This window comes from Actinomycetospora sp. NBRC 106378 (assembly GCF_030269685.1).
Classification (GTDB): domain Bacteria; phylum Actinomycetota; class Actinomycetes; order Mycobacteriales; family Pseudonocardiaceae; genus Actinomycetospora.
In genome coordinates this window covers 1-55,678 of the sequence record NZ_BSTT01000016.1, presented here as the reverse complement: position 1 = coordinate 55,678, position 55,678 = coordinate 1, and the positions used below count along the sequence as shown (strand labels likewise).

54 protein-coding genes and 1 pseudogene (1 of these 55 cut by a window edge) are annotated in these 55,678 nt (G+C 75.2%); 36 read left to right on the top strand and 19 right to left on the bottom strand.

Going from position 1 to position 55,678, the window contains the following annotated elements:
• A protein-coding gene (locus tag QSK00_RS25810) for a TetR/AcrR family transcriptional regulator (RefSeq protein ID WP_285595565.1) crosses the window boundary here: on the top strand, positions 1 to 604 show its 3' portion. Its footprint begins 41 nt before the window's first position; only the last 604 of its 645 coding nucleotides appear in the window; the start codon falls outside the window, past its left edge; it ends in the stop codon at positions 602 to 604.
• On the opposite strand, the gene QSK00_RS25805 is transcribed toward QSK00_RS25810, so the two are convergent.
• On the bottom strand, positions 601 to 1,062 hold the full coding sequence (locus tag QSK00_RS25805) for an MSMEG_3727 family PQQ-associated protein (RefSeq protein WP_285595563.1): 462 nt from the start codon (positions 1,060 to 1,062) through the stop codon (positions 601 to 603). The two genes, QSK00_RS25810 and QSK00_RS25805, sit on opposite strands and share 4 nt — an antisense overlap.
• Positions 1,063 to 1,228: 166 nt before the next feature.
• Here QSK00_RS25805 and QSK00_RS25800 point away from each other — a divergent pair, with 166 nt between their 5' ends.
• Positions 1,229 to 1,720, top strand: coding sequence for a CinA family protein (locus QSK00_RS25800; RefSeq protein ID WP_285595561.1), 492 nt, complete (start codon positions 1,229 to 1,231; stop codon positions 1,718 to 1,720).
• Positions 1,721 to 1,732: 12 nt separating this feature from the next.
• Here QSK00_RS25800 and QSK00_RS25795 read toward each other — a convergent pair whose 3' ends face one another.
• The gene (locus QSK00_RS25795; protein WP_285595559.1) at positions 1,733 to 2,329 is read right to left on the bottom strand and encodes a TetR/AcrR family transcriptional regulator; all 597 of its coding nucleotides are present in this window, start codon (positions 2,327 to 2,329) and stop codon (positions 1,733 to 1,735) included.
• 59 nt (positions 2,330 to 2,388) lie between these two features.
• Here QSK00_RS25795 and QSK00_RS25790 point away from each other — a divergent pair.
• A pseudogene (locus QSK00_RS25790) lies at positions 2,389 to 3,084 on the top strand (alpha/beta fold hydrolase); the annotation flags it as partial.
• Between the two features lie 46 nt (positions 3,085 to 3,130).
• Here the strand turns inward: QSK00_RS25790 and QSK00_RS25785 are convergent.
• Complete coding sequence (locus QSK00_RS25785; RefSeq protein WP_285595557.1) at positions 3,131 to 4,513, bottom strand: mycothione reductase; 1,383 nt, start codon at positions 4,511 to 4,513, stop codon at positions 3,131 to 3,133.
• A 365-nt stretch (positions 4,514 to 4,878) separates the two neighbouring features.
• On the opposite strand from QSK00_RS25785, the gene QSK00_RS25780 reads away from it, so the two are divergent.
• The 3 genes from QSK00_RS25780 (at position 4,879) to QSK00_RS25770 (ending at position 8,655) form a co-directional block, all read left to right on the top strand.
• The gene (locus tag QSK00_RS25780) at positions 4,879 to 5,742 is read left to right on the top strand and encodes a S1 family peptidase (RefSeq protein WP_285595555.1); all 864 of its coding nucleotides are present in this window, start codon (positions 4,879 to 4,881) and stop codon (positions 5,740 to 5,742) included.
• Positions 5,743 to 5,921: 179 nt separating this feature from the next.
• Positions 5,922 to 6,830, top strand: a complete 909-nt coding sequence (locus QSK00_RS25775; RefSeq protein WP_285595553.1) for a shikimate dehydrogenase — start codon at positions 5,922 to 5,924, stop codon at positions 6,828 to 6,830.
• A gap of 1 nt (position 6,831) precedes the next feature.
• Entirely contained in the window at positions 6,832 to 8,655 is a 1,824-nt protein-coding gene (locus QSK00_RS25770; RefSeq protein WP_285595552.1) for a sugar phosphate isomerase/epimerase and 4-hydroxyphenylpyruvate domain-containing protein, read from the top strand.
• Between the two features lie 367 nt (positions 8,656 to 9,022).
• Here QSK00_RS25770 and QSK00_RS25765 read toward each other — a convergent pair whose 3' ends face one another.
• Entirely contained in the window at positions 9,023 to 10,363 is a 1,341-nt protein-coding gene (locus QSK00_RS25765) for an MFS transporter (RefSeq protein WP_285595549.1), read from the bottom strand.
• A gap of 115 nt (positions 10,364 to 10,478) precedes the next feature.
• Complete coding sequence (locus QSK00_RS25760) at positions 10,479 to 11,129, bottom strand: TetR/AcrR family transcriptional regulator (protein ID WP_285595548.1); 651 nt, start codon at positions 11,127 to 11,129, stop codon at positions 10,479 to 10,481.
• A gap of 48 nt (positions 11,130 to 11,177) precedes the next feature.
• On the opposite strand from QSK00_RS25760, the gene QSK00_RS25755 reads away from it, so the two are divergent.
• Complete coding sequence (locus QSK00_RS25755) at positions 11,178 to 11,954, top strand: hypothetical protein (RefSeq protein WP_285595546.1); 777 nt, start codon at positions 11,178 to 11,180, stop codon at positions 11,952 to 11,954.
• 57 nt (positions 11,955 to 12,011) lie between these two features.
• Complete coding sequence (locus QSK00_RS25750; RefSeq protein WP_285595543.1) at positions 12,012 to 12,809, top strand: siderophore-interacting protein; 798 nt, start codon at positions 12,012 to 12,014, stop codon at positions 12,807 to 12,809.
• A 15-nt stretch (positions 12,810 to 12,824) separates the two neighbouring features.
• Here the strand turns inward: QSK00_RS25750 and QSK00_RS25745 are convergent, their stop codons facing one another.
• Both QSK00_RS25745 and QSK00_RS25740 read right to left on the bottom strand, forming a co-directional pair.
• On the bottom strand, positions 12,825 to 13,256 hold the full coding sequence (locus QSK00_RS25745; protein WP_285595541.1) for a PIN-like domain-containing protein: 432 nt from the start codon (positions 13,254 to 13,256) through the stop codon (positions 12,825 to 12,827).
• 1 nt (position 13,257) lies between these two features.
• Positions 13,258 to 13,998 carry a DUF433 domain-containing protein gene (locus tag QSK00_RS25740; protein ID WP_285595539.1) on the bottom strand — a complete coding sequence of 247 codons (741 nt, stop codon included), beginning with the start codon at positions 13,996 to 13,998 and terminating at the stop codon, positions 13,258 to 13,260.
• Positions 13,999 to 14,224: 226 nt separating this feature from the next.
• On the opposite strand from QSK00_RS25740, the gene QSK00_RS25735 reads away from it, so the two are divergent.
• From QSK00_RS25735 to QSK00_RS25720, 4 genes are all read left to right on the top strand, one after another.
• Positions 14,225 to 16,372: a VWA domain-containing protein gene (locus QSK00_RS25735; protein WP_285595536.1), complete on the top strand. Its 2,148-nt coding sequence runs from the start codon at positions 14,225 to 14,227 to the stop codon at positions 16,370 to 16,372.
• A gap of 19 nt (positions 16,373 to 16,391) precedes the next feature.
• Positions 16,392 to 17,006 carry a cob(I)yrinic acid a,c-diamide adenosyltransferase gene (gene cobO, locus QSK00_RS25730; RefSeq protein WP_285595534.1) on the top strand — a complete coding sequence of 205 codons (615 nt, stop codon included), beginning with the start codon at positions 16,392 to 16,394 and terminating at the stop codon, positions 17,004 to 17,006.
• Between the two features lie 73 nt (positions 17,007 to 17,079).
• Positions 17,080 to 18,507, top strand: coding sequence for a cobyrinic acid a,c-diamide synthase CobB (locus tag QSK00_RS25725; RefSeq protein WP_285595532.1), 1,428 nt, complete (start codon positions 17,080 to 17,082; stop codon positions 18,505 to 18,507).
• Between the two features lie 11 nt (positions 18,508 to 18,518).
• Complete coding sequence (locus QSK00_RS25720; RefSeq protein ID WP_285595531.1) at positions 18,519 to 18,845, top strand: cobalamin biosynthesis protein; 327 nt, start codon at positions 18,519 to 18,521, stop codon at positions 18,843 to 18,845.
• Between the two features lie 7 nt (positions 18,846 to 18,852).
• On the opposite strand, the gene QSK00_RS25715 is transcribed toward QSK00_RS25720, so the two are convergent.
• Positions 18,853 to 20,223 (bottom strand): DHA2 family efflux MFS transporter permease subunit, encoded by a 1,371-nt coding sequence (locus QSK00_RS25715; protein ID WP_285595529.1) that lies wholly within the window; start codon positions 20,221 to 20,223, stop codon positions 18,853 to 18,855.
• Positions 20,224 to 20,375: 152 nt separating this feature from the next.
• On the opposite strand from QSK00_RS25715, the gene QSK00_RS25710 reads away from it, so the two are divergent.
• From QSK00_RS25710 to QSK00_RS25700, 3 genes are read left to right on the top strand one after another with little or no spacing between them, the layout of a single operon-like run.
• The gene (locus QSK00_RS25710; protein WP_285595527.1) at positions 20,376 to 21,248 is read left to right on the top strand and encodes a heavy metal-binding domain-containing protein; all 873 of its coding nucleotides are present in this window, start codon (positions 20,376 to 20,378) and stop codon (positions 21,246 to 21,248) included.
• Positions 21,245 to 22,081 carry a heavy metal-binding domain-containing protein gene (locus QSK00_RS25705; protein WP_285595525.1) on the top strand — a complete coding sequence of 279 codons (837 nt, stop codon included), beginning with the start codon at positions 21,245 to 21,247 and terminating at the stop codon, positions 22,079 to 22,081. The genes QSK00_RS25710 and QSK00_RS25705 overlap by 4 nt, the downstream gene beginning before the upstream one ends.
• Positions 22,074 to 22,517, top strand: coding sequence for a hypothetical protein (locus QSK00_RS25700; RefSeq protein WP_285595523.1), 444 nt, complete (start codon positions 22,074 to 22,076; stop codon positions 22,515 to 22,517). The genes QSK00_RS25705 and QSK00_RS25700 overlap by 8 nt, the downstream gene beginning before the upstream one ends.
• Positions 22,518 to 22,527: 10 nt before the next feature.
• Here the strand turns inward: QSK00_RS25700 and QSK00_RS25695 are convergent, their stop codons facing one another.
• Both QSK00_RS25695 and QSK00_RS25690 read right to left on the bottom strand, forming a co-directional pair.
• Positions 22,528 to 22,791 carry a hypothetical protein gene (locus tag QSK00_RS25695; RefSeq protein ID WP_285595521.1) on the bottom strand — a complete coding sequence of 88 codons (264 nt, stop codon included), beginning with the start codon at positions 22,789 to 22,791 and terminating at the stop codon, positions 22,528 to 22,530.
• Between the two features lie 324 nt (positions 22,792 to 23,115).
• Entirely contained in the window at positions 23,116 to 24,171 is a 1,056-nt protein-coding gene (locus QSK00_RS25690; RefSeq protein ID WP_285595519.1) for a saccharopine dehydrogenase family protein, read from the bottom strand.
• A gap of 84 nt (positions 24,172 to 24,255) precedes the next feature.
• Here QSK00_RS25690 and QSK00_RS25685 point away from each other — a divergent pair, with 84 nt between their 5' ends.
• The 3 genes from QSK00_RS25685 to QSK00_RS25675 all read left to right on the top strand — a co-directional run bounded on the left by QSK00_RS25685 (position 24,256) and on the right by QSK00_RS25675 (position 28,905).
• Complete coding sequence (locus QSK00_RS25685) at positions 24,256 to 24,696, top strand: LapA family protein (RefSeq protein WP_285595517.1); 441 nt, start codon at positions 24,256 to 24,258, stop codon at positions 24,694 to 24,696.
• Positions 24,697 to 24,754: 58 nt separating this feature from the next.
• On the top strand, positions 24,755 to 25,843 hold the full coding sequence (locus QSK00_RS25680) for a cysteine--tRNA ligase (RefSeq protein WP_285595515.1): 1,089 nt from the start codon (positions 24,755 to 24,757) through the stop codon (positions 25,841 to 25,843).
• A gap of 128 nt (positions 25,844 to 25,971) precedes the next feature.
• On the top strand, positions 25,972 to 28,905 hold the full coding sequence (locus tag QSK00_RS25675) for a hypothetical protein (RefSeq protein ID WP_285595513.1): 2,934 nt from the start codon (positions 25,972 to 25,974) through the stop codon (positions 28,903 to 28,905).
• A gap of 18 nt (positions 28,906 to 28,923) precedes the next feature.
• Here QSK00_RS25675 and QSK00_RS25670 read toward each other — a convergent pair whose 3' ends face one another.
• Positions 28,924 to 29,193, bottom strand: a complete 270-nt coding sequence (locus QSK00_RS25670) for a hypothetical protein (protein WP_285595511.1) — start codon at positions 29,191 to 29,193, stop codon at positions 28,924 to 28,926.
• A 73-nt stretch (positions 29,194 to 29,266) separates the two neighbouring features.
• Here QSK00_RS25670 and QSK00_RS25665 point away from each other — a divergent pair, with 73 nt between their 5' ends.
• On the top strand, positions 29,267 to 31,018 hold the full coding sequence (locus QSK00_RS25665) for a proline--tRNA ligase (RefSeq protein ID WP_285595509.1): 1,752 nt from the start codon (positions 29,267 to 29,269) through the stop codon (positions 31,016 to 31,018).
• Positions 31,019 to 31,124: 106 nt separating this feature from the next.
• Complete coding sequence (locus tag QSK00_RS25660; protein WP_285595507.1) at positions 31,125 to 32,198, top strand: glycosyltransferase; 1,074 nt, start codon at positions 31,125 to 31,127, stop codon at positions 32,196 to 32,198.
• A 61-nt stretch (positions 32,199 to 32,259) separates the two neighbouring features.
• Here QSK00_RS25660 and QSK00_RS25655 read toward each other — a convergent pair whose 3' ends face one another.
• From QSK00_RS25655 to QSK00_RS25645, 3 genes are all read right to left on the bottom strand, one after another.
• Complete coding sequence (locus QSK00_RS25655) at positions 32,260 to 32,928, bottom strand: hypothetical protein (RefSeq protein WP_285595505.1); 669 nt, start codon at positions 32,926 to 32,928, stop codon at positions 32,260 to 32,262.
• Between the two features lie 217 nt (positions 32,929 to 33,145).
• A complete protein-coding gene (locus tag QSK00_RS25650) occupies positions 33,146 to 34,348 on the bottom strand; it encodes an MFS transporter (protein ID WP_285595503.1) in 1,203 nt (400 codons plus the stop codon).
• Positions 34,345 to 34,932, bottom strand: a complete 588-nt coding sequence (locus QSK00_RS25645; protein ID WP_285595502.1) for an HAD-IA family hydrolase — start codon at positions 34,930 to 34,932, stop codon at positions 34,345 to 34,347. The genes QSK00_RS25650 and QSK00_RS25645 overlap by 4 nt, the downstream gene beginning before the upstream one ends.
• Positions 34,933 to 35,042: 110 nt before the next feature.
• Here QSK00_RS25645 and QSK00_RS25640 point away from each other — a divergent pair, with 110 nt between their 5' ends.
• The 3 genes from QSK00_RS25640 to QSK00_RS25630 all read left to right on the top strand — a co-directional run bounded on the left by QSK00_RS25640 (position 35,043) and on the right by QSK00_RS25630 (position 39,337).
• Complete coding sequence (locus QSK00_RS25640) at positions 35,043 to 36,167, top strand: ROK family transcriptional regulator (RefSeq protein ID WP_285595500.1); 1,125 nt, start codon at positions 35,043 to 35,045, stop codon at positions 36,165 to 36,167.
• Between the two features lie 177 nt (positions 36,168 to 36,344).
• Positions 36,345 to 38,156 carry a helix-turn-helix domain-containing protein gene (locus QSK00_RS25635; RefSeq protein WP_285595498.1) on the top strand — a complete coding sequence of 604 codons (1,812 nt, stop codon included), beginning with the start codon at positions 36,345 to 36,347 and terminating at the stop codon, positions 38,154 to 38,156.
• A 137-nt stretch (positions 38,157 to 38,293) separates the two neighbouring features.
• Positions 38,294 to 39,337, top strand: a complete 1,044-nt coding sequence (locus QSK00_RS25630) for an alcohol dehydrogenase catalytic domain-containing protein (protein WP_285595496.1) — start codon at positions 38,294 to 38,296, stop codon at positions 39,335 to 39,337.
• An 88-nt stretch (positions 39,338 to 39,425) separates the two neighbouring features.
• On the opposite strand, the gene QSK00_RS25625 is transcribed toward QSK00_RS25630, so the two are convergent.
• Positions 39,426 to 40,673 (bottom strand): geranylgeranyl reductase family protein, encoded by a 1,248-nt coding sequence (locus tag QSK00_RS25625; RefSeq protein WP_285595494.1) that lies wholly within the window; start codon positions 40,671 to 40,673, stop codon positions 39,426 to 39,428.
• Positions 40,674 to 40,697: 24 nt separating this feature from the next.
• The gene (locus QSK00_RS25620) at positions 40,698 to 41,108 is read right to left on the bottom strand and encodes a secondary thiamine-phosphate synthase enzyme YjbQ (RefSeq protein WP_285595492.1); all 411 of its coding nucleotides are present in this window, start codon (positions 41,106 to 41,108) and stop codon (positions 40,698 to 40,700) included.
• A 125-nt stretch (positions 41,109 to 41,233) separates the two neighbouring features.
• Between QSK00_RS25620 and QSK00_RS25615 the strand changes: the two genes are divergently transcribed.
• Both QSK00_RS25615 and QSK00_RS25610 read left to right on the top strand, forming a co-directional pair.
• On the top strand, positions 41,234 to 42,019 hold the full coding sequence (locus QSK00_RS25615; protein ID WP_285595490.1) for an SDR family NAD(P)-dependent oxidoreductase: 786 nt from the start codon (positions 41,234 to 41,236) through the stop codon (positions 42,017 to 42,019).
• An 89-nt stretch (positions 42,020 to 42,108) separates the two neighbouring features.
• A complete protein-coding gene (locus tag QSK00_RS25610) occupies positions 42,109 to 43,386 on the top strand; it encodes a hypothetical protein (RefSeq protein ID WP_285595488.1) in 1,278 nt (425 codons plus the stop codon).
• 9 nt (positions 43,387 to 43,395) lie between these two features.
• Here the strand turns inward: QSK00_RS25610 and QSK00_RS25605 are convergent, their stop codons facing one another.
• Entirely contained in the window at positions 43,396 to 43,821 is a 426-nt protein-coding gene (locus QSK00_RS25605) for an anthrone oxygenase family protein (RefSeq protein WP_285595486.1), read from the bottom strand.
• A gap of 38 nt (positions 43,822 to 43,859) precedes the next feature.
• Here QSK00_RS25605 and QSK00_RS25600 point away from each other — a divergent pair, with 38 nt between their 5' ends.
• Positions 43,860 to 44,417 carry a TetR/AcrR family transcriptional regulator gene (locus QSK00_RS25600; RefSeq protein ID WP_285595484.1) on the top strand — a complete coding sequence of 186 codons (558 nt, stop codon included), beginning with the start codon at positions 43,860 to 43,862 and terminating at the stop codon, positions 44,415 to 44,417.
• A gap of 48 nt (positions 44,418 to 44,465) precedes the next feature.
• Here the strand turns inward: QSK00_RS25600 and QSK00_RS25595 are convergent, their stop codons facing one another.
• Both QSK00_RS25595 and QSK00_RS25590 read right to left on the bottom strand, forming a co-directional pair.
• Positions 44,466 to 44,921 carry a ferritin-like domain-containing protein gene (locus QSK00_RS25595; protein WP_285595482.1) on the bottom strand — a complete coding sequence of 152 codons (456 nt, stop codon included), beginning with the start codon at positions 44,919 to 44,921 and terminating at the stop codon, positions 44,466 to 44,468.
• On the bottom strand, positions 44,918 to 45,385 hold the full coding sequence (locus tag QSK00_RS25590) for a hypothetical protein (protein ID WP_285595480.1): 468 nt from the start codon (positions 45,383 to 45,385) through the stop codon (positions 44,918 to 44,920). Before QSK00_RS25590 ends, QSK00_RS25595 begins: the two co-directional genes overlap by 4 nt.
• Before the next feature lie 178 nt (positions 45,386 to 45,563).
• Here QSK00_RS25590 and rimP point away from each other — a divergent pair, with 178 nt between their 5' ends.
• The 10 genes from rimP (at position 45,564) to truB (ending at position 55,538) form a co-directional block, all read left to right on the top strand.
• On the top strand, positions 45,564 to 46,127 hold the full coding sequence (rimP, locus tag QSK00_RS25585) for a ribosome maturation factor RimP (RefSeq protein ID WP_285595478.1): 564 nt from the start codon (positions 45,564 to 45,566) through the stop codon (positions 46,125 to 46,127).
• Entirely contained in the window at positions 46,124 to 47,122 is a 999-nt protein-coding gene (nusA, locus tag QSK00_RS25580; RefSeq protein WP_285595476.1) for a transcription termination factor NusA, read from the top strand. The genes rimP and nusA overlap by 4 nt, the downstream gene beginning before the upstream one ends.
• Positions 47,123 to 47,172: 50 nt before the next feature.
• Positions 47,173 to 47,562, top strand: a complete 390-nt coding sequence (locus tag QSK00_RS25575) for a YlxR family protein (protein ID WP_285595474.1) — start codon at positions 47,173 to 47,175, stop codon at positions 47,560 to 47,562.
• Between the two features lie 61 nt (positions 47,563 to 47,623).
• On the top strand, positions 47,624 to 50,755 hold the full coding sequence (gene infB, locus QSK00_RS25570; RefSeq protein ID WP_285595472.1) for a translation initiation factor IF-2: 3,132 nt from the start codon (positions 47,624 to 47,626) through the stop codon (positions 50,753 to 50,755).
• Positions 50,756 to 50,786: 31 nt separating this feature from the next.
• The gene (locus QSK00_RS25565) at positions 50,787 to 51,083 is read left to right on the top strand and encodes a DUF503 domain-containing protein (protein WP_285595470.1); all 297 of its coding nucleotides are present in this window, start codon (positions 50,787 to 50,789) and stop codon (positions 51,081 to 51,083) included.
• Between the two features lie 21 nt (positions 51,084 to 51,104).
• The gene (gene rbfA / locus QSK00_RS25560) at positions 51,105 to 51,557 is read left to right on the top strand and encodes a 30S ribosome-binding factor RbfA (protein ID WP_285595468.1); all 453 of its coding nucleotides are present in this window, start codon (positions 51,105 to 51,107) and stop codon (positions 51,555 to 51,557) included.
• 77 nt (positions 51,558 to 51,634) lie between these two features.
• Positions 51,635 to 52,981: an MATE family efflux transporter gene (locus QSK00_RS25555; RefSeq protein WP_285595466.1), complete on the top strand. Its 1,347-nt coding sequence runs from the start codon at positions 51,635 to 51,637 to the stop codon at positions 52,979 to 52,981.
• A gap of 77 nt (positions 52,982 to 53,058) precedes the next feature.
• Positions 53,059 to 53,820, top strand: a complete 762-nt coding sequence (fabG, locus tag QSK00_RS25550) for a 3-oxoacyl-ACP reductase FabG (RefSeq protein WP_285595464.1) — start codon at positions 53,059 to 53,061, stop codon at positions 53,818 to 53,820.
• A gap of 67 nt (positions 53,821 to 53,887) precedes the next feature.
• The gene (locus tag QSK00_RS25545) at positions 53,888 to 54,574 is read left to right on the top strand and encodes a hypothetical protein (RefSeq protein WP_285595462.1); all 687 of its coding nucleotides are present in this window, start codon (positions 53,888 to 53,890) and stop codon (positions 54,572 to 54,574) included.
• Between the two features lie 37 nt (positions 54,575 to 54,611).
• Positions 54,612 to 55,538 carry a tRNA pseudouridine(55) synthase TruB gene (gene truB / locus QSK00_RS25540; RefSeq protein ID WP_285595460.1) on the top strand — a complete coding sequence of 309 codons (927 nt, stop codon included), beginning with the start codon at positions 54,612 to 54,614 and terminating at the stop codon, positions 55,536 to 55,538.
• Positions 55,539 to 55,678: the final 140 nt, after the last annotated feature.

Below are 55,678 nucleotides of genomic sequence, written 5' to 3'. Positions count from 1 at the left end.
GAAGATCCTCGCGGCGGCCCGCGCCCAGCTCGCGGAGGTCGGCGCGGCGGCCCTCTCGCTGCGGGCGGTGACCCGGGAGGTCGGCCTGGTCTCCTCGGCGGTCTACCGCTACTTCCCGAGCCGGGACGAGCTGCTGACCGCGCTGATCATCGAGGCCTACGACGCGGTCGGGGCAGCGGCCGAGGAGGCCGACAGCGGGGACACGGCCCTCGCGCGGTGGGTGTCGGTGTGGCGGGCCGTCCGCCGGTGGGCGCAGGAGAACCCGGCGCCGTACGCCCTGATCTACGGCTCGCCGGTCCCCGGGTACGCGGCGCCGGCGGACACGCTGCCCGCCGCCGGACGGGTGGCGACGGTGCTCGCGCGGATCGCGATCGAGGCCGGGGGTCCGGTGGCCGAGCCGCCACCCGCCGTCCGGAACGCCCTGGCGCCCGACCTGCTGCCCGGGCTCACGGCCGACCTCGCCCCGGCCGCCATCGCGGCCTTCACCCAGCTCTTCGGCACCGTCGGGTTCGAGCTGTTCGGGCAGTACGAGAACGTCGTGGCGGACCGCGACGTCTTCTTCGACCACGTCGCCCGGACGGCCGGAGCCGCCTGCGGACTCTAGGGGCGTGGCTGCGGGGGTCGGTCGAGCTTCGCCGACTCCGGCACCTCGCCGCCCATCACGAGGGCGCCGGTGAGGCCGCGGCCCTCGTCGTTACCCGTGGTCGAGCCGTAGTAGTACGCGCCGGGTCCGTCGAGGTCGAGGCGGGCCACGCCCTTCGAGTGGTTGACCAGCCAGATCAGCTTCGGGTCGCCGTTGTTCGGCAGCAGCGCGCAGTGGGTGTTCCGGTCGTCGTTGACGAGCGTCAGCTCGACCGTGCCCCCGTGCGGGAACACGAGGATGGCCGGTTCCCAGACGAGCTCGTCCTCGGGGATGCGCACGGTGGCGCGCATGACGCCGTCGTCGCCCTCCTCGGCGTAGCCGATCTTCCCGGTGCCGAGCATGCGGCCGAGCGTGGCCCGGTTCTGCCCGTCCAGTCCCGCTGCGGTCAGGGTGGCGTCGCGGTCCTCGGTCGTGGTCATGGTGGGCTCCTCACGTCGCGTGCCCCGGATGATCCAGGTCACACCGGGCCGATATCAAACTGCCCGCGAGCGCCTCGGGCACAACCCACCGCCTCCCCGTTTCGACGTCGGGTCGCTCCGGTCATCCGCCGCGTCGTCAGCATGGACGTCGGAGTGGAGGTCGTCGGTGGATCAGCCCGTGGACGCGGAGCCCGAGCAGCTCGCGCAGGAGATCTCGGAGGGCGCCGATCGCGACGGTCGCCGGATCGCGGTGGTGGAGTCCCTCACCGGAGGACTCGTCTCGAGTGACCTCGCCGCCGCGCCCGGGTCGAGCGAGTGGTTCCGGGGCGGCGTCGTCGCCTACGACCGGACGACGAAGCACGGTGTGCTCGGGGTTCCCGACGGACCCGTCGTGGCCGAGCCCGCCGTCCGGGCCATGGCCGAGAAGGCCGCCGACCTCTTCGGCGCGGACGTCGTGGTGGCGGTGAGCGGTGCGGGCGGGCCCGACCCGCAGGACGACCAGCCGCCCGGCACCGTCTGGTTCGCCCTGTGGGACCACGGCCGGACCGACGCGTGGGTCAAGCAGTTCCCGGGCGACCCGCCGGACGTGCTCAAGGCGACCCGGATCGAGGCGCTGCACGCGCTGCGCGAGCACACGGCGGCCGCGCACTCCGGGTAGGCCTCCCGCCGACTACGGCGCCGCCAGCGCGACCCGCCAGTGGTCGCGCAGCGCCCGGCCGACGGCCGCCGGGTCCATCGAGTCGGGCGCCACGAGGTACTGCAGCGCGAGGCCGCGCAGTTCCGCGACGACGATGGCCGCGACGACCGCGGGATCGACGTCGTCGCGGACCTGCCCGGCGTCCCGACCGGCGTCGAGGTCCGCGACGATGTCGGCGCGGAAGAGCGCGTCGCGCTCCCGGAAGACCGGCCCGAGATCGGGCGAGGCCACCGACTCGGCCCACAGCACGAGGAACGCGCGGTTGAGCGACCCGATCCCGGAGACGGCGCCGAGGTAGCGCTCCACCAGGGCGAGCACCCGGTCGAGCCCGGGCTCGATCTCGCCCAGCCCGGGCACGAAGCCGGCCTGGCTCGCCGTCACCAACGCCTCGACGAGGGCCTGCTTCGACCCGAAGTGGTGCGTGACGATGCCGCGGCTGTAGCCCGCGCGCCGCCCGACCTCGGCGAGCGTCACCGAGGCCAGGCCGGACTCGACGACGAGGTCGGCGGTCGCGGTCAGCAGCGCGCGCTCGGTGGTCTCCCGTCGCTCCTGCTGGGTTCGTCGTTCCACCGGCGGAGCATATCGTGCTAACTTGCGTGTCGGCGAACAAGTAAGTGAGGCGGGACCAGATGACGACGGTGTTCGTGCACGGCAACCCGATGACGGCGGCGGTCTGGGAGGGACTGCTCGCCGAGCTCGGCCGGACCGACGTCCGGCTCCTGTCCCCGCCCGGGTTCGGCGCGCCCCTGCCCGGCGGGTTCGACGTCTCCCCGGACGGCTACCGCGACTGGCTCGTCGGCGAGCTCGAGCGGCTCGACGGCCCGGTCGACCTGGTGGGGCACGACTGGGGCGGCGCACACGTCGTGGGCGTGGCGATGGAACGCCCCGACCTGCTGCGTAGCTGGGTCAGCGACGCCGTCGGAATGTTCCATCCCGACTACGCCTGGCACGAGCTCGCGACGACGTGGCAGACGCCCGGTGCCGGGGAACGGCAGGTGGCGGGCCTCGCGGACCGGCCCGCGTGGACGGCCCGGCTGACCGCGCGGGGCATGCCGCTCGCGGTCGCCGAGCGGATCGTCGACGGCTACGACCCGTCGCTCGCGCACGCGATCCTCGCGCTCTACCGCGCCGCCGCCCAACCGACGATGGCGCGGGCCGGCCGGCGGCTGGAGCGGGCCGCCGCGCGGCCGGGCCTGGCCGTCCTGGCCACCGGGGACCCCGTCGCCGGGACCCTCGCCCTACGCCGGGAGGCCGCGGCCCGCGCGGGGGCGCAGGTCGCGGTCCTCGAAGGGGTCGGGCACTGGTGGCCCGCCCGTTACCCGCAGCGGACCGCGCAGCTGCTCCGGCGGTTCTGGCGCTCGCTGGACGGCGTCACGTCGACAGCGGGAGCCCCAGCAGTGCGTTCTCGATCAGTTCGGGCAGTGCCGGGTGGATCCAGTACTGCCCGGTGGCGACCTCCTGTGCGGTCTGCCCGAACACCATGGCCTGGACGAGCACCTGGATCAGCGAGGACGCCTGTGGCCCCATGAAGTGCGCTCCGAGCAGCTCGCCGGACGGCGACGCCAGGACCTTCGCGAAGCCGGTGGAGTCCTCCATGGCCCAGCCGAAGGCGACGTCCCCGTAGGCCTGCACCTTCGACACGTACGCCGTGCCGGCGTCGCGCAGGTCCTGCTCGCGGGCGCCGACGCTCGCGACCTGGGGGTCGGTGAACACCGCGGACGGCACGAACCGGTGGCTCGTGGCGCGGAGCGCGTCGGGGTGCAGCAGGTTGTGCTGGACGACCTTCGCCTCGTGGTTCGCCACGTGCTTGAGCTGGAAGGGCGAGCTCACGTCCCCGAGGGCGTAGATGCCCTCGACCGGCGTGCGCTGGTACTCGTCGACCTCGACCCGGCCGTCAGTGGTCAGCTGCAGGCCGGTCTTCTCGACGTCGAGCCGGTCGCCGTTGGGTCGCCGTCCCGTGGCGACGAGGAGGGCGTCCCCCTCGATCTCGCCGCCGTCGGGGCAGGTGAGCACGACGGTGCCGTCGGCACGCTGCTCGGCGGCGGTCGGCTCGGCGTCGAGGTACACGTTCCAGCGGTCCTGCGCGAGACGGGTGAACCGCTCGGAGACCAGCTCGTCCTGCTCGCGCAGCAGCGCCGGGCCGCGGGTGACGATCGTGACCTCGGTGCCGAGGGCCGAGAACACGTGCGCGAACTCGCAGGCGATGTAGCCGCCGCCGACGATCGTCAGGCGGCGGGGGAGGTCGGGGAGGCGCATGACGTCGTCGGAGGTGTGGAACGGCACCCCGGACTCCGCGATGGCCGGCGGCACGGTGGGGCGCGAACCGGCCGCGATGACGATGCGGTCGGCGGTCACGGTCTCCCCGTCGCCTCCCGCGGTCGGCGTGATCGACAGCTCCCGCTCGCCGGTGAACACGGCGTGCCCCTGGTAGACGGTGACGTTCGAGCACTCCTGGTCGCGGTAGCGCAGCCCGCCGGCGGAGATCGGGTCGATCCGGCCGAAGACGCGGTGCACGATGTCGGCCCAGCGGACCTTGTCGATGCTCGCGTCGACGCCGTACGTGCTCGCCCGTCGGATCGTCTCGGCGACGTCGGAGGCGTAGACGTACATCTTGGTCGGGATGCAGCCGACGTTGAGGCAGGTCCCGCCGAACACGCCGTGCTCGACGATCGCCACGTCGAGGTCGTCGAAGCGGGAGTCGAGGATCGAGTTGCCCGATCCCGAGCCGATGATCACGAGGTCGTGGTGGGGCACGCGTCCCATCGTATTGACCACCGTCGTCCGTGGCTCGTCCGTCGGGCGGTGCACTCCGTCTCCCCGCCGCGGCGACGCTCCGTGATTGGGTCTGTCGCGGGCGGTGAGCGGTTCTCGGCGACCGTTCATCGCGCGCTGCTCACTCGCCGGTGTCGTTTACCGCCTGAAATCGACCGTTCGTCGTCGCTCAGCGGGGCGAACTCCCGCTCTCCGACTTGTTCGGCCGGGTCGATCTCTGGTCAGGTCTGCTCCGACGGACGGTGAGCGGTACGCCGGACGGTCCCCGCGAGGGGGCGGCGGAACAGCGGTACGTGAGCGGAGGCGGCGGGATGCGGGAGCGAACGCGCGGGCGGCACCGTGCCGAGGTGACCCGGGCACCGCGTGGACCGGTGGTGCGGCGGGCGGTGCTGTTCGGCTCGACCCTGGTCGTGGTGCTCGCGGTCGTGGCGGTCGGGCTGGTCGGCTTCGGGGGACGGAGCTCGGCGGTGACCACGGGTGGTACCGGCGACGACCCGGGGGGCACCGGCGGGGACGGGGTGGCGCAGGCGCGCATCGTGGGCGGCGAGCGCACCAGCACCGCCGACGAGCCGTGGGTCGTGTTCCTCACCGACGCCTCGGGCTTCCAGTTCTGCGGCGGCACCCTCGTCGCGCCGACGAAGGTGGTCACGGCCGCGCACTGCACGGCCTCGGCGCCGGACCGGAAGATCTTCGCGGTCGTCGGGCGGGACGACAAGGACTCGCGGACCGGCCGCTCGGTCGCCGTGTCGAAGGTCTGGGTGAGCCCGACCTTCCAGTCGGTCGGCAGCGGGCTCGACGTGTCGGTGCTGACGCTCGCCGAGTCCGTCTCCTCCCCGACCCTCCCGCTGGCCACCGCCTCCGACTCCGCCCTGTACGGCGCGGGCACCGCCGCCCGCATCTACGGGTGGGGCGCCACCTCCGAGAACGGCTCGGCCTCGCGCTACCTGCTCGGGGCGACCGTCCCGATCCGCGCGGACTCCTACTGCAAGTCCTCGGCCTCGTCCTACGACCCGAAGCTCCTCACCTGCGCGGGCTTCGACTCCGGCGGCGTCGACACCTGCCAGGGCGACTCCGGTGGCCCGCTGGTCGCGGGCGGGAAGCTCATCGGCATCACCAGCTTCGGCGACGGGTGCGCCCGCGCCGGCAAGCCCGGCTACTACACCCGGGTCGGCGAGAACACGGCGATCATCGAGCGGCAGATCGCGGCGTAGGGCACGACAGGACGTCCCGGGTCGGAGGGCAGACCGGTACGGGGGGACCGAGGGGCGGATCGGCGGGCAGGCCGGTCCGCCCTTCGTCGTGTCTCCCCGACGTTGGGTCCTCCCGCGCTTGCACGGGGTCGATCTCCCGCCTAGCCTGAACTCACCAGTTAGTACACACGGAGGTTCCGGTGACCCTGACCCTGCCCGACCTCGATGCCGTCGCCCGCGACCGGGACGAGGGGCCGGGCCACCTCGTCGGGCTCGTCGGCACCGGGATCGGCCCGTCGCTCACACCCGCGCTGCACGAGCACGAGGGCGACGCGCAGGGGATGCGATACCTCTACCGCCGGCTCGACCTCGACGTGCTCGGCCTCGGCGCCCACGACGTCGGCCGCGTCCTCGACGCCGCCCGCCTCACCGGCTTCTCCGGGCTCAACGTCACCCACCCGGCCAAGCAGACCGTGCTCGCCCACCTCGACCGGATCGACCCCGACGCCGCCGCGCTCGGCGCGGTGAACACGGTCGTCCTCGGGCCCGAGGGCGCCGTCGGCCACAACACCGACCGCTCCGGGTTCGCCCGCTCCTTCCGCCGCGGCCTCCCGGGGGTCGCCGTCGACCGGGTGCTGCTGCTCGGTGCCGGCGGAGCCGGTGCGGCCGTCGCGCACGCCCTGGGCGACGTCGGGGTCGGCGAGCTCCTCGTCGCCGACGCCGACCGGTCCCGGGCCGACGCCCTCGCCGCCGCGGTGCGCGACACCGGACGGGTGCGCACCGCCGTCGTCGGGACGGCCGACGTCGAGGCAGTGCTGCGCGGCGTGGACGGCCTCGTCCACGCCACCCCCACCGGCATGGCCGCCCACCCGGGCACCCCCGTCGCGCCCGACGCGCTGCACCCCGGGCTGTGGGTGGCCGACGTCGTCTACCGCCCGCTGGCGACGGCACTGGTCACGGCGGCGCGCGCCCGCGGGGCCCGGGTCCTCGACGGCGGGGGCATGGCGGTCTTCCAGGCCGTCGACGCGTTCCGGCACTTCACCGGCGTCGAGCCCGACGCCGGGCGGATGCTGGGCCACTTCGCCGCGCTCGTCGCCGCGGGGGCGTGAGGTGGGCGGGCGTCGGCTCGGCATCGCGACCGCGTGCCTGTCGGGCCTGCTCGAGGACAAGCTGGCCGCCGCGGCCGCCGCCGGGTTCGACGGCGTCGAGATCTTCGTCCCAGACCTCCTCGGCTCGCCCGAATCGCCCGCCGACATCGCCCGGCGCTGCGCCGACCTCGGCCTCGCCGTCGACCTCTACCAGCCGATCCGGGACGTCGAGGCGCTGCCGCGGGACGCGTTCGCCGCGTCGCTGCGCCGGGTCGAGCACGCCTTCGACGTCATGGAGCAGCTCGGCACCACGACTGCGCTGATCTGCTCCTCGGTCGACCCCCGCGCGATCGACGACGACGACCTCGCCGCCGCCCAGCTCGCCGAGGTCGCGGACCGGGCCGCCGACCGCGGGCTGCGGATCGCCTACGAGGCGCTCGCCTGGGGGCGGCACGTGAACACGTGGGACCACTCGTGGCGGATCGTGGCGCGGGCCGACCATCCCGCGCTGGGCCTGTGCGTCGACTCCTTCCACCTCTACGCGCGCGGCGGCGATCCGGCCGGGCTGCGTGACGTGCCCGCCGGGAAGCTGTTCTTCCTCCAGCTCGCCGACGCCCCGCGCCTCGACATGGCTGTGCTCCCGTGGAGCCGCCACCACCGGCTCTTCCCCGGACAGGGCGACTTCGACCTCACCGCCCTCGTCGGCCACCTCGACGCCGCCGGCTACGACGGCCCCTGGTCGCTCGAGGTGTTCAACGACGTCTTCCGCCAGGCCGACCCCGGCCCGGCCGCCGTCGACGCCCGGCGCTCGCTGCTGGGCCTCGAGGAGTCCCTGGCCGGCGCAGCCGTACCCGCGGTCGGCGGGACCGCGTTCGTCGAGCTCGCGGTCGACCCCGCGACCTCCGCCGAGGTCACCGACGCCCTCGCCGCCCTCGGCTTCGCGCGCACCGGCGCGCACCGCACCAAGCCGGTGGGCCTGTGGGAGGCCGGCGGTGCCCGCGTGGTCGTCCGGGAGGAGGTGCCCCTTCCCGACGCCGGGTCGGTGCCGGCCGCCGTCGCCGCGCTCGCGGTGCGCACCCCCGACCCCGAGGCGCTGGCCCGCCGTGGGGTGGAGCTGCTCGCCCCGCGGGTGCCCCTGCCCCACGCCGGCGACGAGGCGGAACTGCGCGCGGTCGCGGCCCCCGACGGCACGCTGCTGTTCTGTTGCCCCGAGCGCCCGAGCCCGGGCGGCGACGACTTCTGGCCGGGGGACTTCGTGAGCACCGGTGTCCGTCCGGGCGTCGGCGCGACCGGGATCGACCACGTCGCGCTGAGCCCGCCGTTCGACCTCGTCGCCGAGGCGGAGCTGTTCCTGCGCACCGTCGTCGGCCTGGCTCCGGTGGGGGAGCCGACCGACATCGTCGCGCCCTTCGGTCTGGTCCGGGGGCGCCTGTTCGCGTCCGCGGGGGCGGAGCCCGTGCGGGTGGTGCTGTCGTCGTCGCTGGTCCGCCGAGGCGGGTGGGCGCCCGGGGTCCCGGCGCCGCAGAGCGTGGCGTTCGCGGTCCCCGACGTGCTCACCGTCGCGCGGGCCGCGCTCGACGCCGGGCTGCCGCTGCTCGACGTCGGGCCGAACTACTACGCCGACCTCGCCGCCCGGGGTGTGGCCGACGTCGACGTGCTGGCCGCGCACCGCGTCCTCCTCGACGTCGACGCCTCCGGCGGGCAGTACCGCCACGTGGTGACGCCCGTGCTCGGCGGGCGGGTGTTCCTGGAGGCCGTGGAGCGGAGCGGGGGGTACGCCGGGTTCGGTGCCGCAGACGCCCCGGTGCGGATGGCGGCCCACCGGCGGTCGCGGGCCTCCGTCTGAGCGAGGGGCCCCTTCGGTCGGATAGGTGGGCCGTGGGCGTCCTTCGCCAACGCCTGCGCGGCCCGGTCCAGGCGCCCCCGTTCTGAGCGAAGGGCCCCTTCGGTCGGATAGGTGGGCCGTGGGCGCCCTTCGCCAGGAGCAGCGGGCTCGCCCGAGATGTACGTGGCGCAGATCTGCGGGCGGTTCGGCATGTCTGGCGTGCACCTCGTCGGAGCGGTGCCTGCACCCGCCGTCGGGACCGAGATCCCCACGAGCGGAGCGAAGTGCTCGCTGAGCGATCACCTCGCGCGGCGCGACAGGATCTTGCCGGGCACGCCACGACGGCGGGCCCGGTCGAGGTGACCGGACCCGCCGTCGGGAGTCAGCGTCAGACGGCGGCGGGGACCGCCGGGGTGCCGCGGTCGGCGACGCGGTCGAGCTCGGCGGTGGGCACGTGGGCGGTCTCACGCGCCGTCAGCCCGGCGAGGGCGGCGAGGGCGCAGAGGACGGCGCCCAGGATCGCGACCGGAACCCAGCCGCCCGTGCCCTTGCCCACCAGCGACTCGGCGATCGTCGGGACGAACCCGCCGACGGCGAAGCCGATCTGGGTGCCGACCGCCATGCCGGTCAGCCGGACCCGGGCCGGGAACATCTCGCCGTAGAAGGCGGGCCAGACCCCGTTCGCGGCGCTGTAGACGACGCCGGAGAGCAGGACGCCGAACACGAAGATCAGGGTGTAGCTCGCCGTCGAGATCGACCAGAGGTAGAACGCCAGGACGATCGCGCTGGCCACGCAGCCGAAGACGAACACCGGCTTGCGGCCGACGCGGTCGGCGTACCGGGCGAAGAGTGGGATCGCGGCGAGGGCGACGGCGTTCGCGGCGATCGAGACCCAGAGCATCGCGGTCTTGTCCAGGCCCTGGGTGCTGGTGGCGTACGAGAGCGCCCAGACGCTGACCAGCGTGCTCACCGACGAGACCAGCGCGCCGAGGACGACGCGGAGGACCGCGGCCCAGTGGTCGCGCAGCAGCGCGACGATCGGCAGGCCCTCGGTGCGGCCCTGCGCGCGCTGCTCCTCGAAGACGGGCGTCTCGGCGAGGGTGCGGCGGATGACGATCCCGGCGACCACGACGACGACCGACAGCCAGAACGGCACCCGCCAGCCCCAGCTGAGGAGCTGGTCCTGCGGCATCGCGGCGACGGGCAGGAACACGAACGTCGCGATGATCATGCCGCCCTGGGTGCCGCCGAGGGTGAAGCTCGAGAAGAAGGCCCGCCTGTCGTCGGGAGCGTGCTCGAGGGTCATGGAGTTGGCCCCGGCCTGCTCGCCGCCCGCGGAGAAGCCCTGCAGCAGTCGGCAGACGACCAGCAGGACCGGGCCCAGCGCACCGGCGGTGGCGTAGTCGGGCAGGCAGCCGATCGCGAAGGTGGCCGTGCCCATCATGACCAGCGTGAGGATGAGGACCCGACGACGGCCGACCCGGTCGCCGACGTGGCCGAGCACCACCGCGCCGAGCGGCCGCGCCACGTACCCGACGCCGAAGGTGGCGAGGGCGAGCAGCGTGCCGGCGGTCGGGCTCGACGACGGGAAGAACACCTTGCTGAACACGAGCGCCGCCGCCGTGCCGTAGATGAAGAAGTCGTAGTACTCGAGGGCGCTGCCGATCCAGGCGGCGAGGGCCGCCCGGGCGGGCTGCGCGCCGGCGGACGCGGCGGGTGCGGAGGACATCGTCGGGCTCCTCGGGGTCGTGCTTATGTACCGTCTGGTTACGTACCAGATAGTGAGTTGCGCCCCGAGGCGGTGTCAAGGGCCGACGTGGGCCCGATCACGGCGAGTGCTGTGCTCAGGGTCTCCCGACGTGCGCGGTCAGGAACTCGACGACGAGGTCGGCCAGCATCCGCCGGTAGTGGTCGCGCAGGGACGGCTCGAGCATGTCGCGGTCGAAGATGGCCGCCACGGTGTGCCGGTTCGCCGTGCGGAAGATGCAGAACGAGCTGATCAGCAGGTGGATGTCGAGCGCGTCGACGTCGTCGCGGAAGAGCCCGGCGTCGCGACCACGGGCGAGGATCCGCTCCAGGACCGCGAGGGCGGGGCCGGAGAGACCCTCCCGGATCGGCGACGCGCGCAGGTGCTCGGCGTGGTGGATGTTCTCGATGCTGACGAGGCGGATGAACTCGGGGTGCGCCTCGTGGTGGTCGAAGGTCAGGTCGCACACCGCGCGGATGGCGGCGGTCGGGGCGAGCTCGTCGACCTCGAGATGGCTCTCCAGGGAGCGGATGCCCAGGTAGGCGCGCTCGAGAACGGCGAGGTAGAGGCCCTGCTTGCTGCCGAAGTAGTAGTAGAGCATCCGCTTGGTGGTGCGGGTCCGCGCCGCGATCTCGTCCACGCGAGCGCCGGCGAGGCCGCGCTCGGCGAACTCCGCCGTGGCGACGTCGAGGATCTCCGCCCGCGTGCGCTCGGCGTCGCGCTGGCGGGGTTGGGACTCGGTGGTCACGGCGGCCCTCCTCGCAGTGGACTCACCGGGCAGTACATCATGACGGCCGTGAACCGCGTCGCCGTGCACCACTCGGTCCTCGACCCCCGCGACCCCGTCGCCTGCGTCCTGGCGGCCCGGGCGGGCGGGCTCGACGCGGTCGGGCTGCACGTGGCCGCCGAGCCGGAGGCCGAGCGGGCCTGGGGGCACGGCGCCGGGACGCCGCTGCTCGCGGCGCTCGTCGACGTGCTGCTCGTGACCCGGGTGACCACGCTCGACGTCGGGCGCATCGACCTCGGCGAGCCGGGCGCCGACGCGACCGACGACCCGCGGCGGCGCACGCTCGACCTCGGGGCGCGGCTCGGAGCGCAGTTCGTGACGGTCCGGGCGGTCGACGGGGTCGACACCGGGGACGCCCTCGCGAGCCTTGCCGCACAGGCCGCGTCGTTCCGGGTGCGTCCGGTGCTGGTGCCGGCCGGCGACGTGCGCGAGGCGCTCACCGCGGTCGCCGGCACGACGGCAGGGGTGGTCCTCGACGTGGTGCCCACGCTCGCCGACCCCGAGGAGGTCGCCGAGCTGATCGTCGAGGCGGGCGACGCGCTCGGGTACGTCCGCGTGCCCGCCGACGAGCTCGGACCGGACATGGGCGCGGCCACCTCGCTGCTGGCGACGCTGCCGCCGTGGGTGCCGGTGGTGGTGGGGACGCCGCGCACGCCGTTGCCGGTCCGCGACCCCGCGGACCCGGCCGCGCCCGCCCGGGCGGGGGCCTTCCTCGCCGCCTGTCGGGCCGGGGTGGACCGGCTGCTCGTCCACCCGCGGGCGCTCGCGGCCGAGCGAGGGGAGTGACTCGACCCGCCGTCAGGAACTAAGGTGAGCCTTACCTGATGACGAGGGGTGAGAGGCATGGCGAAGGGCGGACCGGGACACCGGCTCGAGGTGCTGCGCAGCGAGCAGCTGACCCCGCACCTGCGGCGGGTCGTGCTCGGCGGGCCGGGGCTCGCCGGGATCGAGGACAACGGCTTCACCGACCGGTACGTGAAGCTCGCCTTCCGGCGGCCGGGCGTGGTCTACGAGGAGCCGCTCGACGTCGGCGCGGTGCGCGCCGAGCGGCCGCGCGACGAGTGGCCGATCTCCCGGACCTACACGGTGCGCGCGCTCGACCACGCCGCCGGCGAGATGACGATCGACTTCGTCGTGCACGGCGACACCGGGGTGGCGGGGCCGTGGGCCCTCGCCGCGCAGCCGGGCGACGAGCTGATCCTGCTCGGCCCCGGCGGGGCGTACGCGCCGGCCGCCGACGTCGACGCGCACGTCCTGATCGGTGACGAGGCGGCGCTGCCGGCGATCGCCGCGGCGTGCGAGCGCGTGCCTGTGGGGACGCCCGTGCTGGCGTTCGTGGAGGTCGACGGGCCGGCGGACGAGCTCCCGCTGGCATGCTCCGGCGACCTCACCGTCCGCTGGGTGCACCGCGACGCCGGCGAGACGCTGGTCGACGTCGTGCGGGCCGCGGACTGGCCGGCGGGCCGGGTGCAGGCGTTCGTGCACGGCGAGACGAGCTCGATGAAGGCGCTGCGCGGGCTGCTGCGTGACGAGCTCGGCGTGCCCAAGGAGCTGCTCTCCATCTCCGGCTACTGGCGCCGCGGGATGGACGAGGAGGGCTTCCAGGCCGACAAGCGCGCGGGCAACGGCGTGGCGGCCTGACAGGGGCGCGGTCGGTCAGTCCGGTCCCTCTCCGAGGTCGACCGCCCGCAGCCCCCGGGTCGACACCACGTACAGGAAGGGCCCGGGCCGCGTGGACAGATCGACGATGTCGTCCATGACGCTCAGGAACAGGTCCGCCATGGCCTGCGCCCTCAGGTTTCCGTTGGCAAGGCAGAAGGCGCGCACTCCGTACCGGCGCAGGGCAGTCGTCTCCACCGCTCGATAACGGATGCGCTCGTCCTTCATCAGGACGATCCAGCCTTCGGCACCCGCTCTCGCCAACCAGGTCGTGTCGGCGACGTCCTGGTCGGCGGGGACGCCGTAGACGTCGGCCAGGGTGATGACCGGAAGTCCCTCGCGGCGTAGTCGATCGGGTACCTGCCTGCCCCCGAGACTTCGATCGAGGAACAACCAGGGCAGGCCGGGAGCGCGGCCCGACCGCGCCATCTCAGGCGGCGGTCCGTGTCGCGACCCGGACGACGTCCTCGAGGTCCTCGATCGGGACGCCGTACTCGTCGCTGACCACGTCCAGCGGCTCACCGGCTCGGAACATGCTCAGGACGTCCTCGACGCGGGCACCGCCCGTCGCGAACACGGGCTGCCCGAAGCCTCTCGTCGGATCGGCCACCACGGACCCCGGGCGGTAGGCGGGAAGGCCGACGAGCCACGGGTACTCGTCGTTGCGGAAGTCCAGTCGTCGTAGGTAGCTCGCGACCACGTCGTTGAAGACTCGTTGACCGTTGCGGACGACGACCAGTTCGCGTGCCGCGTGCGCGGCACCCTCGTCCGCTCCTCGTGTCAGGGCGTAGTCGAACAACACCTCCGCGCCGTCCGTGTAGAGACGTCGGCTCGCCAACGCGTACTCGAGGCCGAACTCCTTCCCCATCTCGACGAGCGCCGGCCGGATGCGCTGGAGTGGGACCCCGCTGCGTCGGATGGCAGCGAGCGCCAGGCCCTGGGCGAGTCCGACGAACGGGACTTCGGGTCCCCTCCGCGACGCACGCGGCAAGGTCGCCAGCAGGGGCGCTCCGAAGACGGGCGGTCGTCCGTGCGGCTGACGACGGTAACCGTGTGCCCACGTGTCGAAGGTGCTGACCGGCACGTCCAGGTAGCGAGCGCCCTCCGACACCGAGTAGAGCGGGGTGCGGAAACGATCGGTCAGCTCGAACTTCTCGAGCGATGTCGACATGAGTGCCCACCCCCTCGGCTCGCCTGCTGGACGCATTGTGCCGCGTCGACCGGGTCGGCGAGGCGGGTTCGGGCAGGTACACACCGGTGCTCACGGCACCTCGGTGCGTGATCGACCGCCACGGTTGCTCTGTGAGGTCCGGGCAACGGGATGGCGGCGTAGTCGAGGGGCACATCTCAGCGGTCGCTGAGATGAGGTTCCCGACGTCGGGTTAGGGTCGCGTCCCGTGGCGTTCCCCTTCTCGGCCGTCGTCGGCCACCCGGACCTGCGGCTCGCGCTCCTGCTCTCCGCGGTCGACCCGGGTATCGGCGGCGTGCTGGTCCGCGGGGAGAAGGGCACGGCGAAGTCGACGATCGTCCGCGCCCTCGCGACGCTGCTGCCCGACGTCGCGGTGCGCGCCGGGGACCGGTTCGGGGTCGACGTCGAGGCGGGCGAGGAGAGCCCGGACGGACCGTTCGGACCCGACGTCCCCGTCGAGCAGCGCCCCGCCCGCCTCGTCGAGCTGCCCGTGGGCGCGTCCGAGGACCGCCTGATCGGCTCGCTCGACCTGCAGGAGGTCCTCGCCCACGGGCGCGGTGCCGTGCAGCCCGGACTGCTGGCGCTCGCCCACCGTGGTGTCCTCTACGTCGACGAGGTCAACCTCCTGCACGACCATCTCGTCGACCTCCTGCTCGACGCCGCCGCCTCCGGGCGCTCGCACGTCGAGCGCGACGGCGTCTCGTTCACGCACCCGGCCCGGTTCCTGCTGGTCGGGACGATGAACCCGGAGGAGGGCGAACTCCGCCCGCAGCTGCTCGACCGCTTCGGGCTCACCGTCCGCGTCGAGGCCTCGCGGGTCGTCGCCGAGCGCACAGAGGTGGTGCGCCGCCGGCTGGCCCACGACGCGGACCCGACGGCGTTCGCGTCCCGGTTCGCTGGTGACGAGGACGCCCTGCGCGCCCGGCTCGCCGCCGCCCGGGACCGGCTCGGGTCGGTGTCGCTCACCGACCGCGAGCTGGTCCGCATCTCCGCGGTCTGCGCGTTCGTCGAGGTCGACGGTATGCGCGCCGACGTCGTCGTGGCCCGGACGGCGGTCGCGCACGCCGCGTGGCGCGGCGCCGACGCGGTCGACGTCGACGACGTCCGCGCCGCGGCCCGCCTCGCCCTCCCGCACCGGCGCCGCCGCGACCCGTTCGACGAGCCGCACCTGTCCGACGAGGAGCTCGAGAAGGCGCTCGAGGCGGCCGAGCAGGCGGTGCAGGACCTGGACGACGACAGCCCGGACGACGATCCCGACGACGACGGTCCCGGCGGGCCGGGCTCCGGCCCCGACGACCAGGGTCCCGACGACGGGTCCGGTCCCGACGACGGGTCGACGGCGGCTCCCCGGGAGGGTGGCGCGGAGGGTGGACCGGGCAGCGGCTCCGGCTCCGGGTCGGAGCGACCCGGAGCGGAGACCGCACCCACGCCCCCGAGCCGACCCGGGCCGGCGTCGGGACGGGGGAGCGGGACCGACGATGCGGATTCTCTGCCACTGGATGACAGCAACGACCCTTTCCTGTCGCCGGCGGGGGCCCCGCAGCGCGTCCGGTTGAAGAGCCGCCGCTTCGAGGTGCACGGCGTCGGCGAGGGCGTCCCGGGCCGTCGGTCCCGGGCGCGCGGTCGCCGCGGTCGGACGGTGCGGGCGGTGGCGGAGGCGCCGGAGTCGGGACCGGCCCCGCACGTGCCGGCGACGGTGCTCGCCAGCATCCGCAGCGGGCGGCGAGGGCGGCCGGGACCGGACGATCTCCGGCACGCCCACCGTGAGGGCCGCGAGGGCAACCTCGTGCTGTTCTGTGTCGACACCTCCGGTTCGATGGCCGCGCGGAAGCGGATGTCGGCCGTCACGGGCGCGGTCGACGCGCTGCTGCGGGACGCCTACCAGCGGCGGGACAAGGTCGGGGTCGTGACCTTCAACGGCACCGGCGCGGCCGTCGCGCTGCCACCCACCTCCAGCGTGCACACCGCACACGCCCGGCTCGCCGACCTGCGCACCGGGGGCCGCACCCCGCTCGCCGAGGGTCTGCGGACCGCCCGCCGGGTCTTGCGCGCCGAGCGCGTGCGCGATCCCCGCCGCCGCGGGCTGCTCGTCGTGCTGACCGACGGGCGCGCGACGGTGGGTGGTCCGAGACCGCTCGACGCGGCGCTCGACGCGGCACGGGGTCTCGCCCGCGAGGCCGGACCGGGCCGCGGGGGAGCGGCGATGAGCACCGTCGTCGTCGACTGCGAGTCCGGGCACGTGCGTCTGGGGCTGGCCGGTCGGATCGCCGGCGCGGCCGCAGGTGCGATCGTGACTCTCGACGAACTGACCGGCGAGAGCGTCGCGGCGGTGGCCCGGACCGCCGTCGGCGCCTGAGCCCCGACCAGGAGGAATCGTGCCCCAGGGCGTCCCCGCCACCGTTCCCGACGACGGGCTCACCACCCGTCAGCGCCGCCGGCGCCCGCTGCTCGTCGTGCACACGGGCGTGAACAAGGGCAAGTCGACCGCCGCGTTCGGGCTGGCGCTGCGGCAGTGGACGGCGGGCAACTCGGTCGCGGTGTTCCAGTTCGTGAAGTCGGCGAAGTGGCGGGTCGGCGAGGAGACCGCGCTCAAGGCCCTCGGCGAGCTGCACGAGCAGACCGGCCAGGGCGGGGCGGTGGAGTGGCACAAGATGGGTGAGGGCTGGTCGTGGAGCCGCAAGGCGGGCTCCGAGGAGGACCACGCCGAGGCCGCGCGCGAGGGCTGGGCGGAGATCCGGCGTCGGCTCGAGGCCGGGGCGCACGACTTCTACGTCCTCGACGAGTTCACCTACCCGCTGAAGTGGGGGTGGATCGACGTCGAGGAGGTCGTCGCGGTGCTGAACGACCGGCCCGGGTTCCAGCACGTCGTCATCACGGGTCGGGACGCGCCGCCGGCCCTGGTCGAGGCGGCCGACCTCGTCACCGAGATGACGAAGATCAAGCACCCGATGGACGCCGGCCAGAAGGGTCAGAAGGGCATCGAGTGGTGAGCCGGCACCCCGCGAGTGCGGCGGAGTGCGTCAGCGGTGGTGCGCTGTGCCGCACTCCCGGCGCGGGCCCGGCATGAGCGCCGTCCTGCCCCCGCGCGTGGTGATCGCGGCCCCGTCGTCGGGAAGCGGGAAGACCACGATCACGACGGGGCTGCTGGGCGCGCTGGCGGCCCGCGGCACGGTGCCCGCGCCGTTCAAGATCGGCCCGGACTACGTCGACCCCGGGTACCACGCCCTCGCCTCGGGGCGCCCGGGCCGCAACCTCGACCCGGTGCTCTGCGGCGCCGACCGCCTCGCCCCGCTCGTGGCGCACGGCGCGTCCGGAGCGGCGTTGGCCGTCGTCGAGGGCGTGATGGGGCTGTTCGACGGGCGGCTCTCCCCGGGTGGCAGGAACGCGTCGTTGCTGTCGCCCGGTGGCAGCAACGACGCTTTCCTTCCACCGGAGGACGGTCCCGACGACGGGTCCACCGCCCACGTCGCGCGCGTGCTCGACGCGCCGGTGGTGCTGGTCGTCGACGCGCGCGGGCAGCACCGGTCGGTCGCGGCGCTGCTGCACGGGTTCCGCACCTTCGACCCGCGGGTCGCGCCGGCCGGCGTGATCCTCAACCGGGTCGGCACCGAGCGGCACGCGGACGCACTGCGGGTGGCGTGCGCGGAGGTCGGGGTCCCGGTGCTCGGCGTGGTCCCGCGCCGGGCCGAGCTCGCCGTGCCGTCGCGCCACCTCGGGCTGATCACGGCCGCGGAGCACGGCGCCGACGCGCGTGCCGCCGTCGACGCCATGACGGCACTGGTCGCCCGGCACGTGGACCTCGACGCCGTCGAGCGGCTCGCCCGGAGCGCGCCCGCCACCCCGGTGGAGCCGTGGGACCCGGTGCTCGAGGTCGGGCCGACCGATCGTCGCGCGCGCCGCGTCGTCGCCGTCGCGGGCGGACCGGCGTTCACGTTCGGCTACCCCGAGCACGCCGAGCTCCTGCAGGCGGCCGGCGGCGAGGTCGTCGTCGTGGACCCGCTGCGCGACGAGGCGCTGCCCGATCGCACCGCCGCCCTCGTCCTGCCCGGCGGCTTCCCGGAGGAGCACCTCGAGGATCTCTCGGCCAACGTCGCGCTCCGTTCTGCGATCCACGCCTTCACGACGGCCGGTGGTGCCGTCCACGCCGAGTGCGGCGGTCTGCTCTACCTCGGGCGGTCGCTCGACGGCGCCCCGATGTGCGGGGTGCTCGACGCCGAGGCCGCGATGGGCCCGCGCCTGACGCTGGGGTATCGGACCGCCACCGCGGTGACCGACTCCCCGGTGGCCGCGCGGGGCGAGGTCGTGACCGGCCACGAGTTCCACCGCACGGTGACCACCCCGCAGGCCGGCCCGGACCCCGCCTGGGCGTGGAACGACACGACCGAGGGCTACGTCCAGGGGAACGTCCACGCCTCCTACCTGCACACCCACCCGGCCGGCCGGCCGCAGGCGGTACGGCGGTTCGTGGCCGGCCTGGTCGGCCCACCGTGATCGTGCTCGGCGTGGGCGTCGAGCCCGGGACGCCCGCCGAGTTCCTGCGGGAGGCGGTCGGCGACCTGGCCTACGACGCCGTCGCGACGATCGACCGTCGGCTGGGCGAGCCGGCGATCGAGGCCGTCGCGCACGGCTGCAAGCTCCTGCTGTTCACCACGGCGGAGCTCGACGCCGTCCACGTCCCGAACCCCTCCGCGGTGGTCCGGCGCCTCACCGGGACCGGGTCGGTCGCGGAGGCGGCGGCGATCCTGGCGGCGCGCGAGCTCGGCGGGGTGGGCGAGCTCGTCGTCGAGAAGCGGCGGGGCCGGATGGTGACGGTGGCGCTGGCGCACTGAGACCGGATCAGGCCGGGCGGACGCGCAGCGCCCACCAGGCGAACCCGGCCGCCGCGGCGGAGAGCACCGCCGCGAGCACGTAGGCGTGGTTCAGTCCGGGCACGAACGCGCCGGAGAACACGATCGTGCCCAGCAGCGCGACCCCCAGGTTCGAGCCCACCTGCCGCGACGTCGTGGCGATCGCCCCGGCCACCCCCGCCCGCTCCTCGGGCATCGAGGCGACCGCGATGGTGTTGACCGGCGTGTTCGTCAGCCCGAGCCCGACCCCGAGCAGGACGTAGCCCGGGAGCACGGTCCACAGCGGGCCCGTCGTCGAGACCGTCAGCGCGAGCCACCCGGTGGCGACCGCCAGGCAGGTGGCGCCGAGGGTCGCGGGCACGCGCGGGCCGATGCGCCCGACGATCCGGCCCGCGAGCGGCGAGAGCAGGAACGAGCTCAGGGTCGCCGGTGCCGTCAGGAGGCCGGCCTGCAGGGCTGACAGCCCGCGGTGTTCCTGCAGCCAGAGGGTGTTGAAGAAGAGGAAGCCGCCGAGGGTGACGAAGGCGGCGACCGCGAGTCCCATCGCCCCGAGCAGCGCGGGCCGTCGGAAGTCCGACAGGGTGAGCAGCGGGTGGTCCGAGCGACGCTCGACCACCACGAAGGCCCACGCGGCGAGCACCCCGACCGCCAGGAGCGCGAGCGTGACCGGCGAGTCCCAGCCCCGTTCGGGTGCCGTGATGAGCGCGTAGGTCACGGGGAAGAGGGTCGCCACGATCGCGGTCTGGCCGAGGAGGTCGAGCTTCGGTGGGGCCGCGGGCCGCGTCCCGTCCGAGACCAGCCGCGACGAGAGCAGGGCGATCACCACGATCGGCACGTTCACCATGAACACCGACCGCCAGCCGACCGAGTCGACGAGGACGCCGCCGACCACGGGCCCCAGCCCCATCGCGATCCCGGTCGAGGCCGACCAGATGCCGAGCGCCTGCGCGCGGGCGGGTCCCTGCGGGTAGGCGCGGGCGAGCATGGCGAGGGTGGCGGGCGTCATCATCGCCCCGCCGAGGGACTGCAGCACCCGGAACACGATCATCGCGCCCAGCCCCGGCGCGAGCCCGCACGCCAGCGACCCCAGCCCGAACAGGGCGAGCCCGAGGATCCAGATGCGACGGTGCCCGAAGCGGTCGCCGAGCGAGGCGCAGACGAACAGGGAGCCGGCGCGGGCCAGGACGTAGGCGTTCACCGTCCACTGCAGCCCGCTGGTGGCCGCGCCCAGGTCGTGTCCCATGGTCGGGAGGGCCACGTTGAGGATCGTCGTGTCCAGGTTCGCCATGAACACGGTCAGGCATCCGAGCGCCAGCGTCAGTCCGGCCGTCCCCGCGCGCCCGCGCACCGTGGTCGTCATCATCGGAAAGGTTAGCTCGGCTCACTTTCGTGAACGCTGAGTCGTGCGTCTCCCGGACCCCGGCACCGGCGATCCGGACACCGGTCGCAGAGCGCCGTAAACGCCCACTGACCTGCGAAGATGCGGCAGCGCAGCGGTGTAGCTTCGGCGGTGTGTCCGAGCAGTGGGACGGCCGGGGCCTGCCGCCGGTGGCGGCCGAGCGGGTGCGTCGCGCGGCGGCCGGGGGCCCCTGGACCTCGATGCTCTCCGTGCCGTCCGCGGCCGGTCTCGCGACCACGCAGTACGAGCCGGTCGGCGAGGTGATGGGCTCGATCGTGCAGAACGTCGGCTGGTCGGGCTACGGCGGGTGCGGTGGTTTCGGGGGCGGCATCCTCGGCGGCGTCGCCGGGCCGATGGCGCCGTTACCCGCCTTCAGGCCCTACGTGGAGGCGCTCGAGCGCGGCTACGGGACCGCCCTGCACCGCATGCGGCTGGAGGCGGAGGCCATCGGCGCCGACGGCGTCGTCGGGGTGATCCTCACCGCCGACCACCTCGGTCAGGGCAGCCGCGAGTTCGTCGCGCTCGGGACCGCCGTCCGCTCCCGTGCCACCCCACCTCCCCGGCCGTTCACCACCTCGCTGGCCGGGCAGGACGTGGCCAAGCTCCTCGCTGCGGGCTGGCTCCCGGCCGAGCTCGTCTACGGCATCGCGATCTCCATCCGCCACGACGACTGGGCCACCCGCCGACAGGCGTCCTGGGGTGCCGGCAACACCGAGGTGACCGGGTACACCCAGCTCGCCACCGCGGTCCGCGCCGACGCCCGGCGGCGCTTCGGCGAACAGGTGGCCGGAGCCGGCGGGCAGGGCGCGATCGTGTCGAGCCTGGGCGTGCGGATGTGGCACGTCGAACCGGCCGAGAACCACCGCGACCACGTCGCCGAGGCCACCGTCTTCGGTGACGCGCTCGTCGCGGTCGAGCGTCCGGCGCCGCGCGTCGCGGCGCCGTTGACCGTCATGCCCCTGCGCCCGCGAGGAGGACTCTCGTGACCGACGTCCCGACCCAGGCCGGTGTCCCGCAGGACGCGATGCGGCGCCTCGAGCACATGCGACCCGGCCAGCCGACCAGCATGTTCACCTCGGATCTCTCGGTGAACGAGTTCCTCCTGGTGCGCGAGGCCGGGTTCCGCCCGCTGGGGCTGGTGCTGGGATCGAGCATCTACCACGTCGGCTTCCAGGTGGGCCGGTGGGGGAAGAACCAGGAGCTCACCACGCTCTCGCAGGCGATGTACCACGCGCGGGAACTCGCGATGACCCGGATGGAGGCCGAGGCCGACGCCCTCGGCGCCGACGGCATCGTCGGGGTGCGCCTCGACATCGAGTTCAAGGAGTTCGGCAACGACCTCGCCGAGTTCATCGCGGTCGGCACGGCCGTCGGGGCGGACCACGCGCCGCCCGGGGCGCCCGGGGGCTCCTGGCGCAACCTGCACCGCCAGCCCTTCACCTCCGACCTCTCCGGGCAGGACTTCTGGACGTTGATCCAGGCGGGCTACGCGCCGCTGGGCATGGTGATGGGCTCGTGCGTCTACCACATCGCCCACCAGGGGATGTTCAAGGCGATGTCGAACATCGGGCAGAACGTCGAGCTGCCGCAGTACACCGAGGGGCTCTACGACGCCCGCGAGCTCGCGATGAGCCGCATGCAGGCCGAGGCGGAGGCGCTGCACGCCGAGGGCATCGTCGGGGTCCGGTTGAACGCCCACGGACACCGCTGGGGCGGACACACCACCGAGTTCTTCGCGATCGGCACGGCCGTGCGCCCGCTGCGCGAGGACCACCACATCGCGACCCCGCAGCTCGTGCTGCCCCTGACCGATGGGTGACCTCGTTCCCGACGCCGGGTCGAGCGGCCTGGGGCCGCTCGCGGACGTCTCGGTCCTCGCTGCCGCGCTGCAGGCCGACCGGCTCGACGTGGCGTCCTACGCGCGGATCCTGTCCGGGTCGCTCGGCGAGGCGATGCCGGCGGGATCCGTGGAGATCGGGCGCCGTCGCGGGCTGGGCGACCGGGTGGCGGGACGCGAGGGCCGCGTCGAGTCGGTCGTCGTGCACGGTGAGGGTCGCGACCTGGAACTGCGTGCCGAGGGGGAGCGGGTGCACGCGGAGGTCCGGCGCGTGTCCGGCGGGGTGGTGATCAGCCGCCGTCGGGTCGACGTCGAGACGTGGCTGCAGGCGCTCGCCGAGGACCTCCGGCAGATCGCCGCGCGCGATGCGGCCGCCCGTCGGGCCCTCGAGCGGTGGCTCGCCCCGGGCAGCGCCTGACGAGCCGCGCTCAGAGGTCGAAGATGCCCGAGCTGATCGGGTCGGCCGTGTGCGGGAACGGGCCGGCTCCCGGCACGTCGGCCGTCCGGCGGGTCCGGTTGTCCGGGCCGGTCGGGCTCACCTCCGGCTTCCCGGCGGCGGTGGTCTCGGTGATCGCGACGGGCCGGATGGCGGAGGCGCCGGGAGCCGGGAGGACCGCTGCGAGGGTTCCGGCCCCGCCGAGCGCGGCGATCCCGGCGAGGGTGGCGGTCAGTCCGAAGCGGTTCCCGGTCATGACGACGAGCCTGCGGCGCGGCGGTGGGGCACGGCTCGGAGCCCGATGAGGGGCGGCTGTGCGCCAGGCCGTCGCGCGGGCCGCCCGAGCAGCGTCGTCGCGGACGGGACCAGGCGGCGGCCCTGCTCGTCGCACGTTCCCGCCGGCGTCCGTTCGAGAGCCTCCCGTGCTCGTCGATGGACGTCTCCAGCTGCGTGCGCTCGTCCTCGAGCAGTACGTCGAACACGCCCGTCGGGCGCCTCGCGTCGTCGCGTCAGCGGGTCTCCAACGGTGGTCGGCCCGCGGCGGCGCCGGACGAGCAGCCCGTGACGGTCCGACCCGCCGTCAGGACGGGATGAACGTCCCGCCCGCGGCGACCGCGAGCTCCGGGCCGAACAGGGCGCCCGGCGTGAACGCACCCGGCCGGCCCTCCCCGGCGGCGAGCCGACGGGCGGTCTCCGCGGCCGCCGCGGCGGTGAAGTCCAGGGCGTCGTCGAGCCGCAGCCACGCGGTGCGGACCGACCCGTCCGGCCAGGTCGCCCGGGCGTGCGCCCAGGAGTGCGGCCGCGGGCGCTCGGCCGCCTGTACCGGCACCCGCGCGAGCCCGGCCGCCGCGAGCCGCGTCGCGCCGGGGACGCGCAGCAGCGCGCTCGCCACCGGCATCGCGAGCCGCACCGCCGTCCCGCCCGGCACCATGCTCGACGCCGCCTCGACCTCCGGAGCGCCGCTCGCCCGCCACGCCGCGAGGAGTTCGCCGAACGGCGCGACGGTGGTCGGGACGGTCGCACCGTCGGGGGTCTGCAGCGTCTCCGTCCGGCCGACGGGCGCGGTGCGGACCAGCCGCCCGCCGCGCACCGCCCGGCCGCCCTCGGGGAACTGCCCGACGATGGTCCCCGCCAGCGCCGGGCCGACGGTGCTCGCCTCCGCCGCGACCGACGGCAGCACGGCGACCCGCACCCGCTGCGGCGCCGGTCGGTCCTCGACCAGTCGCAGCACCGTCGACTCGCCGGCCAGCACCCCGAATCCGGCCCCGGTGACGATGGTCCGCCGCTCCCGGACGGCGACCCCGTCGAGCGCGAGCAGGGTCTCGAACGCGGGGATCTCGTTCGCGACGTCGACGTAGTGCGTCCCCGGCGGACATGCCCGGGCCGCGGCAGGACCCGTCGTCGTGAAGGGGCCGACGGCATTCACGACGACGGGTGGGGCTGCGTCGGGCAGCTGCGCGAGCAGCTCGTCGAACGAGCCGGTCCAGACGCGGGCGCCCAGCTCGGCGGCGGGCGCGGCGAGTCGGTCGGCGGAGCGCCCGAGCAGCGTCAGCCCGACTCCGCGGGCGGCCAGCTGCGCCGCGATCGCCCGGCCGGTCCGGCCGCTCGCTCCCAGGACCCACACCTCGTCGCCCATCGGACCTCCATGTCAGTGACTGACATGAGCGTACCCGGTCGTGTCGGCTCCCGGCGCGGCGTCCGAACCGCCAGGATGAGCGCCATGAGCGAGAAGGACGCGGCCGGCACACCGGACCTGAGCGCGCCGTCCCCCGCCGACGGTCCGACCGTCGAGCAGACCGCCGTCGCCCGTCGCGACACCCCGCCGCCCGCGGAGCGCGAGACCGAGCGCCTCCCCGGCGGCACCGCGGGCGCGGCGCCGACCCGCACCCACGCCACGCCGACGAAGACCGGGCCCGGCCTGACCCGCATCGGCGGGGCCTGGATCGGCCTCATCCTCGGCGCGGTCGTCCTGGTCTTCCTGCTGATCTTCATCCTGCAGAACCTCGACCCCGCCCGGGTGCAGTTCCTGGGGCTGCAGGCCGAACTGCCGCTCGGCATCTGGATGCTGTTCTCGGCGATCGCGGGCGTGCTGCTCCTGGCGATCCCCGGCCTCGGGCGGATGATCCAGTGGCGCCGCGCGGCGAGGGCCACGAAGCGCTAGACCGGACCCGACGGTCGAGCTCCGCTCCGCTGCGTCTCCCGCCCGGCAGGATGGGGTCGTGACGACCTCGCGCCTCGCCCTCGCCGGAGAACCGCTGCCGACGGTCGGGCACGCCCGCGCCTACGTCTGCGGCATCACGCCCTACGACACGACCCACCTCGGGCACGCCGCGACCTTCGTCTGGGCCGACGTCGCGACCCGCGTCCTGCGTCGGGTCGGGGTCACGGTGGAGGTCTGCCGCAACGTCACCGACGTCGACGACGTGCTCGACGCCGCCGCCGCCGACCGGGCGGGCAGCCGGTTCGACAGCTTCGCCGCCGTCGGCCAGTTCCGCTTCGACCGCGACATGGCGGCCCTCGGCGTTCGCCCGCCCGCGCACGAGCCGCGGGCGCACAACCACGTCGACGACGTCGTCCGCCTCGCCGCCGGCCTCCTCGAGCGGGGCGTCGCCTACGAGCGCGACGGGGAGGTGCTCCTGCGGGCCTCCGCCGTCGGCCTCGCGGACCGGGTTCCCGACGACGGGTCCTCGCAGGTCCCGCCCTCGGCTCGCGCCGAGGACCCGGCCGACCCGACGGTGTGGCGCCCGGCCCTGACGGGCGAGGCGGCCTGGCCCAGCCCGTGGGGCGACGGGCGGCCCGGCTGGCACGCGGAGTGCGCCGCCATGGCGCTGTCGGTGCTCGGCCCGGCGGTCGACCTGCACGTCGGCGGGGCCGATCTGCGCCACCCCCATCACACCGCGATGGGCGCGATGGCCGAGGCGATGACCGGGGTCCGGCCGTTCGCCCGCGCCCGGCTGCACGTCGGCACGGTGCAGGTCGACGGCGCGAAGATGGCCAAGTCGGCCGGCAACCTCCTGCTCGTCTCGGACCTGCTCGAGTCGTGGCCCGCCGCCGCGGTCCGGCTCCTCGTGCTCGACCGGCCGTGGGCGCAGGCCTGGGACGTCGCCCCTGGCGAGATCGCGGCCGCGGCGGACCGCCTGGAGGGCCTCTACGCGGCGGCGGGTCGCCACGTCGACGGGCAGGCCGCCGTCGACGCGGTGGTCGGAGCCCTGCTCGACGACCTCGACGTGCCGGCCGCGCTCGCGGTCGCCGAGGCCGAGGGCGGGGAGGCTGCCCGCGTCGCGCTGTCGGTGCTCGGCCTGAGCTGACCGACCCGGGACCGGTGATGCTTCTGTGACACGCGGGGCGGATGTGCCGCGGAACCGGGCCGCGCTGCCTACGGTGTGACGTCGGGTGTCGACGCTCGAGTCGCGCCGGGGGAGCGGAGGAGGGCGTCATGCGCTGGGGCGGACCCGACGAGGTGACGCTGAAGCCCGCGGGTGGGGCGGAGGCGGCCGAGCCGCCCGCACCGCGGACCTCGCCGGAGAACGAGTCCGTCCACGAGTCCGGCGAGTCCGTCGAGTCGGGCGAGTCGGGCGAGTCGGGGACCCGGTCCTCCTGGCGGTCCCGGCGCGCACGCAAGGAGACCCGGCGCGGGGCCGCAGGTGCGGCGCCGACCTCCGAGGGCGCCTCCGCCGGGTCGGCCCCCGAGGCCCCCGAAACTCCCGAGGCTGACGCCGATGCTGCTCCGGATGCCGCTCGCGAGGAGCGGACGGCTCCGTCGGCTCCCGCCGAGCCCGGCCGCGACGAGGACCGGCCCACCGCCGCCACCGCTCCGAGCCCTGCCGAGCCCGAGCCCGCGACGGCACCGGCACCGCCGCGGGACGCGGCCGGCCCGCCGGCGCCCGCCCGCCCCGGACCCGCGTCGCCCCCCTCACGCGGTGCCCTGTGGAACCGCGGCCGGACGTCGGCCCCGAAGGCGCCGCCCCCTCGTGCCGGCCGCCCGGGTCCGGGCGGACCACCTGCGGCACCGCCCGACGCCCCGAGTCGCGACACCGCATCGTCCTCGGGCGTCGCCCCCCGCACGCCTCCCTGGCGGACCCCCGGGCTGACCCCGTCGGCCGACGACGCCCCCTCGACGCCGCGCGAGCAGGACACCGTCCCCTCGGCCCGCGCCGCGACCGGTCCGGCGCCGTCCCGCACCGGGTCGACCCCGTCGCGTCCGACCCCGACGCCGCCCCGGCCCACGTCCTCCGCGCGCCCCGGTTCCCGCCCGACGAACTCCGGCGCCACGGCGGGCGCGGCCGCCGGAGCCGCTGGCGCCGCCGCTGCGGTCGGGGCGGCGGGCAGGACCAGGGACGAGGCCCCCGGGAAGCCGTCGGCCACGACCACGTCGGACACCACCAGCGAGAAGTCGTCGACCTCGACGTCGTCCACGACATCGACCACGGCCGACGCCGCCACCACGACGACGCGGGCGACGCCGACCGAACCCGACACCGTGCGGACCACCACGCCGGCTGTCTCCGCTCCGGGGACCGACCCGAGCCGCACCGACGACCGCCGCACTGACGACCGCCGGACCGACGACCGCCGGAACGACGACCGCACCGACGACCGCACCGACGGACGCCGCACCGGTACCGGCCGCGTCGACGAGAGCCACACCGACGTCATCGACCGGGTCGACACCCCGGAGACCGAGTCCTCGCAACGCGGTCCGAGCACACCGGTCGGCCGCGGCGGAGCCGTGCTCGGCGCCGCGGCAGCCGGGATGGGGGCCGTCGCCGGCGCGATCGCGAACCGCTATCGGCGGCAGCCCGACACCGACCGTCCGACCACCGGTCGGCCGATCCCGGACCGCCCGGACCGCCCGGACCGCCCGGACCGCCCGGACCGCCCGGACCGCCCGGACCGCCCAGACCGCCCGGACCGCCCGGACCGTCCGACCGCCGCGCCGGCCGAGGAGGCCCGGCCCGTCGCCGAGCCCGCAGCACCCGCTCCCGGAGCCTCCGAGACGACGGATGTGACGGCGACCCCGACAGCCACCCGCTCCCGCCCGTCGACCGAGCGCACCGACCGCACCGACCGCACCAACCGCACCGACCGCGACACGTCGTCCGGCTCGACCACGGCCGCCACCACCGGCGCTGCTGCTGCAGCCGGCGCGACGGCGGCCGCCTCGGCCGCCACCGCCAGGCCCGAGTCGTCGTCGAGTGCGACGTCGACGATCTCCGAGTCGCCGACCGAGCCGTCGCGACCCGCCGTCGGGAAGACCGAGCTCGCCCCGGAGACCACGGCAGCGGAGCCCGAGTCGGCCGCGGAGCGCACCGAGATCACGACGTCGGAGCGCACCGACGTCATGTCCCCGGTCGAGGAGCCGCGCCCGGCGACGGACCCGCGGCCCGGAGTCGTCCGGGACCGGCGCCGGCGTCGGCGGGTGCTGTTCGCGTTCGTCCTCGCGGCGCTGGTGCTCGCCGCCTTCCTCGGGCTGGTCGCGCTGATCACCGACCACGCCGACGGTCCGACCCCGCCGCGGGCCGCCGCGGCCGACCCGGCGCTGCGCGTACCGGCCCAGTCGGCCGCCGCGCCCACGCCACCGCCGGTGCCGCAGCTCCCGCGGGGTGGGACGACCTTCTTCCCGCAGCACCGGGTCGTCGCCTACTACGGCACCGCCGGCACCGACGCGCTCGGCGTCCTCGGCGAGGGCTCGCCGACCGACGCGGCCACGAAGCTGGAGGCGGCGGCGGCCCCGTTCGCGACGCCCGGCAAGACCGTCCTGCCCGCCATGGAGCTCATCGTCTCCATCGCGAACAGCACCCCCGGCCCGGACGGGACCTACCACAGCGACATCGACCAGGCCGAGGCCCGCCAGTACCTCGCGGCGGCCCGCGCGAAGCAGCAGGTCATGATCATCGACATCCAGCCCGGGCGGGCGGACTTCATGACCGCCGTCAAGCCCTGGGAGGACCTGCTCCGCGAGCCCGACGTCAGCCTCGCCCTCGACCCCGAGTGGCGCATGCCGCCCGGCCAGGTGCCCGGGAAGTCCATCGGGACGGTCAGCGCCGACGAGGTCAACCAGGTCTCGAGCTGGCTCGCGAACCTCGTGACGACGAACGACCTCCCGCAGAAGCTGTTCGTGCTGCACCAGTTCACGCCCAACATGATCAGCAACCCGGAGCGCCTCCAGACCCCGCCGCAGCTCGCCGTCGTGCAACACATCGACGGCTTCGGCGCGCCGCCCAACAAGATCGGCAAGTACCAGGAGCTGCAACGCCCGCAGCAGCTCCACCTCGGGTTCAAGCTGTTCATCGACGAGGACACCCCGACGTTGACCCCGCAGCAGGCCCTCGCGCTGACGCCGCCGCCGGACCTCGTCACCTACCAGTAGCCCCCGCCGGTCGACGGCTCACGACAGGCCCTGCACCGGCGCGATCGTGACCGCGAGCAGCATGCCGACGGCCACCAGCGCGAGCGTGCCGACCACCGTGCCGACGACGGGCAGCCACCGCGCCGCAACGAGGGCGAGCAGGCCGGCGAGGGCGGCGAGGAGCACCGCCCCCGCGATCCGGAGGTCGAGCCGCCGCTCGAGGGTCCACACCCCGAGGCCGCGCCGGTCGAGGCAGGCGCCCACACCCGTCGTCAGGAACCCGAGGACCAGCAGGAGCAGCCGCAGCACGGCGGCAGTCCGCCCCGGCATAGGGCCGGACGGGGCGCGGAAAACCACTCACCCCGGTCAGTAGGCTCACCGCATGGCACGAGGCGTCACCCGCATGTCCGAGCTGTTCCTGCGCACCCTGCGCGAGGACCCGGCCGACGCCGAGGTGACCAGTCACAAGCTGCTCGTGCGCGCGGGGTACGTGCGGCGGGTCGCGCCCGGCATCTACTCCTGGCTGCCGCTGGGTGTGCGCGTGCTGCGCAACGTCGAGCGGATCGTGCGCGAGGAGATGGACGCGATCGGCGCGCAGGAGGTGCACTTCCCGGCGCTGCTGCCCCGCGAGCCCTACGAGGCGACGGGCCGCTGGACCGAGTACGGCGACACGCTCTTCCGGCTCAAGGACCGCAAGCAGGCCGACTACCTGCTCGGGCCGACGCACGAGGAGCTCTTCACGCTGATGGTGAAGGGCGAGACGTCGTCCTACCGGGACTTCCCGGTGACGCTCTACCAGATCCAGACCAAGTACCGGGACGAGGAGCGTCCCCGCGCGGGCATCCTGCGCGGCCGCGAGTTCACGATGAAGGACTCGTACTCCTTCGACCTCACCGACGAGGGCCTCGCCGAGTCCTACGCCGCGCACCGCCTCGCGTACCAGAAGCTGTTCGACCGGCTCGGCCTGGAGATCCAGATCGTGTCCGCGATGTCCGGCGCGATGGGCGGGTCGGCCTCCGAGGAGTTCCTCGCGCCCTGCGAGGCGGGCGAGGACACCTACGTGCGGTGCCTGGAGTCGGGGTACGCCGCGAACGTCGAGGCGGTCACCACGACCCCGCCGCCCGCGCAGTCGATCGACGACAAGCCCGAGGCGGTCGTCCACGACACCCCCGACACCCCGACGATCGACTCGCTGGTCGCGGTGGCGCGGTCGCTGTTCCCCGACCGGGACCACACCGCGGCCGACACGCTGAAGAACGTCATGGTCAAGACCCGGCTGCCCGGGGCCGACGAGTGGCAGCTCCTCGGCGTCGGTGTGCCCGGCGACCGCGAGGTCGACATGAAGCGCCTCGAGGCGGCGGTGTCGCCCGCCGAGGTGGCGCTGCTCGAGGACGCCGACTTCGCCCGCAACCCGTTCCTCACCAAGGGCTACATCGGTCCGGTCGGCCTGCAGAAGAACGGCGTGCGGTTCCTCGTCGACCCGCGGATCGTCACCGGCACCGCCTGGATCACCGGCGCCGACGAGCCCGGCCGGCACGTCTTCGACCTGGTCGCCGGCCGCGACTTCACCCCCGACGGCACCATCGAGGCCGCCGAGGTCCGCGCGGGCGACCCGTCGCCCGACGGCGCCGGCACCCTCGTCGCGGCCCGCGGCATCGAGATGGGCCACATCTTCCAGCTCGGCCGCAAGTACGCGCAGGCGCTGGGGCTCGAGGCGCTCGGGGCCGACGGCAAGCGGACCACGGTGACGATGGGGTCCTACGGCGTCGGCGTCTCGCGCGCGGTCGCGGCGATCACCGAGCAGCACGCCGACGCCAAGGGCCTGGTGTGGCCGCGTGAGGTCGCCCCCTTCGACGTGCACCTGGTCATCGCCGGGAAGGACGACGCCCAGCGCGCGGCCGCCGAGACGATCGCCGCGGGCCTCGCCGAGGCCGGCCTCGAGGTGCTCCTCGACGACCGCAAGGCCTCCCCGGGCGTCAAGTTCGCCGACGCCGAGCTGCTCGGCATGCCGACCTCGATCACGGTCGGCCGCGGCCTCGCGAACGGGGTCGTCGAGGTCACCGAGCGGCGCTCGGGCGAGCGACGCGAGGTGCCGGTCGACGACGTCGTGACCGCGCTGACCGGCGGGGCCTGAGCACCTGCCGGTGCCGCCAATGCGTCACTGCGTGCGCTGAGCGCGAGGAGATCGGGCACCGTCGCGGGGGTGCCGCGGCCCCGCGCGCGTCGACGATCATGATCCGGTGCGCGTGCTCCTCACGTCCTTCCCCGCCGTCGCCCACGTCCTCGCGCTGCGGCCGCTCGCCGCGGAGCTCGTCGCCCGGGGCCACGACGTCGCCCTGCTGAGCGCTCCCAGCGCGGCGCCGCTGCTGCCGCCCGGGGTCCGGCACCTGGTCGCCGGGCCCGACCTCGACGAGCTGCTCGCGCTGCCCCGCCCGGAGGGGGAACGTCCCGACGGGCTGCCGATCGACTGCGGGAACTTCTTCGGCGGGCAGCGGGTCGGCGTGACGCTCGATGCGGCCCGGGCGGCCCTCGGCTCCTGGCAGGCCGACCTCGTCGTCGCCGAGGGCCTCGACGGCCTCGGCCCCGTCCTCGCCGCCGCATGGGACGTCCCTCTCGAGGTGGTCTCGCTCGGCCCGGTCTGCATGGCCGACATCGACGCGGACATCCGGACGACGGTGCTCGCGACCGGGCTGCCGTACGCCTCGCCCCGCCGCCGCCTCGACCCCTGGCCCGCGGTACTCCGCCCGCCGGGCTGGGAGGCTCCCGGCCCCCTCACCCCGGTGCGCGCCGAGCTGGCCCTTCCTGACGCCGGGTCGGTGCCGGTCGCCGTACCGCCCGGCGACGGGCCCGCCGTCCTCGTGACGCTCGGGACGCTGTTCCTCGACGGTCCGACCCTGGCCGGCGTGGTCGACGCCGTGACCGGGAGCGGGGCGCGCGCGGTGGTCGCGCTGCCCCCGTCGCTCGACGCCCTGGACGTGGCCCACCCGGACCGGGTCGCGCTGCGCCCGTTCGGCGCGCTCGGGCCGGTGCTCGAGCGCGTCGATGCGGTGGTCTGCCACGCCGGGGCGGCCACGGTGCTCGCGGCGGCCATCCACGGGCGGCCGCTCGTGGTGGTCCCGCAGGGCGCCGACCACCACATCAACGCGGCGGGGGTGGTGGCAGCCGGGATCGGGCTCCGGGTCGCGGCGACCGACGGACCCGGCGCGATCGCCGCGGCGACCACGGTCGTCGTCGGGAGCGGGTTCTGCGAGCGGGCGGCCGGGACGGCGGCCGGGATCGCGGCGACACCGTCCTGGGCGGACCTGCTCGCCTGACCGAGGGGTCCCGCCGTGCGGCCCCGCCGGCCCCGCCACCGCGCCGAGGGGCCGCTCGGCGTCAGCCGAGACCCACGCACACCCCGGCGACGACCTTCGCGCACACCTTCACGCCGCCGCCGCCACCGCCCCCGCCGCCCGACGAGCCGCCACCCGAGCTGCCCGAGCTGCCCGAGCTGCCCGAGCTGCCCGAGCTGCCCGAGCTGCCCGACGACCCTCCCGACCGACCCGACCCGGAGGAGCCGCCCGACCCGCCCGACCCGGATGACGATCCCGAGCCGCCCGAGGAGCCGCCCGAGGAGCCGCCCGAGGAGCCGCCGGAGGAGGCGCCCGACGTCCCGGCGGACCGGGACGACGCCCCGCCCGCTGCGCCGCGCACGGTCCCGGCGCCGGACGTCGCGTCCGGGATCGGGGCGACCGCGGCCCCGGCGATCGGTGCTACCACGGCCGGGACCGCCGGGACCCCCGCGGCGGGCGGGGGCTGCAGGCCCGTGGTGACCGCCGCGACGGCCGGGCCGGGCGCGCTGCCGCCCACGGGGACCGCAGGCGCCACGGCCGGCGCCACCGAGGTCGGCGCGGGGTCCTCGCCGGTTCCGACGATCAGCAGGGTCGCGACCCCGGCGACCCCCAGCACCGCGGCGGCGGCCACCACGAGGGCGAGGAGCGTCGCCCCACCCCAGGTGCGTCGACGACGGTGCCGAGCCGTCGACCTGGTCCCCAGCACGCCCACCCCTGCCCCCTTCGTGCGGCCTCGGTGCCGACGTGTCGACCACGGTGGGGGTGATGTGAGCCGTCCCCGGACGGTCCCACTCGCCCGGACCAGCGGGTACGCCCGGACGGCCGATCCGCCGATCGCGGCCGGGACGTCCGGTCACCCGGATGACCGCGTTCGCTCCCAGGAAGGGAGGGGAACTCCGCAGGTTGGTGCGACCGGTCGTCGGGAAGGGTCAGCGGCGGCGCTCGAGCGCGACGCTGACGCCGAAGACGACCAGCCCGAGCACCGGGAGGGCCGCCCCGACCAGGGCCGGCGCGTCGTAGCCGAGACCGGCCGCGAGGACCGCACCGCCGAGGGCCGCGCCGATCGCGTTGGCGATGTTGAAGGCCGAGTGGAAGCTGGCCGCGGCGAGCGACGGGCCCTCGGCGGCGAAGTCCATCAGCCGCCCCATCAGGGCGGGCCCGGCGGACAGGCCGACGAAGCCGAGCAGGAACAGCCCGACCGCCGCGGTCACCGGGTGGTGCGCGGCGAACACGAACGCGAGCAGTACGAGCGAGTACACGGCCAGCGCGACCGCGATGGTCGCGCGCGGCATCCGCTCGGCGAGGCGACCACCGACGACGTTGCCGACCGTCATGCCGATGCCCAGGGCGCCGAGCAGCAGCGGGACGGTGCCAGCGTCGACGCCGGCCTGGTTCGTCAGGATCGGGCTGATGTAGCTGTACACCGCGAAGAGGCCGCCGAAGCCGGCGCTGATCGCACCGAGGGTGAGCCAGACCTGCGGGCGGGTCAGGGCGGTGAGCTCGCCGCGGACGCTGCCGCCCTGGGCCGCCGCGGCGTTCGGCACGAGCAGGACGACCGCGAGCACGGTGACCAGGGCGATCGCGGTGACCGCGACGTACGCCGAGCGCCACCCGAACGTCTCGCCCAGCCACGTCGCGGCGGGCACGCCGACGATGTTCGCGATCGTCAGACCCAGCATCACGGCGGCGAGGGCGCGGGCCCGACGGGCGGGCTCGACCAGCGCGGCCCCCAGCACCGCCGCGGTGCCGAAATAGGCGCCGTGCGGCAGCCCGGCGAGGAACCGCAGCGCCACGAACGGCACGAACGCCGGGGCGAGCGCGGACAGGGCGTTGAACACGACCAGCGCGGTCGCGAGGACGACGATCAGCTTCTTGCGGGCCCACCGGGCGCCGGCGATCGCGATCAGGGGAGCCCCGACGACGACGCCGAGCGCGTAGGCACTGATGGCCACACCCGCCGTCGGGACCGAGACCCCGAGGTCGGCGGCGAACCCGGGCAGCACGCCCATGCTCGCGAACTCGGTGGTGCCGATGGCGAGGCCGCCGAGCGACAGGGTGGCGAGGCTGACGCCGGTGGGGACGGTGAACCGGGGCGTCCGGGTCCCGGGGGCGGTCTCGAGGACGGCGCTCATCGCGTCAGCTCCAACAGGTCGGTGAGGCTGGTGATCGGGAGATCGGCGTCGATCCCCTTGAGTCCGGCGACCCGCGCGCCGGCGGCCTTCCCGGCGGCGGCGCCGGTGGCGGTGTCCTCGACGACGAGGCAGCGGGTCGGGTCGGCGCCGAGCAGCTCGGCGGCCCGCAGGTAGCCCTCGGGGTGGGGCTTGCCGTGGGTCAGCTGGTCGCGGGTGACGAGCAGGGGCGGGGTGATGCCGGCGGCGCCGAGCCGGAGCCCGGCGAGGCGGGCGTCGGCGCTGGTGACGACGGCCCAGGGCACCGTGAGTGCGGCGACGAGCTCGTGGGCGCCGGGCGCGGCGACGACCCCGTCGAGATCGTTGTACTCCTTCGCCAGCTGCGCACGCCCGTGGGCCTCGGCGTCCAGGTCCGGGCGGACCTCGCGGACCGTGTCGGCGGCCGGACGACCGGGCATCGTCGCGAGCACGAGGTCCTCGTCGACGTCGTTCTCGCGGGCCCAGGCCCGCCAGACCCGCTCGACGACGGCGTCGGAGTCCACGAGCGTGCCGTCCATGTCGAACAGCACCGCGTCCACGACCGTCACCTCTCCGCCCACCTCCACATCGCTTTTCCTCGCCAACCGAGCATAATGGCGGGATGTTCCCGACGGCGGGTGGTGAACCCGGGTTCCGGTGTGAGCCCGGTCGCGGGGCCGTGGACCGCTGGCGCACGGCCGCCCGGGTGCTCGACGCGGTGCGCCGCGCCCCGGGGCTGACACGGGTCGCGCTGGCCGACGAGCTGCGCCTCTCGAGCGCGACGACGACGGAGACCGTCGCCCGGCTGCGTACGGCCGGCTGGATCGCCGAGGAGCGCGCGCCGGTCTCGGGACGCGGACGGCCGACGACCCGCCTGACCCCGGCCGCGGACGGCCCGACGGTGCTGGCCCTGGACCTGCGCCACGAGGACTGGCGGCTCGGGGTCGCGGGGCTCGACGGGATCCCCACGGTGGTCGCGACCGGACGACGGGTCCGTGCGTGCCCCGAGGAGGTGGCCGAGGCCGTGGGCGCGCGGGGTGCGCTCGCGCTGGCGGTGTCGTTCCCGGCACCGCTGTCCGACGGCCGGGTCGTGCGCGCCGGCGAGCTGGACTGGACGACGCTCGATCCGGCGCGGCTCACCGGCGGGGCGGGGCTCCCGGTCCTCCAGGGCAACGACGCGACCCTCGCCGGGCTGGCCGAGGCGCGGTCGGGGGCCGCCGCGGGCGCGGGGACCGCGCTGTCGGTGCTCGTCGAGGTCGGCCTGGGCGGCACCCTGCTCCTCGACGGTCGCCCGCAGACCGGGGCCCACGGCGCCGCCGGGGAGTTCGGCCACCTGCCGTTCGGGGACCCGACGGTCGACTGCCCGTGCGGGGCGCGCGGCTGCTGGGGGCCGGAGGTGGACGGGTACGGGTTGGCCCGCCGCCTCGGGATGCCGGCGCCGTCCGACCCGCGGACGTTCGCGTCGACCGTGCTGGATCGCACCGACGACGCCGCCCGAGCGGCCGCCGCGGGGGCTGCGGCCGCGCTCGGCCGGGGCATCGCGGGGCTGGTCAACGCGCACGACCCCGACGTCGTCGTGCTCGGCGGACTCGCTCCGCGCCTGCGCGGCCCGGCCTTCGACGACGCCTACACCGCAGGCCTCATGGCGTGGCGCCGCTCCGCTCCCACCCCGGTGCGCGACGCCGTGCTGGGGTCCGACGCGGCCCTGCACGGCGCGGTCGCCCTGGCGCTGGACGAGGTCACGAGCGCGGAGGGCCTGGCCCGGGCGGCCGACCCCCACGCGTCCGCCGTGGCCCACCGCTGAGCGAGGGCGTCCGGACAGCGTCGCGGTCTCGGTCGCCCGATCGGCACGCGGACGTGGTCATCGCGGTGTGCGAGCCGATGCGGCCGTGGGCGCCTGCGACCTGACCCCGGGTGCAGGGTCTGCCGACGTCCCAGCTTTCTGGTGGGCGGCCCGCGGGGCGGCCTAGCGTGCGAGGTCGTGACGGCGGCCCGCGTGCTCGACGCCGCCCGCGAACGCTTCCGGCGCGGCGGTCGGGCGGCCCTGCCCACCGGGATCGTGCGCGAGGAGATCGTCGCCTCGTGGGAGCGCTCGACGGCCACGCCGTCGGACCCGCCGTTCGTCGGACACCACGACGGCGGCCCGCTCGTCGCGGCGGCGGACGCCGTCCTGCACCGGTTCGTCCGGGAGAACGCCGAGACGGGGTGCTCGGTCGCGCTCGTCGGTGACGACGGCGTCGTCCGGGTCCGCTACGACACCGACCCGGCGCTCGGCGAGCTCCTCGACTCCGCCGGGTTCGTCCCGGGGCACCGGTGCGACGAGCGCGCGGTCGGCACGACGGCGGCGGCCGTCGCCGGGGCGACGGGCCTGGCCGTCGTCGTCGAGGGCCCGGAGCACCTGCACCCCGCCTGGCGGGTGCTCCGCGAGGGGGCGGCACCGGTCGGCACGGGGCGCGTCGTGGTGGTCGCGCACGCGGCGGACCCCGTGTCGCTCGCGGTGGCCCGGCTGCTGGCCGACGCGGTGGCCGACCACGACGAGCGCGACCGCCGACGACGCGTGCTCGCCGTCCACGACGCGATGTCGGCCCTCCGCGCCGAGGGCGTGCCCTGGGTCGTGGCCGCGACCGACGACGAGACCTGGCTCGGCCGGGCGGTCACGTCGCTGCCCGACGCCGACCGGCAGACCCTGGGCGACGCGCTCACCACGAGCGTCCTGCTCGGCGAGACCGGCGGGCCCCGCCACCTGGACCTGCCGTCCGGGGTCTGCGCCGAGGTCGACCTGCGCGAGGTGCGGGGTGGCGACGGCGAGGTGTTCGGAGCCGTCCTCGCGGGCGGGCCGGTCGCGGCGCACGCCGGGACCGGGCGCGTGAGCCTCGCCGCCCGGGAGGCGCGACGGCGTCAGGGCTCCCACGTCGCACCGACGGCCCGGCGGGACTTCGCCGCGGACCTGCACCGCGACCCGTCGTCGGGTGAGGAGGCCCGTCGTCGCGCGACGCAGGAACTGTTCGGCCCCTACGAGCGGATGCGGCGCGACGCCACGGCGGCCCTCGGCGGTCGGCGGCACCTGCTGCTGGTGGGGGAGACCGGGGTCGGGAAGCGGACCCTGGCCCGTGAACGGTTCACCCACCTCTTCCCGCGGGGGACCTCGACCACCGTGGACTGCTCGGGTCCCGCGGACGACCTGCGCCTCGATCCCGGCCGCGGGGACGCCCACCTGGTGCTGCTCGACCAGCTGCACGCCCTGACGCCGGTGGTGGCCCGCCGGCTCGACGAGGCGCTGCGGCCGCTGACCGCGGTGCCGGGCCGCGTGGTTGTCGTCGGGTGCCTCGACTCGGCGGCGGTCGACGCCGCCCGCCCGTACGGCCTGCTGCTGCGCCACTTCCACGACACGGTCCGCGTCCCCGCCCTGCGTCACCGCACCGACGAACTCGCGGGACTCGCGCAGGCTGTGCTGCGCGCGATGAGCGGTGCCCGGTCGCTGCGCCTCTCCCACCAGGTCGTCCGGGTGCTCGAGGGCTACGCGTGGCCGGGCAACCTCGCCGAGCTCGAGGACGTGCTGCGCTACGTCGTGGCGCGCAAGCCCGTGGGCATCGTGCAGCCGCCGGACCTGCCCGCGCTGTGCTTCACCAGTGCTCCGCGCCTGACGATGCTGGAGACCGCACAGGCCGACGCGATCATCCATGCGCTGTACGAGACGCGCGGGAACCGCTACAAGGCCGCCGCGATGCTCGGGATCGCGCGGTCGTCGCTCTACCGCAAGATCGACGCCTTCGGGATCAGCTACATCGCCTGAGGACTGTCCCGGGAGTGGGACAGCCGCCGGCCGGCGCGGTCGACGGGCGCCGCGAACCGTCCCGGAATCGGACAGTCGTCGTGTGGCCCACGCCATAGCGTCGGGGTCGCCGCCCAGGCGAACCAACGGAGGTCGCGATGAAGGCTCTGGTGTACCACGGTCCCGGTCGGAAGGCGTGGGAGGACGTCCCCGACGCGGCGATCGTCGAACCCACCGACGTGGTGGTCAAGGTCGACACGACCACGATCTGCGGCACCGACCTCCACATCCTGCAGGGCGACGTGGCCGCGGTGACCGACGGGCGCATCCTCGGCCACGAGGCCGTCGGCACGATCACCGAGATCGGCGCGGCCGTCCGCGGCTTCGCGGTCGGCGACCGGGTGCTCGTCCCGGCGATCACGAAGTGCGGCCGCTGCGAGTACTGCCAGCGCGGCATGCCGTCGCACTGCCAGACCGTCGGCGGCATCGGCTGGATCTTCGGCCACCTCATCGACGGCACGCAGGCCGAGTACGTCCGCGTGCCCTACGCCGACACGTCCCTCTACGCCGTGCCGCCGGAGGTCACCGACGAGCAGGCGATCTTCCTGGCGGACTCCCTGCCCACCGGCTACGAGGTCGGCGTCCTCGCGGGCGGGGTGCGACCGGGCCACACGGTCGCCGTGGTCGGGGCCGGGGCGGTGGGGCTCTCGGCGGTCCTGACGACGGGTCTGTGGGGGGCCTCGAAGGTGATCGCGATCGACTCCAACAAGTTCCGCCTCGAGAAGGCCCTGGAGTTCGGCGCGACCGACACCGTGGAGGTGGGACCCGGCACGGTGTCCGACGTGGTCGGTCTGACCGACGGGCTCGGGGTCGACGTCGCCATCGAGGCGGTCGGCTACCCGGAGACCCTGCTGACCGCGGCCTCGCTGGTGCGCCCCGGCGGCACGATCGCGAACGTCGGCGTCCACGGCACGCCGGTCGAGATCCCCATGCAGGACATGTGGATCGCCAACGTGACCCTGACGATGGGGCTGGTCGACACCGTGTCGATCCCGACGCTGCTGAAGATGGTCGCCTCGGGCCGCATCCCCGCCGAGAAGATGGGGACGCACTCGTTCACCTTCGACCAGATCGACGAGGCCTACGACGTCTTCGGCAACGCCGCGGCGAACCTCGCGCTCAAGGTGGTCATCACGCCCTGACCCGACCGCGAGGTGCACCTGGGGCAGGTCCGAGGGCCGTCGGACCTGCCTGGTGTGCCCCTCGCGAAGACGGTGGCCGCCGCCGGGATCAGCCCGCCGCGACCGGCGTGCGGCGCAGGTCCGCCGCCGGGAACGGCGGGAGTTCGTCGGCCTTCAGCGACGCGCGGCCGGCCAGCCGCCACGCCCGGGCCACCACGTCGTGGTCGGCCTCGGTGACGAGGTTGCCCATGACGCGCAGGGCCACCGTCATGAGCGCCTTCGACCGCATGCCGACCGGTCCCGCGACCGGCAGCAGCTTCGGCACCGTCAGGAGCTTGGCGAGGCGACGGGCGATGGAGAACGCCGAGCCGTAGTGCTCCCGGAGCGTCGCCGGCCAGGCCAGCGACCAGTCGTCCTCGGTCAGCAGGTCGACGATCAGCCGCCCGGTCTCGAGCCCGTAGTCGATGCCCTCGCCGTTGAGCGGGTTCACGCAGCCGGCGGCGTCTCCGACCAGTGCCCAGTTCCGCCCGGCGACCCCCGACACCGCCCCGCCCATCGGCAGCAGCGCCGACGCGACCTCGCGGACCTCGCCCGAGAGCTGCCAGTCGTCCCGGCGCTGCGCGGCGTAGTGCGCGATGAGCGACCGGAGTCGCACGTTGGCCGGGCGCTTGTCCGTCGCCAGGGTGCCGACGCCGATGTTCACCGACCCGTCGTGCAGCGGGAACACCCAGCCGTAGCCGGAGAGCACCTCGTTCTCGGTGCCGCGCAGTTCGAGGTGCGAGGAGATCCACGGGTCGTCGTGGCGGCCCGAGGTGATGTAGCCGCGCGCCGCGACACCGAAGGCCGTGTCCTTGTGCCACACCCGCCCGAGGACGCGGCCCAGGGTCGAGCGCGCGCCGTCCGCGACGATCAGCCGGCGGCAGGTGATGCGCGACCCGTCGTCGAACACCACCGCCGACACGGCGTCCCCGGCGAACTCGACGTCGACCGCCCGGCGGCCCTCGACCGGCACCGCCCCGCGCTCGAGTGCCACCGACCGGATGCGCGCGTCGAGCTCGGTCCGGGCGACCGCGCCCCCGTGCGCGGGGAGCGAGCCACCCGGCCAGGGCAGCGTCAGGAGCTGACCGAAACCGGCGGCGCGCAGGCCCCGGTTCTCGCCGCGGCCGCGCACCCAGTCGCCGAGTCCGAGTTTCGTCAGTTCGGCGATCGCGCGCGGCGTCAGGCCGTCACCGCAGGCCTTGTCGCGGGGGAAGACGGCGGCGTCGGCGAGGACGACGTCGTGACCTGCCCGGGCGGTCCACGCCGCCGCGGACGACCCGGCCGGCCCGGCTCCGATGACGAGGACGTCGGTGTTCACGTCCACCAGGATGCCAAGATCCGCTCAGCCCGCGAGCAGGCTGAGACGAATCTTGCGCGACGGGTTGTCGCCGTTGGTGTCGACCAGGCACACCGACTGCCACGTGCCGAGGGTCATCCGGCCGCCGAGGACGGGCACCGTCATCGACGGCGCGACCAGCGCGGGCAGCACGTGGTCGCGCCCGTGGCCGGGGGAGCCGTGGCGGTGCCCCCAGCGGTCGTCGGCCGGGAGGATCTCGTGCAGCTGCGCGAGCAGGTCGGAGTCCGACCCGGCGCCCGTCTCGATTACCGCGATCCCGGCGGTCGCATGCGGCACGAACACGTGCAGCAGGCCGTCGTCCGCGCCCACGTCGCGCAGGAACCGCTCGCACTCCGCCGTGATGTCCCGGACCGTCTCCTGGCCGCCGGTGCGGACCTCGATCTCCTCGCTGCGCATCGCCGGGGAGCCTACGTCCGCCGTCCCGACGCCGGGTGCGCGAGACTCCCGCCGCGAGGATGCGGCTCTACTGCCACTGGATGACAGCAACGACGCTTTGCTGCCACGAGGGAGAGGGAGGACACATGACCGACGTCGCCGTCGTGACCGGCGGAGGACGGGGTATCGGCGCCGGCCTGGCGCGGGCGCTCTCCGAGCGCGGCCTGCACGTCGTGGTCACCGACGTCGACGGCGCCGCCGCGACCCGGACCGCGGACGCGCTGCCCGGGCCCGCCACCGCGCTACCGCTCGACGTGCGCGATCCCGGCGCCCACCGCTCGGTCGCCGCCGCGGCGGCCGACCTCGGCGAGGTCACCGTGTGGGTCAACAACGCGGGCGTGCTCTCCACCGCGTCGGTGTGGGAGGCCACCGACGCCGAGGTGACCTCGACGATCGAGATCAACACCCTCGGCGTCGTCCACGGCTGCCGCGCGGCCGTCGACGTGATGCGCCGCGGCGACATCCTCAACGTCGTCTCGCTCTCCGGCCTCGGCCCGACGCCGGGTCTCGCGATCTACGGCGCCTCCAAGGCCGCTGCGCTCTCCTACTCCCAGGCCCTGCACATCGAGCTCGGCGGCGCCCGCCGCCCGATCCGCTGCCTCGCGCTGTGCCCCGACGCGGTGTCGACCGAGCTGCTGCGGGCGGTGTCCGACCGCCCGTCCTCGGCGCTGCTGTTCACCGGCCCGCGGGTGCTCGGCGTCGACGAGGTGGTGGCCGCGGGGATCGCGATGCTCGACGGGCGCCGGGAGCTGCGAGTGCTGCCGGGCTGGCGCGGCTGGCTCACCCGGACGCAGTCGATGCTGCCGGTGGCCGCGCGGACCCTCACCCCGATGGTCGCGCGGATCGGGGAGCGGCGTCGGCCGGGTGGGTGACACGCGGGCGGTGATGGGGCCCGTGACGCTTCTGTGATCTCTCGGGTTACCGTGAGCGCCGCCCGTCGTCACCCGATCGTGGAGGTCGGATGCTCCTCGTCGCCCCGGATCCCCGTCACGGGATCGCCCCGGAGCGCGTGCGTCGGATCCGTCGCCTGCTCGACGGGCTGCCGACGGCGCCCGGAGTGGCGGTCGCGCTCCCGGGCGGGCCGGACGGCGTCCTCGACGCCCTGGTGCTGCGTCCCGACGGGGTCCTCGGCCTCGTGCCGGCGGGCGACCGGGTGCCGGTACCCGCGGGCGGGACGGGCGGCGCGCAGGACCGCGCCGCCGCCGAGATCGACCGGCTCCTCGCGCTGGCCGACCCCACCCCGACCGCGCCCCGCCAGGTCGTCCCGGTGGTCGACCGCGCGGTGCCCGACCGCGCCGACCCGGAGCGCACCGCGGAGGACGCCGGCGTCGGGATCGCCACCGCCGCGAGCCTGGTCCTCACCGCGTCCTCCGGTCCGACGGTCCTCGACGCCGCCGAGGTCCGCCGGCTGTTCGCCGCATGGCGCCTCGCCGAGTTCGTGCCCGGGCCGGCGGACCTCGCCGCGGCCGGGTTCGAGGTCTCGCTGCCGCCCGGGGCCGTGCCCTCGGCCCGGTCCTCCGCCCTCTCCAACCCCGGCGGCCCGCTCGCCCGGCCGGAGACGGCGCCCATCCCGGCGGCTCCGGCCGGGTTGCCGGCTCCCGGGGAGTCACCGCGGCTGGGGAGCGTCCCCGCCGACACCCGCCGTCGTCGTCGGGCCCGGCGCGAGGTGGCCCTCCCGGCGTGGATGGCGACGTGGCGCGGGCTCGGGATCGCCGCCGTCGCCGCCTTCGGGGTGGCCCTCGGGGTGGCCGTCCTCGTGGTGCGGGGCACCGGAGCGGCCCCCGAGGAGATCTCGGCCGACCCGGTCCGCGTCGTCGACGGCGTCACCTGGACCCAGCGCGTCGTGACCACCGACCCGACCTGCGAGGGGCACGCGTACGGCCTCGCCGTGCAGTTCCTGCGCGAGCGGCCCTGCACCCAGCTCGACCGCGCGCTGTGGACCGGCGACGCGAGCGGCACCCCGGTCCTCGCGTCCGTCGCCGTGGTGCGGATGCACGACGCCGCCTCGGCGGCGGCCCTCAAGTCCCTCGTCGACTCGTCGGGGACCGGCAACGTCGCGGACCTCCTCCGCGAGGGCCGGGGATACCCGGGCGCGCCCGCGGGGCTGTCCGGTGCGGGCTACGCGTCGACGCAGCTGGGGGAGAGCGTCGTCATTACCGAGACCGACGCGACGGGCGGGGCGAAGGTCCCCGAGGCGACGCTCGACCGCATCGCCCGGACGGCGCTCGGCCTGCGGTAGCCCCCGCCGTCAGGGGAGACGGGCGACAGCCAGGAGCACGAAGGTCAGCAGCGCGGCCGAGGAGCGCAACACGTCGACCCGCTCCCACCGCCGCACGAGGCCCTGCCAGTCCGCCGGTGGGTCGGTCGGGTCCCAGCGCGCGATCCGCATGTTGATCGGCACGGTCCCGAAGCCGGTGACCACGACGAAGACGGCCAGCGCCCCGACGGCGGCCCAGGCGGCGGCGTCGCCGCCGCGGGCCACGACCACCACGGTCACGACGACGGTCGGCACGATCACCGCCGGGACGACCAGGCGCAGCCGGTGCACCACGGCGATCCGCGCGCGGACGTGGGCGTCGTCGGGCAACGCCCGCAGGGCCGGGGCGAGCCCCCAGCGCACGAGCAGCTCGCCACCGGCGAGGACGCCGCTGAGGACGAGGCAGAGCACGGACATCGGTTCCTCGTTATCGGTCGACCGGTAAGTTGACGGGTATGCCGAAACGTGCGGGCGCGAACGCCGGGCCGGAGACCCGGGAGGCGGTGCTGGTGGCCGCGCGCCGACTGTTCACCGAGCGCGGGTACGACGCGACCTCGATGCGGGACGTCGCGACGGCGGTGGGACTCACCAACGCGGCGCTCTACTACCACTTCGCGGGCAAGGAGGCCCTTCTCGCGGCCCTCTCCCAGGAGCGGCGCGACGAGATCGATGCGCTGGTCGCCTGGGTCGCCGAGCAGGAACCGGGCCCCGGACTGCTCCGCGCGACCGCCCTGCGTCGCGTGGACGCGGCCTCGCAGGAGCAGCTCGACGGTCTGCGGTTCGCGCTGGCGAACCGTCCTGCCCTCGAGCGGGCCACCGCCTCCGCGCAGGCCGTCCGCCCCGGGGTCGACGCCCTCGTCGACGTCCTCGCGGTCGGCGCCGACCCGCCCCGGCGTGTGGTGGTCCGCCTCGCCCTCGAGGCCGTCAGCTGCGCCGGGCTCGCCGCCGGACCGGACGCCGACCTGGAGACGGTCCGCGAGGCCGCCCGGACCCTGGTGCTCGCGTTGACATGAGGAGCAGCTTACTTACCGTCTGATCGGTAAACAAGGGACCCCGGCGGCTCAGGTCGGCGACGTGCCCGGCAGCGACGGCACCTCGGGCGTGACCCCGGCCAGCGCCCGCCACCGCCGCCCGACCGTCGTCGCGGCCACCATCGCCGTCACCCCGGTGGTCCGCAGGTCGCGGTCGTCGGTGCGTTCGAGGACCGCCCGCCACGCCCCGGCGACGTCGTCCTCGGCCGTGACGAGCAGGGCGGCGGCGCTCGCGGCGTCGGTCACCGGTCGCGGGGTCGCGTAGGCGGCCGCTGCGGCCACCGGGCGCCGACCGGCCGCCTCGAGCAGCGCGACGAGCGCGTCGCGACGCTGCCGGTGGGCCAGCGCCGCATCCGCCAGGGGCTGGGCCTGGGCGGCGGGGAGGAACGCCGTCGCGAGCCCGCAGCACCACACGGCCGCGTGCTCGGCGCCGAGAGCGGCCTGCACGGCGTCGGTGGTCGAGGACGAGTCCAACGGTGAGGTCATGCGGCCAGCGCCTCCGTCCAGCCCGCGCACGAGGCGGCCACCGAGGCGACCAGCCCCGCCCGGTAGCGGGCCGTCGTGACGGCCAGCGCGGCACCGGCGTCCCGCGCGGCCCCCAGCGAGGTCCGGAGGGCGGTCACGGCCCCGGCCGCGGACGACGGGGTGCCGGCGGCCGGTGCGGGCGCGTCGAGCACCTCCGCCCGGTCCGGGCGGGCCCGCCGGATCTCGGTCGCGAGCGCCTCGGCGTGCGCCCGGCGGGCCTCGGCGACCGCGGTGAGACGCGTCGCGGCGTCGGGGAAGGCCCGGGCGGCGGCCGCCGCCAGGTCCGCGTCGGCCCGGGCCGCCGTCCACGGCGCCTCGAGCTCGTCGGGCCCCTCGTCGCGGGCGCACCCCGCGGCCCCCAGGGTGACCGTGCCCGCCGTCAGGACGACGAAGGACCGTCGGGAGAGGCGGAGCGACCGGGGCATCACCGGTCATCGTGCCAGCCGGTGGGTGGGGCGAGCGGAGCGACGGGGGATCGGTGGGCGGGGCGAGCGGGGCGACGGGGGATCGGCGGGCGGGGCGAGCGGAGCGACGGGGCCCGTCGGGGCGGGACTACTGTGGGGACACCGCTCCCTCACCCGTCCTGGAGGCTGACCCGTGCCCGTGGGCCCACCCACCGGTGCCGCCGCCACCGCCCTGACGCCCGTCGTGGTCGACGTCGTCGAGCGGGCCGGCTTCGTGCTCGACGACCTCGACGTACGGCCCGCCGGCCGCCGTCAGGTCGTGCGCGTCACCGTCGACACGCCCGACGCGCCCGCCGTCGACGACGGTCCCGCCGGCGGCGTGGACCTCGACGCCGTCGCCGCGCTCAGCCGCGACGTGTCGACCGCCGTCGACGCCCACGAGGAGTCGCACGGCGCGCTCCTGGGTGAGTACACCCTCGAGGTCTCCACCCCCGGTACCGACCGGCCGCTCACCGAGCCGCGGCACTGGCGCAAGGCGTGGCTGCGCCGCGTGGCGGTCACCCTCGTCGACGGCACGAAGCTCTCGGGCCGGGTCGGCGCCGTGACCGACGAGGCCGTCACGCTCGCCGTCGAGAAGGGGCTGCAGGAGGTCCCGCTCGCGCAGGTGGAGCGGGCCGGGGTCGAGGTCGAGTTCAAGCCCGCGCCCGAGGCGCAGGTCGAGGCACTGCAGGACGATCGACGAGAGAAGGAGCAGTCGCGGTGAAGGTCGACCTGATGGCCCTGCGCGCGATCGAGCGCGACAAGGACATCACCTTCGAGACGGTCGTCGCGGCCATCGAGTCGGCCCTGCTGACCGCCTACCGCCAGGCCGGCAACGAGACCCCGGGCGCGCGCGCCGAGGTGGACCGCGCCTCGGGTGAGATCCGCGTCCTCGTGCCCGAGACGGGCGAGGACGGCGAGACGGTCGGCGAGGTCGACGACACCCCGGCGGGCTTCGACCGGATCGCGGCCGCGACGGCCCGGCAGGTCGTCGTCGCGAAGCTGCGCGACGCGGAGAACGACCGCAGCTACGGCGAGTACGCCACCCGCGAGGGCGAGGTCGTGTCCGGCGTCGTGCAGCGGGACGCACGGGCGAACGCCCGCGGTGTCGTCGTCGTCGACATCGGCACGATCGAGGGCGTCATTCCCTCGGCCGAGCAGGTCCCGGGCGAGAAGCTGGAACACGGCGAGCGGGTGCGCTGTTACGTGGTCGGGGTGAGCCGGACCCCGCGGGGGACGGCGGTCACGCTCTCGCGGACCCACCCCAACCTCGTGCGCAAGCTGTTCGCCTTCGAGGTCCCCGAGATCGCCAGCGGGGCGGTGGAGATCACCGCCATCGCGCGGGAGGCGGGCTACCGCTCCAAGATCGCCGTCCGGTCCACCGTGCCCGGCCTGAACGCCAAGGGCGCCTGCATCGGCCCGATGGGCGCGCGGGTGCGCGGCGTGATGGACGAGCTGCACGGCGAGAAGATCGACATCATCGACCACTCGGACGACCCGGCGGAGTTCGTGGGCAACGCCCTCTCGCCGTCGAAGGTGGTCTCGGTCGAGGTGGTCGACCTCCGCGCCCGGGCGGCCCGCGTCGTCGTGCCGGACTACCAGCTGTCGCTGGCCATCGGCAAGGAGGGGCAGAACGCCCGCCTCGCCGCCCGGCTGACGGGCTGGCGGATCGACATCCGGTCGGACGCCGAACCCGGGTCCGACCTGGTCGCGCCCTGAGGGTGGAGACGGGGCTTCGGCAACGATCGCGTGACGCGGTAGAGTCAGACATGGCCCGGACCCGTCCGGCTCACCACGAAGTTCCACCGATCGAAGGACCGGTGCGTACCTGTGTGGGGTGCCGATCGCGGGGGCCGGTGTCGGAACTGCTGCGAGTGGTGGCCGTGGACGGGACCTGTGTGCCCGACCCACGGCGTCGCGAGCCGGGGCGGGGTGCCTGGATGCACCCCGACGCCGACTGTCTGCACCGCGCGGAGCGCCGATCGGCGTTCCCCCGGGCGCTGCGCGTCCCGGGGCCGCTGGACCTCGGTGCCCTGCACGCGCTGCTCGCACCGCAACCGACACCGACCGACCCGGGCGCAGGCCCCGACGCCCGTCGGGGTCGGAGAACCAGGAAGCAGGTCGACCCCCATGAGCCAGCCGTGAAGCACTCGCGATGAGCGCGCAGGCGTAGGACACGAGGTCGCGGGCACGCCGCCGACCTCGAGAATGAGGAGATCAGTGGCAGGCAAGGCCCGGGTGCACGAGCTCGCGAAGGAGCTCGGCGTCACCAGCAAGCAGGTACTTTCGCAGTTGGAGTCCCTCGGCGAGTTCGTGAAGTCCGCGTCCTCGACCGTCGAGGCTCCCGTCGCGCGCAAGCTGCGCGACTCCATGAACGGCGGCGGCAACGGCGGCTCGTCCCGCGGACCGCGCCCCGGCGCCCGTCCCGGCGGTTCGTCCTCCGGCGGCAACGGGAACGGCAACGGCTCCGCGTCGGCTCCGGCCGCCCCGGCGCCCGGCCCGCGCCCCGGTGGCGCGCCGCGACCCGGCCCCGCGGCCCCGGTCGAGCCGGCCGCCCCCGCGGCGTCCGCCCCGGCGGCCCCCGCGCCCGGCCCGGCGGCCCCGAAGCCGTCCGACGGCCCGCGTCCCGGCGCCGAGCGCCCGGGCCCGCGGCCCGGCCAGGACCGGGGTCAGGACCGCGGCCAGGACCGTGGCCCGCGTCCGAGCGGCACCGACCGCCCCGACCGTCAGCCCCGCGGCATCCCGAAGCCGGGCAGCCAGCGCGGCGGCACCGTCGAGCGTGGTGGCGACCAGCGCCAGGGCAACCGCCCCGGGCAGGGTCGTCCCGGCGACCAGCGTCCCGGCGCGCCGCGTCCCGGCCAGGAGCGTCCCGGCCAGGACCGTCCCGCGCAGGACCGTCCGGCCGCCGCGTCCGCCGGCGACACGACGGCCGCCCCGCGTCCGTCCGCGCCGCGCCCGGGTCCGAAGACCCCGCGCGTCGGCAACAACCCCTTCGGCGTCGGTTCCGGGGCCCCGCCCCGTCCGCAGGCGCCGCGTCCCGGCGGCGGTGGCTCCGGCGAGCGTCCGCCCCGTCCGCCTCGTGACGGCGAGGCCCCCATGCCGCGTCCGCCGCGTGACGGCGAGCGTCCCGCAGCGGGCGACCGTCCGCCGCGTCCCGGTGGTTCCGGTGGCGCGAGCCCGGGCAACATGCCCCCCCGCCCGAACCCCGGCATGATGCCGGCCCGTCCCGCCGGTGCGCCCGGTCGTGGCGGCCCCGGTGGTCCCGGCCGTGGTGGCCCCGGCGGTCGTCCCGGTGGCGGCGGTCGTCCCGGTGGCGGCGGCGGTGGCTTCCGTCCCGGTGGCGGTGGCCCCGGTGGCGGTGGCGGTGGAGCGCCCGCGGGCGGTTTCCGCGGTCGTCCCGGTGGCGGCGGTGGCCGTGGTCGTGGCGGCGGTGCCGCGGGTGCGTTCGGTCGCGCCGGTGGCCCGGTGCGTCGTGGCCGCAAGTCGAAGCGCCAGAAGCGTCAGGAATTCGACAACATGCAGGCCCCCTCGGTCGGCGGCGTCCGCCTGCCGAAGGGCCGTGGCGAGACCGTGCGGCTCCCGCGCGGCGCGTCGCTGACCGACTTCGCGGAGAAGATCGACGCGAACCCGGCCTCGCTGGTCCAGGTGCTCTTCCACCTGGGCGAGATGGTCACGGCCACCCAGTCGGTGTCCGACGACATCCTCGAGCTGCTCGGCAGCGAGATGAACTACGACGTGCAGGTCGTGTCCCCCGAGGAGGAGGACCGCGAGCTGCTGGAGTCGTTCTCGCTGTCCTACGGCTCCGACGAGGGCGACGAGGACGACCTGGCGGCCCGCCCGCCGGTCGTCACCGTCATGGGTCACGTCGACCACGGCAAGACGCGCCTGCTGGACACGATCCGCAAGACGAAGGTCGCCGAGGGCGAGGCCGGTGGCATCACGCAGCACATCGGCGCCTACCAGGTCGACACCGAGCTCGAGGGTGTCGAGCGGGCCATCACCTTCATCGACACCCCGGGTCACGAGGCGTTCACCGCCATGCGTGCCCGTGGGGCGAAGTCCACGGACATCGCGGTGATCGTGGTGGCGGCCGACGACGGCGTCATGCCGCAGACGGTGGAGGCGATCAACCACGCCCAGGCGGCCGACGTGCCGGTCGTGGTCGCGGTGAACAAGATCGACAAGGAGGGGGCCAACCCCGCCAAGATCCGTCAGCAGCTCACCGAGTACAACCTCGTCGCCGAGGAGTTCGGTGGCGACACGATGTTCGTCGACATCTCGGCCCGCGAGAACATCAACATCGACGGGCTGCTCGAGGCCGTCCTGCTCACCGCGGACGCCTCGCTGGACCTCCGGGCCAACCCGGACATGGAGGCCCAGGGTGTCGCGATCGAGGCCCACCTCGACCGTGGTCGCGGCCCCGTGGCGACCGTCCTGGTCCAGCGCGGCACGCTCCGCGTCGGTGACTCGGTGGTCGCGGGCGACGCCTCCGGGCGCGTCCGACGGATGCTCGACGAGTTCGGCGAGGACGTGCGCGAGGCCCTGCCCTCGCGTCCGGTGCAGGTCATCGGCTTCACGTCGGTGCCCGGCGCGGGCGACACGTTCCTGGTCGTCGACGAGGACCGCGTGGCCCGGCAGATCGCCGACCGGCGCCGTGCCCGCGAGCGCAACGCGCAGCTCGCGAGCCGTCGCAAGCGCATCTCGCTCGAGGACCTCGACGCCGCGCTGAAGGAGACCAACGAGCTCAACCTGATCATCAAGGGTGACAACTCGGGTACGGTCGAGGCGCTCGAGGACGCACTGGTGAAGCTGGACGTCGGCGACGAGGTCCAGCTGCGGGTCCTGCACCGCGGGGTCGGTGCGATCACCGAGGGCGACATCAACCTCGCGATCGCCTCCGACGTCATCGTCATGGGCTTCAACGTCCGTGCCGAGGGCAAGGCCACGGAGCTGGCCAACCGCGAGGGCGTCGACATCCGGTACTACTCGGTCATCTACCAGGCGATCGACGAGATCGAGGCGGCCCTCAAGGGCATGCTCAAGCCGATCTACGAGGAGGTCGAGCTCGGCACCGCGGAGATCCGCGACGTGTTCCGCTCCTCGAAGGTCGGGACGATCGCCGGTTGCCTGGTGACCGAGGGGATCATCCGCCGCAACGCCAAGGCCCGCCTGGTGCGCGACGGTGCGGTGATCGCCGAGAACCTGACGATCAGCTCGCTCAAGCGGTTCAAGGACGACGCGACCGAGGTCCGCGACGGCTACGAGTGCGGTCTCACGCTCGGGTCGTTCAACGACATCAAGGTCGATGACAAGATCATGACCTACGAGATGCGGGAGAAGCCGCGCGAGTGACGGTCGTGAACCCGGCCCGGGGGTGCTGACGGTGTACGTCGGCACCCTCGAGCTGGACCTGCTGCTCGGCGACGTGTCCTCGATCAAGCAGAAGCGCTCGATCGTGCGACCCGTCGTCGCCGAGCTGAAGCGGAAGTACGCGGTCTCGGTCGCCGAGGCCGGACACCTCGACCTCCACCGCCGCGCCCTCATCGGCGTGGCGGTGGTGGCCGCGGACGCCGAGCACGTCGGTGACGTGCTCGACCACTGCGAGCGCCTGGTCAGCTCACACCCCGAGTTCCAGGTGCTCTCCGCGCGGACCCGATGGCTGGGCCCGCACGACGACTGATCTGTTGGAGGATGGCCCGAGATGGCCGATGCACCCCGCGCCCGGCGCCTCGCCAAGCGGATCATCCAGATCGCCGCCTCGACCCTCGAGCACGAGGTGAAGGACCCGCGTCTGAAGCTGGTCACCATCACCGACGCCCGGGTCACCGCGGACCTCCGCGAGGCGACGGTCTACTACACGGTCTACGGCGACGAGACCGACCACGAGAACTCCGCGGCCGCTCTCGCCAGCGCGACCGGCGTGGTCCGCACCGCGGTCGGCCGCCAGACCGGCGTCCGCCACACCCCGTCGATCGCCTTCGTGGCCGACGCGGTGCCCGAGGGCGCCGCCCGCATGGAGGAGCTGCTCGCCGGGGTGCGCGCCGCCGACCAGGAGGTCGCCTCGCTCGCCGCGGGTGCGACCTACGCCGGCGAGTCCGACCCGTACCGCAAGCCGCACGAGGACGACGACGAGGATCCGGACGACGAGTCCTGACCCCGCCCCTGCCCCCGTGGCAGGAAAGCGTCGTTGCTGTCGTCCAGCGGCAGAGAAGCCACATCGTCGGGGAGCCCGTGACCACCTCGCTCGACGCCGGGCCCGCCCGGGTGCTGTCCCTGTCCGCGGCCGCCCTGGTGGTGCTCGTCGCGGAACCGCTCTACCTGCTGGTGGACACCGCCGTGGTGGGCCGCCTCGGGGCATTGCCCCTGGGGGCGCTCGCGGTCGGCGCGGTGGTCCTCGCGCAGGTGTCGTCGCTCGGCACGTTCCTCGCGTACGGCACCACGGCGCGCGCCGCTCGGGCGTTCGGGGCGGGCCACCGTGACCGGGCGGTCGCCGAGGGCGTGGCCGCCACCTGGCTCGCGTTGTTCGCCGGGTTCGCCGTCGTCGTGATCGGCCAGCTGGTCGCGCGACCCGTCGCGGACGCGCTCGGCGGCGGTGGGGTCCTGGCCGACGAGGCCGTCGACTGGATGCGGATCGCCCTGTTCGGGGCGCCCGGCATCCTCGTCGCGATGGCCGGCAACGGCTGGATGCGCGGCGTGCAGTCCACGCGCGCACCCGTCCTCGTGGTCCTCGCCGGCAACGGGGCGTCCGCGATCGCGTGCCCGATCCTGGTGCACGGGGTCGGACTGGGCCTCGAGGGTTCGGCGATCGCCAACGTGGGAGCGCAGACGATCGTGCTCCTGCTGTTCGTCGGCGCCCTCGTCCGCGAGACGGTCCGCCTCGGCGTCACCCTGCGCCCGGTCCCCGCCGACCTCGCGGCCCAGCTCGGCCTCGGCCGCGACCTCCTGCTGCGCAGCCTCGCCTTCCAGGCCTGCTTCCTCTCCGCGACGGCGGTCTGCGCGCGGTTCGGGGCGTCCTCGGTGGCCGCGCACCAGGTCGTCCTGCAGCTGTGGACGTTCATGGCGACCGTGCTGGACTCCCTGGCGATCGCCGCGCAGCAGCTGGTCGGCGCGGCCCTCGGCGCCTCGGCGGCGTCCTCCGCCCGCACCGTCACCCGGCGCGTGACCGGATACGGGATCGTGCTCGGCGTCGCCGCGGGCCTGCTGTTCGCCGCGCTCGCCGGCGTGCTGCCGCGGGTGTTCACGCCGGATCCGACGGTGCTCGCCACGATCCCGGCCGCCTGGTGGTTCTTCGTGGCGCTGCAGCCGATCGCCGGCTTCGTGTTCGCCCTCGACGGGGTGCTGCTCGGCGCGGCCGACGCGGCGTTCCTGCGTCGGCTGACGCTCGGGTGCGCGCTCCTGGGTTTCCTGCCGGCCATCTGGGCCTCGCTGGCCTTCGGGTGGGGCCTGGCCGGCGTGTGGGCGGGACTGTCGCTCTTCATGCTCGGCCGCGCGATGGGGGTGGGGCTGCGGGCCCGGGGGGACCGGTGGATGGTGACCGGGGCGAGCGCAGCGTCGCGAAGGGCGACCGGTCAGGCGTGACCGGTCCCACCCGACGTGGGGAATGAGCCGGGTGCAGGATGGCCCGGAACCGACCCGTTCCTGGAGGTCCCTCTGCCATGACCGCTCCCACTCCCCGCGTCGCGATCGTCACGGGCGCCGCCCGCGGTCTCGGGGCCGCGACCGCGCTGCGCCTGGCGTCCGACGGACTGGCCGTCGCCGTGATCGACCTCGACGAGTCCGCCGCCAAGGGCACCGCGGACGCGATCACCGAGGCCGGCGGGAAGGCCATCGCGGTCGGCGCGGACGTCTCCGACGCCGACGCCGTCACCGCGGCGGTCGAGCGGATCGTCTCCGAGCTCGGCCCGCCCACGGTGCTGATCAACAACGCCGGGATCACGCGGGACAACCTGCTGTTCAAGATGTCCGAGTCCGACTGGGACCAGGTCATGGGCGTGCACCTGCGCGGCTCGTTCCTCATGACCCGCGCGGTCCAGGGCCACATGGTCTCCGAGCAGTTCGGGCGGATCGTGAACCTGTCGTCGACCTCGGCGCTGGGCAACCGCGGCCAGGTCAACTACTCCGCGGCCAAGGCGGGCCTGCAGGGCTTCACCAAGACCCTCGCGATCGAGCTCGGCCGGTTCGGCATCACCGCCAACTGCGTCGCCCCCGGCTTCATCGCCTCGGAGATGACGAAGGCGACCGCCGAGCGCCTCGGGCAGGACTGGGAGGAGTGGCAGGCCGCGCGCGCCAAGGAGATCCCGGTCCAGCGCGTCGGCGTGCCGGAGGACATCGCGAACATGGTGTCGTTCTTCGTCGACGAGCGGGCCGGCTACGTGTCCGGGCAGGTCATCTACGTCGCGGGCGGCCCGAAGACGTAGGTCCTGCCTTCCTGACGTCGGGTCGCGCCCGGTCTCGTTGTCGGGGGTCCGTGCTTCCCTGCAGGGCATGAGCACGATCTGGGACCCGGGCGCGACGGCGTGGCTCCGGGAGGTGCGGGACCGGTGGCGGGCCCTCGGGCTGCTCGGGCTCCTCGAGGACGCCGTCGCCGCCGTCTGGGAACGGAACGTCGCGCGCCACGATCCGGCGGTCGCGGGGGACACCGCGCTCACGCTCGGGCTGACCTCCTCGGAGAATCTGCGGACCCGGCTGCTCGTGGTGGCGTCGGAGTGGGCGGGCCGCGGCGTGCGCATCGGCGCGCCCCGCAACTCGCTGGTCGTCGAGCACGAGCACGTGGCCCTGCACGCGATGAAGGCGCCGCCGGGTCACGGCCCGGCGCCGAACTTCGCCGCGCTGCGCTGGGACGGCGCGCTCCGGATCGCGGCGGCGGCCGAGAACGGGACGGGGTACGTGCCGGTCGGCGGGCAGCTGGCGCTCGACGGCCTGCCGGTCCCGCGCCGGGCGCCCGAGGCGCCGGCCGGGCTGCGGCACGTCGTGCTCGTGTGGACCGGTGACCCGGCGACCGTGACGACGTCGGGCTGGCTCGCGGTGCCCTGGGAGGGGGCGCTCGGTGCCGACCCGCCGGCTGCGGCGTGGCTCGCGGCCCTGCCGGTGTGGTCGCACGGCCCGCCGGACGTGCCGCACCCGCCCGACGTCCCCGCCGTCTCGATCCCGTTCGGACTGCTGTCCCCCTGATCGCCGTGGCCGCGCGGGCAGGGGAGGATCCGGGGCGATGAACGCCAAGGCTCCCCGCCGCCCGCCCCCGCCGCCCGGCCTCCTCGTCGTCGACAAGCCGTCCGGGTGGACCTCGCACGACGTCGTCGGCAAGGCGCGCCGCCTCGTCGGTACCCGGAAGGTCGGGCACGCCGGGACGCTGGATCCGATGGCGACCGGGGTCCTGGTCCTCGGCATCGAGCGGGCGACGAAGCTGCTGGGCCACCTCGCGCTCGACACGAAGACCTACCTGGCGACGATCCGGCTCGGAGCCGCCACCAGCACCGACGACGCGGAGGGCGAGGTCACGGCGTCCGCCGACGCGAGCGGGGTCACCGACGCCGCGGTCGGTGCGGGGGTCGCCGCCTTGACGGGGGACATCGAGCAGGTCCCGAGCACCGTGTCGGCGATCAAGGTCGACGGGAAGCGCGCGTACGAGCGGGTGCGCGCGGGCGAGGAGGTCGAGCTCCCGGCCCGTCCGGTGCACGTCGCGCGCTTCGACGTGCTGGCCCGTCGGCGCGAGGGGGAGACGGTCGACCTGGACGTGCTCGTCGACTGCTCGTCGGGCACCTACGTCCGGGCCCTCGCGCGCGACCTCGGCGCGGGCCTGGGGGTGGGAGGCCACCTCACGGCGCTGCGTCGGACGCGCGTCGGCCCCTTCACCCTCGCCCACGCCCGCACCGTCGACGAGCTCGCCGCCGAGGCCGACGGGGAGGCCGGGCGGGCGGCACTGTCGCTGGACCTGGACGCCGCGACCGGCACCGCGTTCCCGCGCCGCGACGTCGACGCCGCGGGGGCGGCCGACCTGGCCCACGGCCGCCCGCTGCCGCCGACCGGCGACCCCGGCACCACGGCGGTGTTCGGCCCGGACGGGCACGTCATCGGCCTGGTCGCCGACTCCGAGGGCCGTGCCCGGCCGGTCCTGGTGCTGGCCCCCGCGACCTGAACCCCTCGATCGGCCGCGAGCTGCTCCTATGTCAAGCGGCAGCGGGGGTTGGGGTGTGTTCGGTCTGTAGGAGCAGGTTGAACACGACGCGGGCGAGGCGTCGTTTGAGGGCGCGGAGGGCGTCGTTGTGTCGGTCGCCG

What these genes read in the sequence shown, in the direction of transcription:
- QSK00_RS25690 (WP_285595519.1), bottom strand. Translation starts at nt 24,171, where the DNA reads ATGGGCGACGAGGTGTGGGTCCTGGGAGCGAGCGGCCGGACCGGCCGG.
- QSK00_RS25695 (WP_285595521.1), bottom strand. Translation starts at nt 22,791, where the DNA reads ATGACCGGGAACCGCTTCGGACTGACCGCCACCCTCGCCGGGATCGCC.
- QSK00_RS25750 (WP_285595543.1), top strand. Translation starts at nt 12,012, where the DNA reads ATGGCGAAGGGCGGACCGGGACACCGGCTCGAGGTGCTGCGCAGCGAG.
- QSK00_RS25685 (WP_285595517.1), top strand. Translation starts at nt 24,256, where the DNA reads ATGAGCGAGAAGGACGCGGCCGGCACACCGGACCTGAGCGCGCCGTCC.
- QSK00_RS25650 (WP_285595503.1), bottom strand. Translation starts at nt 34,348, where the DNA reads ATGAGCGCCGTCCTCGAGACCGCCCCCGGGACCCGGACGCCCCGGTTC.
- QSK00_RS25605 (WP_285595486.1), bottom strand. Translation starts at nt 43,821, where the DNA reads ATGTCCGTGCTCTGCCTCGTCCTCAGCGGCGTCCTCGCCGGTGGCGAG.
- QSK00_RS25805 (WP_285595563.1), bottom strand. Translation starts at nt 1,062, where the DNA reads ATGACCACGACCGAGGACCGCGACGCCACCCTGACCGCAGCGGGACTG.
- QSK00_RS25575 (WP_285595474.1), top strand. Translation starts at nt 47,173, where the DNA reads ATGGCCCGGACCCGTCCGGCTCACCACGAAGTTCCACCGATCGAAGGA.
- QSK00_RS25615 (WP_285595490.1), top strand. Translation starts at nt 41,234, where the DNA reads ATGACCGACGTCGCCGTCGTGACCGGCGGAGGACGGGGTATCGGCGCC.
- QSK00_RS25600 (WP_285595484.1), top strand. Translation starts at nt 43,860, where the DNA reads ATGCCGAAACGTGCGGGCGCGAACGCCGGGCCGGAGACCCGGGAGGCG.
- QSK00_RS25590 (WP_285595480.1), bottom strand. Translation starts at nt 45,385, where the DNA reads ATGCCCCGGTCGCTCCGCCTCTCCCGACGGTCCTTCGTCGTCCTGACG.
- QSK00_RS25665 (WP_285595509.1), top strand. Translation starts at nt 29,267, where the DNA reads ATGGCACGAGGCGTCACCCGCATGTCCGAGCTGTTCCTGCGCACCCTG.
- QSK00_RS25725 (WP_285595532.1), top strand. Translation starts at nt 17,080, where the DNA reads ATGAGCGCCGTCCTGCCCCCGCGCGTGGTGATCGCGGCCCCGTCGTCG.
- QSK00_RS25610 (WP_285595488.1), top strand. Translation starts at nt 42,109, where the DNA reads ATGCTCCTCGTCGCCCCGGATCCCCGTCACGGGATCGCCCCGGAGCGC.
- QSK00_RS25715 (WP_285595529.1), bottom strand. Translation starts at nt 20,223, where the DNA reads ATGACGACCACGGTGCGCGGGCGCGCGGGGACGGCCGGACTGACGCTG.
- QSK00_RS25595 (WP_285595482.1), bottom strand. Translation starts at nt 44,921, where the DNA reads ATGACCTCACCGTTGGACTCGTCCTCGACCACCGACGCCGTGCAGGCC.
- QSK00_RS25745 (WP_285595541.1), bottom strand. Translation starts at nt 13,256, where the DNA reads ATGGCGCGGTCGGGCCGCGCTCCCGGCCTGCCCTGGTTGTTCCTCGAT.
- QSK00_RS25620 (WP_285595492.1), bottom strand. Translation starts at nt 41,108, where the DNA reads ATGCGCAGCGAGGAGATCGAGGTCCGCACCGGCGGCCAGGAGACGGTC.
- QSK00_RS25675 (WP_285595513.1), top strand. Translation starts at nt 25,972, where the DNA reads ATGCGCTGGGGCGGACCCGACGAGGTGACGCTGAAGCCCGCGGGTGGG.
- rbfA (WP_285595468.1), top strand. Translation starts at nt 51,105, where the DNA reads ATGGCCGATGCACCCCGCGCCCGGCGCCTCGCCAAGCGGATCATCCAG.
- QSK00_RS25700 (WP_285595523.1), top strand. Translation starts at nt 22,074, where the DNA reads ATGGGTGACCTCGTTCCCGACGCCGGGTCGAGCGGCCTGGGGCCGCTC.
- QSK00_RS25740 (WP_285595539.1), bottom strand. Translation starts at nt 13,998, where the DNA reads ATGTCGACATCGCTCGAGAAGTTCGAGCTGACCGATCGTTTCCGCACC.
- QSK00_RS25545 (WP_285595462.1), top strand. Translation starts at nt 53,888, where the DNA reads ATGAGCACGATCTGGGACCCGGGCGCGACGGCGTGGCTCCGGGAGGTG.
- QSK00_RS25765 (WP_285595549.1), bottom strand. Translation starts at nt 10,363, where the DNA reads ATGTCCTCCGCACCCGCCGCGTCCGCCGGCGCGCAGCCCGCCCGGGCG.
- fabG (WP_285595464.1), top strand. Translation starts at nt 53,059, where the DNA reads ATGACCGCTCCCACTCCCCGCGTCGCGATCGTCACGGGCGCCGCCCGC.
- truB (WP_285595460.1), top strand. Translation starts at nt 54,612, where the DNA reads ATGAACGCCAAGGCTCCCCGCCGCCCGCCCCCGCCGCCCGGCCTCCTC.
- QSK00_RS25630 (WP_285595496.1), top strand. Translation starts at nt 38,294, where the DNA reads ATGAAGGCTCTGGTGTACCACGGTCCCGGTCGGAAGGCGTGGGAGGAC.